Consider the following 57,671-nt stretch of genomic DNA (forward strand, 5'->3'; position numbering starts at 1 on the left):
TTACATCAATGAACAATGACATATCAACCGTAAAAGATACAATCAGTACTGACATCTGCTTTGCTCTGTACCTTTAGTAGTTAATTGCAGTGGAAAAGAATCTAAATAAATCTAACCGAAAATTTCTTGACATTAAAAATGTCATTTTGTTATGATATTTAACAATACTTACGGGAAGGTATAATAATAAGGAGGATCATTTAATCGTGTGGGAAACAAAGTTTGCAAAAGAAGGGCTTACTTTTGATGATGTGTTATTAGTTCCATCTAGATCAGAGGTATTTGGGAAAGAAATTGATATTAAAACGAAACTAGGTACAATTCAGCTTAACATACCATTTTTAAGTTCCGCTATGGACACCGTTACAGAGTCAAAGTTAGCTATTGCTATAGCTAGAGAAGGCGGAATTGGAGTTATCCATAAAAATATGTCCGTAGAGCAACAGGCACAAGAGGTAGATCGAGTAAAACGATCTGAAAGTGGGGTAATTACCAATCCATTCTCATTAACACCAGATCATCACGTGTATGATGCAGAGGAATTAATGGGCAAATATAGAATATCAGGTGTTCCTATTGTAGATGAAGCAGATAAACTTGTAGGAATTTTGACAAATCGCGATCTGAGATTTGTTCATGATTATTCTATTAAAATTAGTGAAGTCATGACTAAGGAAGATTTAGTCACTGCACCTGTTGGTACAACGTTGCAAGATGCAGAATTTTTACTGCAAAAGCACAAAATAGAAAAATTGCCTCTTGTAGATGATAATAATGTTTTAAAAGGGCTTATTACAATAAAAGATATAGAAAAAGCAATTCAGTTTCCCAACGCAGCTAAAGATAAGCAAGGTAGATTATTATGTGCTGCAGCTGTAGGTGTTTCCAGTGATGTTAAAGAGAGAACAGCTGCTTTAGTTGAAGCTGGGATTGACTTAATCGTAGTTGATTCTGCGCACGGCCAACATATTAATATTATAAATACGGTAAAGGAAATACGTGACCAATATCCTGAACTACCAATTTGCGCGGGGAATGTTGCCACAGGGCAAGGAACAAAGGATTTAATTGAAGCAGGTGCGACAATAGTTAAGGTTGGTATTGGACCAGGATCTATCTGCACTACTCGTGTAATTGCTGGTATTGGTGTACCGCAAATTACAGCTGTATATGATTGTGCGACAGTGGCTAGAGAATACAATGTACCAATTATTGCGGATGGTGGGCTGAAATACTCAGGAGATATAGTCAAAGCTCTTGCAGCAGGCGCTAGTGCAGTTATGATTGGAAGCATGTTTGCAGGTACTGAAGAAAGCCCTGGAGAATCAGAGATTTTTCAAGGTAGAAGGTTCAAAGTATATCGTGGAATGGGCTCAATGGGTGCCATGAAAGAAGGTAGTAAGGACCGATACTTCCAAGAGAATGAAAGTAAATTAGTTCCTGAAGGAATTGAAGGAAGAGTAGCTTATAAAGGACCTCTAGCTGACACAATCTACCAGTTAATCGGTGGCTTGCGTTCCGGAATGGGGTACTGCGGAACACCTAATATTGAAGACTTGAAAAATAATGCTCAGTTTATAAAAATAACAGGGGCTGGTTTAAGAGAAAGTCATCCTCATGATGTTCAAATTACAAAAGAAGCACCAAACTATTCATTATAAAATATAAAAAAAAAAGTTCAACCACAAATTACCACGCAATTGTTTGAGACAGGGCACTGTACCTGTCTTTTTTTGTGTATATGCGTATGATACAATGAGAAAGATGTAGAAAAATGCTTATGGGGGAAGTGACACAATTGAATCGGTATGTACTTAAAAAAATCGGTATTTATTTATGTTTAAGTTTAATGTTAAATCTATTTGTAATGTCTATGTTTTCAGGTTCGGCTGCTTATGCAGAAGAAGACACTCAACCACCACTTAATATTAATGCAGATGCTTCCATTTTAATTGAAGCAAGTACGGGACAAGTTTTATATCAAAACAATGCTAATATAGCATTACCTCCTGCAAGCATGGCAAAAATGATGACTGAATATTTAGTATTGGAAAGTATAGAACAGGGTAAGATTAGTTGGGATGAATCCGTGACAATTTCTTCGAAAGCTGCTGCAATCCCTGGATCTGGTCAACTATTAGCGGAAGGTGAGACATATACTGTTAGAGATATGTTTAGATATATGGCCATTTATTCTGGGAATGACGGCGCTGTAGCATTAGCTGAAAAAGTAGCGGGATCAGAAGAGAACTTTGTGAATATGATGAATCAAAAGGCAAAAGAAATGGGAATGTCAAATACAGCATTTTTTGCAAATGCAACAGGGTTACCGAACAAGGATTTAGGAGATTTAGCTCCTTCCACAGCGGAAACAATCATATCTGCACAGGATCTAGCAACATTAGCAAGAAGAATTGTATTGGATTTTCCGGAAACTTTAAAAGTATCAAGTACACCAACGGCTTATTTAAGAGAAGGAGATTCCAGCACACATGAATTTGATAACTGGAACTGGATGCTGGAAGGTTGGAAATCCTACAACAATAATTTTAGCAGTATAGCTTATGAAGGACTAGATGGTTTAAAAACGGGTTCTACAACTGAAGCTGGATACTGTTTTACAGGAACGGCTGAGCGAGATGGTATTCGTTTGATAAGTGTTGTCATGAATACAGAATCCAGAACAGCACGTTTTGAAGAAACAGGGAGATTATTAGATTATGGTTTTAACAATTTTGAAATTAAAACCGTAGTTGCAGCCAAAAGTGAATTAGATGATATAAAAACAGTTCCTGTTAAAAAAGGGATTGAATTAGAAGTTCCAATACAAACAGAAGCTGGCGTAGAATTAGTTGTTGAAAAAGGAGAATCTATGGACAATATTCAATTTGAGACAACGATTTTGCCTGAGGAGGAACTAATTGCTCCTATTCAACAAGGAGATGTAATTGGAACATTAACTGTTAAATATGATCAATTATCAGAGCCTTTTGAAGAAACATTAAACCTTGTTGCTGCAGAAGACGTAGAAAAAGCGAGCTGGTTTAGACTTTTATTAAGAGCCATTAAAGACTTTTTTGTAGATATTTTTGAAGGAATAAAAGGTTTTTTTGGGTAATTAAACTTATTTAAATAAGTTGTTTTGTTGTATAATGTAAAGGCTTAATGTAAAATGATTGTTTAGAGAATTGTGTTAATTTTATTAATTTATATATATTGGGAGGAAAGAACATGGAAACAGGTACATCTCGTGTAAAAAGAGGTATGGCGGACATGCAAAAAGGCGGCGTCATTATGGACGTTATGAATGCGGAGCAAGCGAAAATCGCGGAAGATGCTGGAGCTTCAGCAGTTATGGCATTAGAAAGAGTACCATCTGATATTCGCGCAGCTGGTGGAGTTGCTCGTATGGCGGATCCTACTGTAATGGAGGAAGTCATGAAGGTAGTTTCAATTCCAGTTATGGCAAAATCTCGTATTGGTCATTTTGTTGAAGCAAAGATGTTAGAAGCAATGGGAGTAGACTATATCGATGAAAGTGAAGTGCTCACTCCTGCAGATGAAGTATTCCATACTCAAAAAGATCAATTTACAGTACCTTTCGTTTGTGGTGCAAGAGATTTAGGTGAAGCATTAAGACGTATTGGTGAAGGTGCTTCTATGATTCGTACAAAAGGTGAACCAGGAACAGGAAACATTGTTGAGGCTGTTCGTCACATGAGAATGATGATTTCCCAAATACGTAAAGTTCAAAGTATGTCAAAGGATGAATTAATGACAGAAGCTAAAAATCTTGGTGCTCCATATGATTTGATTTTACAGGTACATGAATCTGGCAAGCTTCCTGTTGTTAACTTTGCTGCAGGTGGAGTTGCTACTCCAGCTGATGCTGCATTAATGATGCATCTTGGTTCAGATGGTGTATTTGTTGGTTCAGGTATATTTAAGTCTGATAACCCTGAAAAGTTTGCAAAAGCGATTGTAGAGGCTACAACACACTATACAGATTATGATTTACTGGTAAAAGTATCAAAAGATCTTGGTACTCCGATGAAGGGAATCGAGATTTCTAAATTAGATCAGTCTGAAAGAATGCAAGAGCGAGGCTGGTAATCACTAAGTTTTTCATGTAAGAAAGAAGGGACAGCAGTGAAAATAGGTGTGCTTGCTCTGCAAGGAGCAGTTAAAGAACATTTAGATATGATCAGCAGCGCTGGTGCTGAAGCAGTAGTTATAAAAACAGTCGACCAATGTGATGAGATTGACGGTATTATCATCCCTGGTGGTGAGAGCACAACCATTGGTCGTTTAATGAAAATATACGGTTTTATAGATAAATTAAAGGAGTTTTCTAATCAGGGAAAACCTATTTTTGGTACATGTGCCGGTATGATTTTACTTGCTAAAGAAATTGTGGGTCAGACTGAGAATCATTTGGGTTTAATGGATATGAAGGTTGCTAGGAATGCTTTTGGACGTCAACGGGAAAGCTTTGAAGCGAACTTACCAATCAAAGGTTTAGAATCACCGCTTAGAGCAGTATTTATTCGTGCCCCCTTAATTGAGAAAGTAAGTCCAGAGGTTGAGGTGTTATCTGAATATAACGGTAAAATTGTAGCTGCAAAGCAAGGCCACCTTTTAGCTGCATCCTTCCATCCTGAATTAACGGATGATTTTCGTTTGCACAGCTATTTTGTAAATATGGTGAAACAATATTCCTTAGTAAAGTAATTGCTTTTTGCGGAAGGAAGGGTTCTTTTGTTAGATATTAAACGTTTAAGAAATGATTTTGAATCAGTGGAGACAGCATTGAAACATCGCGGTCATCCGTTGAATGATATAGCTAGCTTTACAGAACTAGACATTAATAGAAGAGAATTGCTCCAGCAAGTTGAACAGTTGAAAAATAGGCGCAATGTCGTGTCGCAAGATGTTGCAAAAAAGAAAAAAGCAAAAGAAGATGCAGATGATCTCATTAAAGAAATGAGAGAGGTATCTGATAAGATTAAATCATTAGATGAGGAGTTAAGAGGGCTTGAATCACAATTAGAGCAGCTCTTATTAACGATTCCTAATATTACCCATTCATCTGTTCCAGCAGGTAAAAGCGAAGATGAAAATGTAGAAATACGTAAATGGGGAGAGATTCCAACTTTTGATTTTGAACCTCAGCCTCACTGGGACCTTGCTACAAATCTTGACATTGTTAACTTTGAAGCAGGTGCTAAAGTATCCGGCTCTAGATTTTTATTTTATAAAGGTTTAGGTGCTCGTTTGGAGCGTGCTTTAATCAATTTTATGATGGATTTACACTGTACTGAGCATGGTTACGAAGAAATGTTACCTCCAATGGTTGTGAATCGTGACAGTATGGTTGGTTCAGGGCAATTGCCTAAGTTTGAGGAAGATGCTTTTAAGTTAGAAGATAACGATTACTTTTTAACACCAACTGCTGAGGTTCCTGTGGTGAATTTTTACCGCGAGGAGATCCTTTCTGCTGAAGATCTTCCAAAAAATTATGTAGCTTATAGTGCTTGTTTTCGTTCAGAAGCTGGTTCAGCAGGTAGAGACACAAGAGGTTTAATTCGTTTACATCAATTTAATAAAGTTGAATTATTGAAGTTTGTTAAACCTGAGGATTCATATGATGAGCTTGAAAAGTTGACTGAAAATGCGGAGAAAGTGCTGCAGCTTCTTAAATTACCTTATCGTATTATATCTTTATGTACTGGAGATATTGGATTCACGGCATCTAAAACGTATGATTTGGAAGTATGGTTGCCTCAAAGCAATATGTATCGTGAAATTTCATCTTGCAGTAATTGTGAGGATTATCAAGCAAGAAGAGCAGGGATTCGTTTCCGTAGAGATCAAAAATCCAAACCAGAATTTGTTCATACCTTAAATGGTTCAGGATTAGCTATTGGAAGGACTGTAGCTGCAATTTTGGAAAATTACCAGCAAACAGACGGTTCAGTTACTATTCCAGAAGTGCTTCAACCGTATATGAATAACGTTGAAAAAATTTCTTTGAAATAAGACTTGCATTTAATATTTAACCTGTGTTACAATACTTCTTGTGACGCAAGGAGAGGTGGTCGAGCGGCTTAAGGCACTGGTCTTGAAAACCAGCGATGGGGGGACTCATCCGTGGGTTCAAATCCCACCCTCTCCGCCATAAAACACAAACATCAAGTATCTAAACGATGCTTGTTTTTTTTTGCTTTTTTATGAATAAATCAACCTTCGTTTTCGCAAATTAATGGGGCGGAGGTGTAAATATGAATAATGAAACACTAACGATAAATTCGGGGCAGCTTTTAGAAAGTTGGCAAAGTACTTTACCTGCAATATTAAACAAAGCAGATTCGGTTGATGTGCGATTAGATAATGCGAACTCAAATGCTTTAAATATTCATATCTCAACAGCAGGACATGCCATGTATACATTTGATTTTAGATGCACATATGAAGATGATAGAAAAGTGGATGTATCCTTAATTGATGTGGAACAAAATAATAAAACGATAGATGAGAAGAATGAAGTGATACAAACATTGGCAGAGGATTATGTAAGACATATTCATGAATGTGCTCAGACTCTACAGTCGATTACACACAGTTAATACCCACAAAAGTGAAGAAAACCTTCGGAGTTAAATCCTAATACTTTTGCGGGCCCAAAACAAAATAAGCGACCCCAAAAATTAAATAAGAGATAAGGGAGGATTTATATGTCTAATGAGCGTCTTACCCCAGAGAACCCACACCAGTATACAGAACGTAAATTAGATCAGGTACAGGATGCCAAAGGAGAGACATTGTCCGGTGCAAAGAAAGCCAAAAATAAAAATCACTCTAGAGCCAATCAAGGGGAAGGATTTGGTGGAGTCTAAATAAGTTTAAAAAACCTATGAGATATCATAGGTTTTTTTTGTACCTTAATCTAATAAAATTATTTATAACTAAATAACATAAAATACGAATTGACAAAAAAATTTATGATAAAATTAGTCAATAACTACTGATTTATTCACATCAGTTACTTCATAAATTGATAAAGAAGGTGAAAAAGTATGAAGGATAAAAATGTATTAATTGTTGACGATGAACAGGATATGAGGAATTTAATACAAATGTATTTAGACACTTCAAACTTTGGTACTTTTCATGCTGCAAATGGAAAAGAAGCCTTTTTTATTCTTGAAACAGAACGCATTGACATTATTATTCTTGACGTTATGATGCCTGAAATGGATGGGTTTTCATTTTGTATGAAAGTTCGTGAAAAATCTAACATACCTCTTATATTTTTAACAGCACGAGGAGAAGAGTGGGACCGTGTACATGGTTTGAAATTAGGTGCTGATGATTATATTGTAAAACCATTTAGTCCAGGTGAATTAGTTGCTCGTATTGATGCGGTGTTACGACGATATAATCACGAAATAAAAACTGAAATGGAACTCTACCTACAAATAGGACCACTAGAAATTGATGAAAAGGGTAGGAAAGTAAAAATACATAATAAGCCTGTTTCATTAACTTTAAAAGAGTTTGATTTGCTCTTATTTCTCAGCAAACATAAAGGACAAGCATTAAGCCGTCAACAGCTATTAGAAAGTGTTTGGGGTTATGATTTTTTAGGTGGGGAAAGAACGGTGGACACTCATGTAAAAACGCTTAGAATTAAAATGGGTAGCTTTGGTGAGTCAATTCAAACAGTTTGGGGAATCGGGTACAAATTAGAGGTGTAAAAATGATTATAAACTTATCACTGTCACGAAAAATTTGGATCATAATTAGTCTTGCTATTATTTCAACTATTCTGTTTTCTTACTTACTATCAAATTATTTTTATCAAAAGTATTATGTTGAAAATTTAAGAAAAACATTAGAAGAAGAAGGTTCTAGACTTGCCACAAATTACACTGGAGGCAATATAACTCCAAGATTCATGGATCAGATTCATTGGTTTAATCTCATGTTCGAACCAGAGGTACTTCTAGTTACTGAACCTCAAGAGTTAGGTGTGAGATTTCCGTTTGATTTTGATTATGAATCTTATATAAATGAATCTGAAAGAGAAAAGTTACTAGCTGGAGAAATTATATCTATAGTAGGTTATGAAGAAAAGATTGGTCATCAAATTATGGGTGTGATTGTCCCATTATTGGATGGTAATAGATTAAGTGGCATTCTTTTTTTATATAGTCCGCTAGCAAAAGTAACGGAGATGATAAGTGATATCACAAGTATCTGGATTATATTTGCAATTTCTTTTGCTGTTTTCCTGATCCTTGCTGGTAGGATCGTGATTGCCAAATTAACTAGGCCACTTCTAAAACTAGAAAAAGCAGCCTATAACATGTCTCAAGGAAACTATTTAGAACGCGTTGAGATTATTACACATGATGAGATTGGACGTCTTGGACATGCGTTTAACAATATGGCAAGTGCTATAGAAGCGGAGGATGAGCGAAAGAAAGAATTTCTCGCAAATATATCACACGAACTTCGCACACCGCTGAGTTATATTAAAGGATATAGTGAAGCCATTTTGGATGGAGTTGCTAAATCTAAAGTGGATGAACAAAAGTATTTAAAACTCATTCAAAGGGAGTCCACTCGAATGCAGCGTCTTGTGCAAGATTTACTTGAGTTATCTAAACTTGATACTAATGACTATCCTTTAGCAAAAGTTTATCTTGTATTTTCTCAGTTAATTGAAGAAGCATTGACTAAGTATGAGTCTATTTTGTTGAAAAAACAAATAACATTAACGACTCGATTAGACCCTGAAATTATTATCTATGCAGATGAAGGTAGAATAGAGCAAATAATCCATAATGTTATGGATAATGCGATTCATTATACACCTGAAGGGGGAGAAATCACTGTCCAATTAAATAAAGTGGCCATTAAACGGTGTGAATTAATAATCAAAGATTCAGGTGTTGGAATAGGTGAAAAGGACCTTGGTCATTTGGGCGAACGTTTCTATCGGGTGAACAAGGCACGAACAAGAACGGATGGAGGGTCTGGTTTAGGGTTATCCATTGTAAAACAACTTGTTTCAGCTCATGGCGGAGAAATATTATTTAAAAGTCAATTGGGACAAGGAACTCAAGTTCATATCTCATTTCCAATATATATAGATGAATAAAGTCATTACAAATTGTCTAATATGATTTAGGGTGGGGTTGGACATATATTGATAAGTCTATTTCATAGGTTTATATAACTTCTTACTTTCATCACAAATTCCTCTCATTTCTATCACAAGTGTTCATTATGATGTATTTATATTCAATGTTGTTAAACAATATAAAAAGTAAGGGAGAGGATGAAAGTGAAAGGATTTAAGAAGTTTTTAATGATACCAGCTTTAGTTGCAGCAGTCACCACGGGGGGAGTAGTTCAGCCTACAGCATTTGCTGAAGAAATTGTAAACCCTAATGATTTAGTGGATTATGGAGATGGTGTTTATGGGGACACACCGTCAGCTGAACTTTTGACCCCTTTGTATGATCTCGTTGATTCAACTCCAGGAGTTGGACTTGAATCAGAGTATGCTAGTGAAGAACAGAAGCTTATTGGACAGTTTGATTATGTACCAATTAAATTAAGCAATGTTCCTTTAAATATAGAATTGTTTTCAAATACATTAACAGATTTGGAAAAACAATTAGGTGGAGATACTAATCCGGTTATGGGTTATATTTATGGAAATGGAAACAAAGAGAGGGGTGTGGATGCTAGACCTAGTAATTATACTTTTACATTAGACGGGTTCCATGATAATTACCGTAGATATGATTCAACAACGAATGGACCTGATATTGCGATTAATTCAGATGGAGTAGCCGTACAAATGGCTTACGCTTCTAATGGTGACAGTAATTTGAATTTTAATATTGGGAGATATATAGAAGGAATCAATCAGTTCGAATGGAAAGGTGGATCTTCAAGAGATGTCGCCAGTTCAGAAAGGTATAAAGTCAAAGATGGTGTCAATGTAGTCGGTAAACGTCCTGAAGTGATTTTCTTAAACGATAATACTTTACTAGAAGTTCATATTAAAGATGGAAAGCTGAAATATAACATCGGGAAATTAATCACAGGTAACACAATAGATGATTATCGTATTGATTGGGCCTATCATGGTGATGGGACAAGCTTTATTGATAATGTAAATGCAGCCACAGTTGCTTTAGGTTTAGATATGAATGATCATGGAGATATTGTGCTTTCATATAGTGGAAACTCTTCTAAAAAACTATATATAAAAACGGCGCATTGGGATAATTCAAATGCAACTTTAACTTGGGGAGCAAAATATGCAGGCAACTATAATGCATCAACAGGAACTGATGTAGCGATTACTAATGCAGGAGAAGTGATTGCAGTATACTCAGATTTTGGTCAATTGGCAACAAACAAAGTTTATTATGATTCATTAAAATTAAATAATGATGGAACTTTATCTAGTATTCGATTGCATCAAAAAATAGGAGATGGCCAAGCCCCTTCTCTAGCGATTAACCATGGGGGTCAGGTTGTATTAACATATAAAAATACGGATCATGATTGGGCTAGTGAAACTGGTGATTTCTCCGTTTATCAAAGTGTTGGACAATTGAGAAAAGCAAACGATGGAATAGATTGGTACAGCCAAAAGACTAAAATTGGTTATGAAGGACGTCAACCAGATATCAATTTCATTGATGATCACACTGTCGTCACTGTATTTAAAGGTGCAAAAAACGATAGAGCATATGCTTCAGTCGCTCCATTAGTCCCAACAGTCTCTAGTACAGATGTTACTTTAATGATTAATCCAAATTCCAAGATAGCTGCAAATTCTGAAATCTATTATTCAGACAGTTATAAGAAAATTGGCGGACCATGGTTTGACGATGGTTCAGGACATGGACAGACTCAATCAAAAGAGTATACGTATGGTTTCACTGTAGGAGAGTCTAAAGAGTTAGCAAAAACAGTAGGTTTTTCATTCTCAGAAACGCAAAGTGTAAATTTAACCTTAAATCCAGAAGCTATTATAGATATAGATTTAGGTGAAGCTAGCTTTGAAGAAAGTGTGACAAGAGAATGGTCAGACGAATTAAGTGAAACAGCTTCAAGTTCATTTGAAACTTATTTCGAAACGACAGATAGTATCGAATATACTCCTAATGATATTGAAAATGGACATTTCCAATTTGCTTTTTATCAACCTGTAAGAACCCTGACTTTTGAGCCAGGGTCCAACTTAGATCAAGCCAAAAAGAAATTAAATGAATTACCTATTTTTAAAAATAAAGTGATTACAATAGACGGAAGTTTTAATTATCATGATAATAACGTCCAGCCTGTTATTATCTATTATCCTTCTAATTAAAGTTCTTAAAAAATAAAAAGCCTTCTCGTTTAATGAGAAGGCTTTGCTTTATTTATATAAGAAAAAATTGTACTACTGCTTAATAAGGATTCAACGACAATTCCGAAAAGTCACTCACTGACTTATATATTATTGAGAAGTTAGCTCTGTTTTTTCATCTATGGGTTGAATGGACTTAAAGTTCTTACGGGTTTCATCCAGTGCTTCATCCGTAATAACTACATACGGGTTTTGCCAATTCCCTTCAAAAGGGACGGTACTAATTGAATCACTTGTAATACCGTAAAAATCTTTAACGAGTAAGAGCATTTTTGTTTTATTCATATCTGTTTTGAAATTTTCAGTAACAATATCCAACAAATCAAATACTTTATTAACGTTTTCCCAACTTGCTATTTTATCCATCAAAGCCTGAATGACCTCTTGTTGTCTTCTACTACGATCAAAATCGCTGGAATAAAATGCTTCTCCTCGATTATCCTGTCGAAATCTTGCAAAATTAAGCGCATTTTGACCATTTAAAACCTGTTGTCCTCTATTTAAGTGAATACTTGTATTATCCACTGAATCATCATATTGCATGTCTCTATCTACATATATATTAATCCCTCCAACTGCATCTACAAGAGAAACTACCGTTTGGAAATTAACCAAAAACGAGTATTCAATTTCAATATCCAATAAATCCTCGACTTCTTCTCTTAACACAATCATGCCTGAACTTATTAATTCTTCGTGAAGCCAAGCATTATTAACCTTTAAATATTTTCCAGATAAAATGGAAGGATCCTTTTGACTTTCAATATATGTATGTTGATATCCATCACTAAAAGTAGAGTTGATCTTTGCAAACTGAGGATTTGTTTGTCTATATGAAGTCAAGTTTAATAATTGCCCATCAAAATCAATTCTTGTATCTCTCGGTATAGATAAAAGTTTTACTGATTTATTCTGTGGTATAACATGAGCCACAATGATAGTATCAGTATTCAATGTAAAGGGCTCAAGTCTAAAATCCAATCCAATCAATAAGGCATAAAAATCCTCTGGCTTCTCTTCAACTACTACTTCTTCTGTGTTTGTTTCACTTACAACTGATGGGGAATCACCAATTTCTTCATCAACTTCAATGCCAGGAATATCATGATTTAGATTGATTTCTGTTTGATCAATACTTGCATTAATTCGATACATAAAACTGATTCCGATGACTAAGAAAACACCAAAAATTATGACTAAACTCTTTTTTAACATGTAAACACCTCATAGGTTATACGACAGAAAGTATAAAAAAGTTGCATCTTATGACAAATTATTTTTATTTTTTTGAAATTGAAAAAAATGTGAAACCTGTAATAAAAATATGGGTATAAATATATATTGATTTTGTGGCTTATATTGTTTTATGATTAGGAAGGTTTTTATTAAAAAGGGGGAGAAATTGGATGAAAAGAAAGATATTTTCAACTATTGCAGCTGTATTACTTGTATTTACAGTTGTGCTTAGTGCTTGTGGAGAGAAGGCAGAGAGTCCTAAGGAATTATTAAAAGAAGCAAATGAAAAGGCTTTGGAGATGGAATCCTATTCGTTTGATGGTAATATGAATTTAAGCATGAACATTCCTGCTGAAGCTATGTCTGAAGCACCAGAGATGGCAATGTTCGCAGGTATGTTTCAAAACATTAATTTAGATGTGTCAGGAGTATATCAACAAGATCCAATGAAAATGGAGATGGTGATGGATTTAGAAATTCCTGGCGATATGAGTTTTAATTTCAGCCTACCGATGGTAATGGAACAGGATAAAATGTTAATTAAAGTGCCTAACATTCCATTTGTACCGTTGCCACAAGAAATAACAGGTAAGTTTATTGAAATTGATTATAATGAATTAGCTGAGCAGTCTGGAGAAGAAATAATGCCGTTTGTTTACGGAGATCTTCAGAAGCAAAATGAACTTGTAATGGAAATGTCTAATATTTTCTTTAGTCATTACGGTGATGAATATTTTACATTAGTAGCTGATGATCAGCTTCCAGAAGGAACAGATATAGAAAAAGCAGTAGAAATGAAATTAACGAATGAAAATGTACAAAAAGCAGCCTTAACCTTTATGGATAATGTGTTGCCAGAGTTATTAGAGTTGTTAGCTGATCCTAAATATGCTGAGGTATTACAAATAGATCCAGCTGATGTAGAAGTGACTAAGGAAGAATTAGCTGATGCAAGAAGTGAATTGGTTGCTTTCTTTGAAGATGAGCAAAATACAGTAAAAGTAAATGATCTTACATTTGTTAATGGTATTAATAGTGACGATTATATTTCTTATCAAGGTATGACAATGGATATAGATGCAATTACTGAAGGTCAATCAGTGAACGTAGTGCTTGATATGTTTATGGAAATGTCTCAAATTAATCAGAACCCTGATTTCACAGTGGAAGTATCACCTGATGATGTAATCACATTACAAGAGCTAGAGGAAATTATGAATTCAACGTTCGGAGCATTTGAAGCGACTCCTGAACCAATGGAAATTGAAGGTCTTGAGGAACTAACAGAAGAAGAAATAGAAGCACTTTTAGAAGAAACAATGTCCAACTAAGTTAAAAAAATGTAATTTGAGTCCCTATTGGAATAAGTTACAATAGGGACTATTTTCGTACATATTAAAAAACATAATCATGTTTAAGTATGCAATAAAAATAATAAATGTGAAAAACTTTTTACATTTTTATGAAAAATATGGTAAAATAGACATGTATAATAGTTGGTTTATAAGGGCGGTAGGCTATAACCCTCGAAGGGGGTGAGGCCAAATGGAGATTATAACTCTTTTGATTAATATTGGAAGGTTAATTATCTCAATTCTTGAATTCCGTAGGAAACGGAAAAAGAGACCGCCCTCATGCCAATAGGTTGCGGTCTATTCATTCAATTGTTTATCCTACCGCCTTGTGTAGACGGCTATTGTACTTCCAACCGTAGGTGCTGTAACACCTGCGGTTTTTCTTTTTCTCAACTTTCTTTATTATACTTTTACATGAAAAAAATGTAAATGGTTATTCGTTGAATATTTTATGTTTTTTTAGTGAATAGAACTTGTTTAAATCACACAATATCATCATATGATAAAAAGCTTGTATATATTATATTATTTACCAAATGAAATGAAATAAACTTGTATAGGACAATGATCTTGCAGAGCCACGAAGTAGTATTACGAAATTGATTATGATAAGATCAAAATGGTGATGAAAATGAACTTAGAGAAGAATACAATGAATACAAATATACAATCAGAACAATTATTAGACGCTGAACAAATGATTATATCCATTAAGCCTGAATTTGAAACTTTAGGTATGCAAGAGTTAAAATCTGTTGATTCCCAGCACAAGCTTATTACATGGTTTGATCAAGGCATAGGTCATATTCAATTAAGTGCAGGATTCAACAGATTAGCGAAGCATTTTCTTGATAATAAACCTATATATATTCAGCATGTTTCTCCAATACATACATCTGTTCAGCTTGCGAAAAAAGAAGCGGATTTAGAAGCTATTCTTAAATCAGTCAATACTATCTCTTCAATATTAGATAAGAATAAGAGCTTTTCCGTACAATCACGTTTTATTGATCCATCGGTGGAAAGACCATATAAAAGATTTGAAGTCAATAAAATTGTCTCAGAAGCCATCAAAGAGAAAGGTTATGCACTACATGTTCAAAAACCAGAACAGATCATTTCGATTGTATTTTTTGAATCTCAAGCTTTTATTGGGATTTCAACAGCTGAAGCCAATTTAAGTGACTGGTCAGGTGGGCAGCATCGTTTTGCACAAGAAAAGGATCAAATCTCTAGAGCAGAATTTAAATTACTTGAAGCGATGGATGTGTTCGATATTCAACTTCCTGAGAAATGTACAGCACTTGACTTAGGAGCAGCTCCAGGTGGATGGACGAGGGTATTATTGCAACATAATGCAACTGTTTATGCTGTAGATCCTGCTAATTTAGATCGTGTTTTCAAAAAAAATCCGAAAGTGAAGCACTTTAAAGAAACAGCACAACTGTTTTTTAAAAAAGATGTGGGAACTAAATTTGATATCGTAGTAAATGATATGAGAATGGATACAATCGAATCTGTTGAATTAATGGGAGAAGCAAAAAAGTTATTGAAAGCAAACAGCCTAATGATTCTGACACTAAAATTACCGAAAAAAAATGTGAAAAACAGGGTTGATCAGGCTATATCTACCCTTAAAAAATGGTATGAGGTACTAGGTGTAAAACAATTATTTCATAATCGATCTGAAGTAACTATATATATGAAAAATAGAATCTAATTCAGGAGGTTGAATGTTTGAATGAAATATCGAAAATTAGGTAAAACAGGTTTGAATGTTTCAGAAGTAGGTTACGGTGCATGGGGGATTAGTAATTTCATGTGGGTTGGGGCAAATGATGATGATTCATTAAAGGCTCTACATAAGTCCATCGATTTAGGTTTGAACTTCATAGACACTGCTCTAGGCTACGGTGCAGGTCATAGTGAAAGATTGATAGGTCAAGTTGTTAGAGAAAGATCTGAGACGGTATACGTTGCTTCTAAGATTCCACCGAAAAATTTGATGTGGCCTTCAAGTGGTACTGCAGAGGAAGCTTTCCCAAGTGAGCATATTATTGAATGTACAGAGCAAAGCTTAAAGAATCTAGGTTTAGAAGCACTAGATGTGCAGCAATTTCACGTATGGTCAGATGAATGGATAGATCAGGGAGATTGGTTGGAAGGTGTTCGCAAATTAAAGGAACAAGGAAAAATTAAAAGTTTTGGTGTATCCATAAATGATCACCAACCAGAAAATGCAATTAAATTAATCGAATCTGGATTAGTGGATTCAGTTCAAGTTATATTCAATGTTTTTGAGCAGAAGCCTTTGGAAAGATTATTCCCTGCTTGTGAAAAAAACAATGTAGGGGTCATTGTCCGTGTACCGTTGGATGAAGGTGGATTAACAGGGAGGATTAAACCTGAATCTACTTTCGCTGAAGACGATTTCCGCAACAACTATTTCCAAGGAGATCGCAAGCGTCAGGTATATGAGAAGGTTCAAGACATGGCTGCAGATTTAAATGTTACTGTTGAGGATATTCCTCAAATTGCATTGCGTTTTATATTAAGCCAGCCAGCAGTTTCAACAACGATTCCAGGTATGCGTTCAATAAGAAATGTAGAGAAAAATTGTTCCTTATCTGAATTAGGACCATTATCAAATGAGCAATTAAACATTTTGAAAAAATATAGATGGGACAAAAACTTTTATCAAGCGGATTAATTATAATGTGAAACAAAAAAACTGGGCTCTGAATAACGAAACCCAGTTTTTTTATTTAGTGTTTTACTACTGAGGGTTAGATTCGTCCCCTTTGTAACCTTTATCTCTTTTTAAATCCTCGTGTTTACGGTCTTCGTGTTTTTGATGCAGCTGCTGAGCGTGAAAGCTGTTCACTGGATTTTCTTCTAAATCTTCAACTACATTTTCCAAGTTTTTATCTAAATTTGATTTTTGTTTGGTCACATTAAAACCTCCACAATAATGAGTTATAGTTTAGAGTGGATTAGGACCATTTTTTTTATACATCAATACAATTTATTTTCTCAATTTCCTGAAGAAACTTTTTAATAAGTTACTGCATTCCTCTTGCATCACACCCTGTATGACTTCAGTTTGGTGATTAAATCGTTCTTCTTGCAGTAAGTTCATTAAAGTACCTGCACATCCCGCTTTTGGGTCAGTAGCACCATAAATGACTTGTTTGACTCTAGATTGAACAATAGCTCCTGCGCACATGGCACAAGGTTCAAGAGTAACATATAAACTGCAATCTAATAAACGCCAAGCCTGCAAATATTCACTTGCTTCACGAATGGCTATCATTTCTGCATGTGCTGTGGAATCAAAACTTGTTTCTCTTAAGTTATGACCCCTGCCAATAATTTTATTTTTCCACACCACCACAGCCCCAATAGGAACCTCCGTTTTGGATTCAGCTATCTCTGCTTCTTTTATTGCTTCCAACATGAACTTATGGTGATTTTCAATATTTATTAACATGTGGATACCCCGATTCTGAAAAGACTATACCTAAAATTATTCACAGGTTGTGGATAAACTTGTGGACAACCACTGGATAGAAGGTAAAAGTTGTGAATAATGTGTTCACTGCTGTGTATATTGTATTAGAAGGCTGTGTGTAAAATCAAATGAGTTTAAATAGTAAAAGGATAAAGTATTGTTTCAACTCTATCCTCGCTTCTTTAAAAATGCATATTTATTCAGTTGTATACACTAAATCTCTAAAATGTTCTTTCCACGGAGACACGGCTTCTAAAGATTCGAATAACTCATCAAATTTATTGATGTATAAATTTTGAATTACTTTAGAATATTCAATGCATCCTGAGTCTTGGATAATTTGATTTACTTCGTTTTTTTTTTCAAGAAATTGTTCTTTAGTTATTTCTCCATCATAATAATCTTTTATGATTGGAAACTCATTACTGTGTTTTAACAGGAACAAAACGGGTAATGTTCTTTTTTTATGTAGTAGATCATTTTTATGATTAGTAATGATAATGTCGTTTATATCATTTTCTAACTGATGTATAATACCGGCTAGTCCTGCTAATTCATCTAATCTATTTGTTTGGTTTTCATTATTATGATTTGAAAATGAATAACCCGTATAGCAAGCCAATCTAATGAGTGAGCTAGATTTTAGTTCTAGCATAGAAAAGTATTCTTCTTCGGAATCAACTCTGTTCTTAATATCCATTTCTTGCCCACCTATAGATTGTATTATAAGTTGGTTTACTTTATTAACAGAAATAGTATTTGTTTGTTTATTTATTACATTAAATTCGCTGATAGCACTTAAAACCATTATTAGAATCATATTAAACATAGTATCCTTAGAATGTTTCATCCATGGTTTACTTAAATGATCTTGATCTTGAATATCATCTAGAATGTCGGAAGCTAAAAAAATCAATTCTGTAATAGCTGCTACCTTGTGAATATGTTCAGACTTTCCCTCAAACATCCAATGACTGTATAAAGTTAACTTTGACCAATGAAGGTTTAACTTAAATTGTTCTTTTGAAAATGATAGTACCAATTCTTTAATCTCAGGCATTTGAATGTATTGACAAATCATCTTGTTCATTTCATTATGTATTTTTGATAACATCAGTCAAGATTTCCTCCTGATCAATTACTTTGTATTTTCATTTGGACGAATTTCTCTATGGCTTGTACTTTTGTTTTTACATTTAATTTACCATATATTTTTTTTAAATAATTATCTACGGAACGTTTACTTAGGTGAATCTCATCAGCGACTTGCTCGTGTGTAGCTCCTTTTACTATGAGTGTCATAATTTTTATTTCGTCATCATTTAATTTACTTTCAATATAGTTTTGATTTGAGCTTGTCATTCGCATTTGATGATACATAGAAAGGGGCAGCATTGTGTGCCCATCTAATATACAATTCACCATGTTCATGATCGTAGTCTCGCTTGATTCTTTAGATATGATTCCACTTACTTTCAGCTCTATTAATTTATTTGTGAGGTCAGTTATATCAATTCCTGAGAAAATAACAATCAAAGTGTTTGGGTATTTTCCTTTGATTTGTTCAGCAATTTCTACTCCAGTCATATCTGGAAGTCTGTAATCTAGGAAAACAATGTCAGGCTGATGCAATGACATCATTTCTAAACATTCCTTACCATTAAAGGCCATTCCTATGATTTGAAGCTTTTCATTTTTTTCAAGTACATGTTTTGTAGCTTTGGCTACTAACGGATGATCATCCACAATTAATACACTTTTTGTATCTAAATTCATGCAGTTCGTTCTCCTTTCATTGGAAGGGTTATTTTAAACTTGACCCCTTTACCTAGATGGGATTGTATATTTAATTGACCATTTAAATATAATACACGACTTTTAATTTGCTCCATCCCCATTCCTGATATAAGTAATTCTTTTTGTTTATCTTTCTGTTCATTGAATCCAATTCCATTATCTTCATAATATAATTGTATTTGTTTGTTTTTAACAATTAGCGATATGTTTACCTTAGTAGCTTGAGCATGTTTTTTTGTATTGGTAAGCATTTCTTGAATCATACGAAAGATATGACTTTTAACATCAATATCTCTATTTTCAATTTGATGTTCCTCACTTACATGAAAATCAATATGAATCGAGTTGATAGAGGATTCTTGTTCAATAAGCTTTCTAACAGCATGGATAAGTCCGGTTTCTTGTATTAAGTAAGGATGTAGTTCAAAGCAGCTTTGTCGTAAATTGACATTGATGATTTCTACATAATTAATAATGTTTGTGATCTCTTTCATATGTTTCTGATTTAATTCATTTGAATGTACAATTGTAGTTAATCTTCTCTTTAAGAAAAATAAATCTTGCATGGTTGTATCGTGAAGATCCGTTGCTATACGCATACGTTCTTTTTCTTGAAGTTCAAACATAAATTTTCTGAACCATAGAAATTCTGTTGCTGTTTTTTCATCAGGAATATGTACTGCGAGTTGTTCTAATTTCATAGTAAGTTTACGGATTAGATACAGATTTTCTAGATTAACTGCTAAATATGTAATAATTAAATTGATCCACTGGCTTTCTTCCATTCCAATGACAGTATTTGTTTTTTTCTTAGTTAATACTAAGTAGCTTGTATATTCTTCGTGATTAGAGATTTCAAAGGAAGTATAGTCATAGTTAACATCACTATTTTCTTCTAGCATTCTTTTAGCTTTATCCAGATCTATATCGCCTTCACTAATTGTTTCAATTGAATCATTATATTTAAAAATAATGGCTCCACCATGAACATTCATTGTTTTAACAATATCCACTAGTGTAATATCTTTTAGTTCATGAAAGCTAGAGATTGATCTAAGATTTTGTGAGATTTTTTTAAGAGCATTATTTAAAAAGTACCTTTTTGGAAAAATAACTCTTTGAAACTTTGTAGTTAAATATTCAAAAGAATATAGTAATAAAGATAATATGGTTGTGGTAGTGATAAAACTAATTACAAAATGAGAACCTGAATGTTTATTAGTAGAAATAATTTCAGTAAAGCTTACAATAATAACGCTGGGAATAACAGAAATAATAATGGTAAACAAAAATCGTCTAAATAAGATATCAATATCGTACAGTCTCTTAGACAAAATTAAATAAGCAAATGATAAGGGGAATAATAATCCAAACCAACAAGTATAAATGGCATTAATCCATTGCTTATTATATAGCAAGTCTGGTAAAAATGTGAAAATACTAAATGGAAAAACTGAAATAAATAAAGATAACATTACAGTTTTAATGAGAGTTGAAGTATAGGTTTCACTTTTACGGTATTTAATATATGTACCAGTTAATAATATAAAATTTCCTAAAATACCCATTAAAAAGAAGATCATAGTAATGAATCTGCTAATGTTAAGCAATTGATTTATATTTATAAAAAATACAAAATAAATGATTTGTATTGAAAATGTTGTAATTACAAAGAAGTATAAATGTTTTATAAATTTACTAGGAATTTTAATAGATGACTTTTCATTTAATAGTACAATTAAGAAATGTAAAAATAAAATTGGTATTAACATTACTGATGTATAATTAAAAATTTTACCTAATGTATCACCACGAATTGATCCACCAAGACTAGTAAAAATAAGTGAAAGAGTTATAAAAATAATGGATAAAATAGTAGCAGAAACTGATTTTGGTTTATTATTATATAATATATATGCAATGAAATAACAAAGAAATGAACTTAAGAGTAATAAAGTATCAAATCTATCAATAAAAGAGGTTTCTATTGTAGTAATTTCCAACGTTATTCCATTACGAGAAACTAACATGACTTCAAAATTATTAAGTATTTCTTCATTATTTGAACTAAAATATAAGTTTGCATCGGTATGGTTTACTTCTAAGATTTTATCACCTGTTTTTAACTGTGATTCATTGCTAATACTTTCGATCTTACCTATAGACCAAACACCTTCATCAGATTGTTCCACATATATTGAGTAACTTGGAAAATTAAGCATTAAGTATATAAACCAAAGCTGGACGCCTAGAAAGACAAACAATAATGTTTTAATAGCAATTTTTTTTAACACATTTAACCTCCTTAAACTAAAAGGCAGATATGGGATAGAAATACAAAATTTTTCTTGAAAAAACTAGTATAATATATAATGATAAGATATAACAATTATAGAAGTGGGGTGTGTTGTCATGAAAACAATAACTTGGTCAAATGAGCTATATAAAATCATAAGAAATTTAAAAGTAACTGATAAAGAGAAAAGAAATAGTATTATATCAGAATTAAAATTATCAAAAAAAGAAAAAGATGCTGTAAAAAATGCACTGAATGAAGATAAGAAAAAAGAAGTTTTTCCTTGGTAATAACATTTTTTAATATCCGTTTAAGTTATTAAAATTATCATTTCTCTAGATTTTCAAAGGAAATTTAAAAATAAACTTTACTCCATTGCTTTCAGAGGAATGTACTTTTAACTGACCATTTACATCACTAACTCGATATCTAATTTGTTCCAAACCCATTCCGAATAAATTAGATGGCTTATTTTTGTGATTCGTTTTAAAACCAATACCGTTATCCTCATAAATAAATAGTAATGAATCATTATTAACTTCAAATTGTATATTAACATTCGTAGCATCAGCATGTTTTTTTGTATTATTGATAAGTTCCTGAATAATACGAAAAATGTGCTGTTTTAATTCTAGATTTAAATTATTTATTTTATCATCATTGTTGGCTGAGAAATGTATATTAAAGAGATTTATAGCTTTTTCCTGATCTACTAATTGCTCAATTGCTTTAATTAAACCCATTTCTTTAATTAGGTATGGATTAAGTTCAAAGAAGTTTTGCCTCAAACCTAAATTAATCGTATCTACATAATTAATAATATTCCTTAATTCTTGCTTTACTTGCTTAGAACTACTTTTTTCGGTCAATATAGATATTTTTCGCCTTAGTAGCAATAAATCCTGCAAGGTTGAATCATGTAAATCAAGGGAAATATCAAATCTTTCTTTTTCCTGAAGTTCAAAAGTATATTTTCGAATAAAATAAATATTTTCTAAGCTCACTTTCATATAAGAAATAATAAGGTTCATCCATTCTGTTTCTTCTAAGCCAAGTTTAGAATTGTTTTTTTTCTTTGTAAGTATCAAATAACTTGTATATTCTTGATAATGATTGATTTGAAAGAAAGAATAATCGCTACTAATTATTTCAAATGGTGTTGAATCTAATAAATTTTCTACTTCTTGAACATTAATTTTTCCTACATGGATGGTTTCAATTTTTTCTTTGTATTTTAAAAGTATAATTCCTCCATGTACTTTAAACAGATTGATAATATCTGTTAAAATTTGATCTTCTAAATCATGAAAGTTTGTAATAGAAGTTAATTTTTTAAGAATATGATCTAATGAATTTTTATAACCACGTCTATGTGGAAATATGGTGTTTTCTAGCTTTGAGAAAAAATATTTAATAGAAAACAGAGATAAAAATATAGTAAGTAGGGTACCAGTAAATGATACAGCAATATATTGAGTTGTGATCTTTAAATTAAAAATGATGGATATGAAATATACGATGAGCATACTAGGGATGATTGAAAAAAACAAAGTATAGATCGTTCTTCTTATAACAACATCAATATCAAAAATTTGTTTAGACAGAATTAGATATGTAAATGTTGAAGGAAAGAAAAAGACTAACCATGCAGTATAAAATGAACTTACCCATTCTTCACCAAAAAGTAAAGCTGGTAAGAATGAAAATAAACTAAAAGGTACTGCAGTGACAAATAAACAAAACAAAATGGTTTTGATTAAAGATGAAACATATGAATTATTTGAACGATATTTAAAAAATACATAAACTACATATATAAAATTGAATAAGATTCCAAATAAAAAGTAAAACATAGTAAAGTTCTTAGTGAAATGATAAAAAGAATAATCAAATGGAGGTGTAAAGATATTTAATATCTGTGAAATAGACATGACTAGAACTATAGAATAAAGAAAATATAAAGTTTTTGTGGATATCATAACCCCAGATTTTTCTTTTAACAACACAATTAGAAAATGTAAAGATATGACTGGTACAAGCATAACACATGTTAAAACTACTGTTTTTCCTAGTAGGTCTGCCTGAATTGAAGCATTGACAGAAACTAGTGTTAGTCCAATAGTAATAAATAAAAATGATAAATACACCGCGGACTTTAATTGATGTGCTTTTTTAATAAGCAAATATGATTGAAGATAACAAAGAAAAGCGCCGAATAAAAACAATAATTTAAGAATATTAATAGTTGCAAATTCATTAGATTGTATTTCAAAAGTTTGACCATTCCTTGATAATAATAGATGATCAAATTGTTCAAGGGCCCCCCATTTTTGAATTGAATAAAACTCTTTAGTTTCTTTATGATTTACTTGTAAGACCTCATCTCCTACTTGTATACTATTATGTGAGTCTATTTTCAATTTATCTAAATCAGTAATAATCCATTGATTGATATCATTTCTTTCTACTTGAATACCAGTATAAGGATATTTAAAGGTTAGAAAAACGAACCAACATTGAATTGAAATAAACAGAGTAATTAATATAGAAATCAAAATCTTTTTTTTCAACTGATTAGTCCCCTTTTCTTTTTTTAACCTATAGGAAACATCATTTTAATTTGTACCCCGCTTTGTGTACTGGATATTATTTTGAATTTCCCATTCAAGTCTAAGACACGATATCGAACCTGATCTAGGCCTGAATCTGTAGGTTTATATAACCCTTCTGATATTATTTTGGTATTAAAACCAACTCCATCATCTTCATAAGTCAACTGAAGTATATTATTTTTTATATTGAATGAGATATTTACTGAACTTGCACAAGCATGTTTTATGGTATTATCAAGAAGTTCTTGAATGATACGGAAAAGCTGCCTTTTTTGCCGTACACTATAATTTTCTACTTCATTAACTGAAATGAAAGAAATTTCTAAATCATGTGTGGATTGAAGTTGTTCAATAAGTTTATGGATGGCTTGCTTTAACCCCATATCTTGAATGGTATAAGGATACAATTCAAAACACCCTTGTCTTAAATTCAAGTTGATAATATCAATATAATCTAATATATTATCCATTTCTTTGATTTCTTCTAAATTTATACTTTCATTTTCTACTACTTTCCCTAGTCTTCTTTTTAAAAAGAATAAATCCTGCATTGTAGAATCGTGCAGGTCTGTAGCAATACGAAACCTTTCTTTTTCTTGTAATTCAAATCGTAATTTACGTAAATAATAAATATTTTCTAAGCATATTTTCAAATAAGAAGAAATTAGAAGCAGCCATTGTTTTTCTTCTAATCCCAACATGGTATTGTTAATTTTTTTTGTTAATACTAAATAACTACTGTATTTATTATGCTGATTGATCAAATAACTAGTGTAAAAAGGATGTTCTTCTAGGTTTTTTGGAAACTTTAATAGATTTTTTACTTCTTTTATATCAATTGTTCCTTCGCTTATAGATTCATAATTATTTTTATATATTAATATTATTGCTGCACCATGTACTTTATAAAGTTTAATGATTTCTGGTAATATGATCGATTTAAACTCATGGAAGTTTGTGATGGCACCTAACTTTTCAATAATATGATTTAAATTTGTTTTTAAAGAATGTCTTTTAGGATAGATCCATTTTTCAAATTTGTTAATTATATATCGTGTAGAAAATAAGGTTACAAACAATATTAATGATAAAATTAGAACAGCTGCTGGCAATTGCATTAACGAAACTTCAGGTATAAATATATATATTATCAACGAAATGATGAAAATGCTTGGAAGAAGTGAAAAAATAGTGATGAATAAAACTCTTCGAGTAATGACATTAAGGTCATATATTTGCTTTGATATAATTAAATATGTAAATGAAAACGGAAAAAAGAGCATAAACCAAATGGAGTACTTTATATCGAGCAAATATGTTTCTATTAATAGTTCTGGAATGATAGTAAGTATGCAGATAGGAGCAAAGGATAACAAAAGAGAGAATAACACACTTCTAATAATAGTAGAAGTATATAACTTTAACTTCCTATACTTCAGGTGAATATATGTAACAAAAGCAATATTTAATATAATTCCAAGAAGAAACAGGATTACAACAATAGTTCTAAATATAGCAAAAAAATCATAAATTCTAGGATGATCTAAGAAATAAATGAGTTGTGGAAAGATAAGTACAGCGATTAAGAAAAAATAAATATATTTAAAAAATTTGGTAGTGAAAGTGATACCGCCCTTTTCTCGTAAAAATTCGTACAAAAAATTTAAAAAAACGATTGGGGATAAGGGAACTACAATCAATATGATTATCGTTGCAAATATATCACTGCGACTAGAAGCTCCGGCAGTTATAAAAATAATAAAAAAGACAAAATGAACCATCATTAAATACTTTATTGACTTAGAAGGAGTTGTTTTATTAAAAAGAATATAAATAAATAATAAACAAAGAAGAGAGCTTAATAGAATAAATATTTCGAATATAGATAAGACAGGTGAGTGTTGTTTATTTATCTCTATTCTTTCATTATTACGTAAGACTAGTACTTGATTAAACTGTTCTAAACTATGAAATTTCTGAACTGTGAAAAATTCATTAGGATTTAAATTATCTATTTCTAAAATAATATCATTTAGTTTTAAACCAACATCTACACCAACTGAATCAAACTCTTCAATCACCCATTCATCGTCATCATTTTTCTCTAACACAATTCCAGTAAAAGGATAACTTAGCGTTATATAAATAAACCATCCTAAAGACATGGCAACTGCACATATTAAAAACATGAACAAGAGCTTTTTACGCATAAGTGAACCTCCATTATTACCATGAAATGAATAGGAAATCACGATAAGAAATAGCATAGACTGTAGCTATATTATATTGGAATTACGACTTAATGAAAATTCTAAATGCAAAGTTTGCATTTTAATGAAACAGGTTTTCGCTGATTTTATGTCACACATTACTTATAATTACCATTAACAGGAATTAATTTGAATCCACTAATTACTCATTCACCTAGATCATTATTTTAAACGGAGGATGGCAAATGAAAAGTTTAAGTGATAAACGTTTAATTGAATGTTACTTAGATGCAGTAAATTTTAAACTAGATCAAAACTTTATTTGTCTCCTGCATGAAGAAATAAAAAATAGAAATATTGACATTCGTGAAGAGGAACAGGTTTTAAATTAATTTTTGGTAGTTATACCAGCAAGGATATATCTCCCATAGATGAAGATGGAGCGACTGAGGGAATCGCTTCATCTTCTTTTTTATGTCCAAATTTTACATATAATAGATTCTTTGAAAAGATGACAACACCCTTTGACTGCTATATAATAATGGAAGTGATTTTTTCAGGTTGAGCGATAAATTTGAATGGAGTTGACATAAATGGCTTTAAAAGCTGGAATTGTTGGGTTGCCCAATGTAGGGAAATCCACATTATTTAATGCAATAACACAAGCTGGTGCAGAATCAGCAAATTATCCTTTCTGTACGATTGATCCAAATGTGGGTGTAGTTGAAGTACCCGACGAAAGATTAGTGAAGTTAACGGAGCTTGTAAATCCTAAAAAGGTGGTTCCTACTGCATTTGAATTTGTAGATATAGCAGGATTAGTCAAAGGAGCAAGTAAAGGTGAAGGTTTAGGGAATAAATTCCTTGCCAACATTCGTGAAGTAGATGCTATTGTGCATGTTGTCCGTTGCTTCCAAGATGAGAATATTACACATGTATCTGGTACGATTGATCCGATCAGTGATATAGAAACCATTAATTTGGAACTAATTTTAGCAGATATTGAATCTGTGGAACGAAAAATTGAACGTTCACGTAAAAATATGAAAGGCGGTAATAAGCAATATGCCGCTGAAGTAGAATGTTTAGAGAAGGTTAAAGCGGTACTGTATGAGGATAAACCAGCAAGAAGTTTAGAGCTGACTGATGAGGAAAAAGTTGTACTTCGTGATCTTCATTTATTAACAATGAAACCCGTATTGTTTGCTACTAATGTAGGGGAAGATGAAGTAGGTCAGGAAGACAATGAATATGTAACCAAAGTAAAAGAGTTGGCAGCTGAGGAAGGTGCCGAAGTAGTTGTTATTAGTGCTAAGGTTGAATCTGAAATTGCGGAGCTTGAAGGCGAAGATAAAGAGATGTTTTTAGAAGAGCTTGGTATAACAGAATCAGGATTAGATCGATTAATTAAAGCAGCTTATAAATTGTTAGGACTAGAAACTTATTTTACAGCCGGTGAACAAGAGGTAAGAGCTTGGACTATTCGTCAAGGGACGAAAGCACCACAAGCGGCAGGTGTTATTCATACAGATTTTGAAAGAGGATTTATTCGTGCTGAGGTCGTTGGTTATGAAGATTTAGTAGCTTGTGGATCTATGGGAGTAGCTCGAGAAAAAGGGTTGCTTGGTTTAGAAGGTAAAGATTATGTTGTAAAAGATGGCGATATTATGCACTTTAGGTTTAATGTGTAATTGACATCATAAATTCAATTTAATAAAATTTTTTAAGATATATATTTTGCAAGGAGGGGTGGACATTATGCTAGATCGACTCCAGTCGTTGGCTGATCGTTATGAAAAATTAAGTGAATTATTATGTGATCCAGATGTAGCCAATGATGCGAAAAGATTAAGAGAATTGTCAAAAGAACAATCCGATTTACAAGAGGTGTATGAAGCATACACAGAATATAAATCTGTCATAGAACAATATGAAGACGCCAAGTCCATGTTGAATGAGAAGCTGGATGATGAGATGCGTGAATTAGTTAAAATGGAGCTTGATGAATCTTCAATCAGAAAGGAAGAACTTGAAGATAAGATTCAAATTCTTCTTCTACCTAAAGATCCTAATGATGATAAAAATGTCATTGTTGAAATTCGTGGTGCAGCAGGTGGAGACGAAGCGGCATTGTTTGCTGGTGACCTTTATCGTATGTATACAAGATATGCTGACTTGCAGGGATGGAAAACGGAAATTTTAGAAGCGAATGTGAATGACTTAGGTGGATTTAAAGAGATTATTTTTATGGTCAAAGGAAAAGGGGCTTATAGTAAGCTCAAGTTTGAGAGCGGTGCACACCGTGTCCAAAGAGTGCCGACAACAGAATCTGGTGGTCGTATTCATACCTCTACTGCAACTGTAGGTGTTTTGCCTGAAGCGGAAGAAGTTGAAATAGAGATCAATGATAATGATATTCGAGTAGACACTTTTTGTTCTAGTGGAGCAGGTGGACAATCGGTTAATACAACAAAATCTGCTGTCCGTGTAACACATGTGCCTACAGGGATTGTAGCAACATGTCAGGATGGAAAATCTCAAAATTCTAATAAAGAAATGGCATTGCAAGTGTTAAGAGCAAGAATTTATGATAAAATCCAGCAGGAAGAGCAAGCTAAGTATGCGAATGAACGTAAAAGCAAGGTGGGTACAGGTGATCGAAGTGAAAGAATCCGCACTTATAACTTTCCTCAAAGTCGTGTAACAGATCATCGTATTGGTTTAACTTTGCATAAGCTGGATCAAGTATTATCTGGAGAAATAGAAGAAGTGATCGGTGCACTAACAGTGGAAGCACAAGCAGAATTAATGGAAAATGAGGAAGTTTAATATGAACCAGCAACTTACGGTTAGAGAAGCCTATCTGGAGGCTTCTTCTTTTTTAAATAAAACGAAGAATCAGAACACTCAAGATCCATCTCAAGTATGTAGATGGATGTTAGAAGCTTTATTTGAGTGGAAGCATAATGACTTTTTTTTACGTTGGAATGAACCATTTCCGATGGATAAAAGTGAACAATGGCAGGACATGTTAAACAGAAAAACTGCAGGAGAACCTGTTCAATATATTATAGGTAGTCAAGAGTTTTATGGGTATAATTTTAAGGTTACTCCCTCAGTATTAATTCCAAGACCTGAGACAGAGATTCTAGTGGAAAAAATGATGCAGGAATGTAGACACATATGGCAGCATGGAGAGCCTATAATAGCAGACGTAGGTACGGGAAGCGGAATCATCCCCACTACCTTGGCAATAAATAACCCTTCTTGGAAATTCATTGCAATTGACATATCAGATCAAGCCCTTCATATAGCAAAGGAAAACGCTCTAGCCCACGAAGTTAAGGAGCAGATTGAATTTGTGCAAGGTGATTTACTTGAACCTTTGATTGAAAGCAAACGTGAAATAGATGTGCTTATTTCTAATCCTCCTTATATCCCTTCTAAAGATATGCAGGAGCTTCAAACAGAAGTAAAGGATTTTGAACCATCCAATGCATTGGATGGAGGTACAGATGGTCTTTATTTTTATGAAAAAATGATAAAGCAAATCAGTGAGCTTTCTAAAATCCCCAAAGTTGTTGGGTTTGAAGTTGGGCAGGGGCAAACAAAGGAAGTAGCAGCATGGTTAAAACAATTAAATCAATGGAATGAAGTGTATATTGTAGATGATTTAGCGGGAATAGGAAGGCATGTCTTGGCTATCCGTGGTGAATTATAAAAGTTGTTAATTGTCAAAGTATGATTTGATCATATTTTTCAGACATCTCTAAACGATTGGTTTTGAGTCAATGAGATTTGAGATGTTTTTTCTTTTAGTTTTATTTGCAGTGGATATATAAACACCTAGGATAACAAAAGCGATACCAACAAGTTGAGGCCATGTAAAAGTCTCTCCATAAAAAAGTACAGTGCTCCAGCTTGCATGAATAGGTACAAAACTCATATAGAGACCTGATTTAGAAGCTCCAATCACACTGATGCCTTTATTCCATATGAAAAAACCAATGACTGTAGCTAAAATGCTCATATACATCAATTCAATCCAGGATTGGATTGAAAGACCTGGAACATAAACCCAACCCCCTTCAAATAAAGACCAAATGGTCAGCATCAAAGATCCGATTAACATAGTAACGGTAGTTGTAAGTACAGGAGAGACTTCTTTCATTACTACCTTACCTACTAGACTTTGAGTAACCCAACAAATCAAGCCACAGAGGAATAGTAAGTCTCCAGTATTAAAAGAGAGGGAGAGTAAGGTTTGGATAGATCCTTTTAAAATGACAATAACTACCCCAATGAAAGCCAGCACCAATCCATATCCTAATTTTTTACTCCAAGATTCATTTAATAATAATACCGCCCCAAGAGTTATAAATGCAGGGGATGTAGACATAATTAAAGATCCGTTAATTGCAGAGGTATATTTTAATCCAATAAAGAAAAAAACATTATAAAGAAAGATTCCTGTCATTGCCATGACTAGTAAACCAATCCAATGTTTTTTTAATAGTTTTAAATTCCATTCAAAGCGAAAGGTGACGAGGATCAACAAAATCAAACTAGCTAATCCAAATCGAATGGTTGCCGCTGTTATGGGAGGGATTTCCGTGACAACATGTTTAGTTGCAGCAAAAGAACCTCCCCAAAATAAAGGAACGAGTAATAGTAATAAATATATGCCTATATTTTTTGATTTCGGTGAAGCTTGCATTTTATATCACTCCTAATTACAAACTTTATGTGACAGCTCAGAACGTGATTAAATCTATTTTTCAAGGGCAATATCTGCAGATTTTATGGCATGTATTTTAGTTGTGTCAAAAACTGGAACATGTATATCCTCTTCATTTACTAACATAGTGATTTCAGTACATCCAAGAATGATTCCTTCCGCACCGTTGTTAATCAGCTTTTCAATGATTTCTAAGTACTGTTTTTTTGAGTTTTCATGTACCTTTCCTAAGCAAAGTTCATCGTAAATAATATCATGAACAATTTTTCTGTCCGTATCATTTGGTGTTAGCACTTCCAAATCATAATTGGATTGTAGTTTACCTTTATAGAAATCATGTTCCATTGTAAAATTAGTTGCTAATAAACCTACTCTTTTTAAAGCTTTTGCCTGAATTTGTTGACCTGTTAAATCTGCAATGTGCAATAAAGGAATTGAAATAGCGTCCTGAACTTCAGTAGCCATTTTGTGCATTGTATTCGTACATATGACTATGAAGTCTGCTCCTCCTTTCTCCAATTGTTTAGCAGCATTGATAATCTCCTCTGTGGCCTCATCCCATTTACCTTCGTATTGCAGATTTTTAATCACTTCAAAATCTACAGAATACATCAAGCTTTTTGCAGAATGAAGACCACCTAACTTTTCTTTGACTCTTTCGTTTATTAGCTTGTAATAAATAGCAGATGATTCCCAACTCATCCCACCAAGTAATCCAATCGTTTTCATTTGATATCCTCCTGTTTATGAATTTGCTCTTTTTACAAAAAAAGATAGAAAATTAGAATAAATTACTCACCACGTTCTTGTTGTTCCATTAATCTATAAACATTTTTTAAAGGTCCAATCCAGTTTTGCTTCATAATGATGGCTGCTTTTTCCTTATCATGTTCAAGAAAGGCTTGAATGAGTAATCTGTGTTCATGAATAGAATCTTCTTTGGATACGATTTCTTGTGTCAAAAATAAATATTTTAATCGACGGACGTGAAGGTCCAATATAGAACAAAAATGTGAAATGTATGAGTTATCTGCTAATTCAATAATTAAATTATGAAATTGTTCATCTGTTTCCATCGCTTTATAAGGCTCATTTAATTGAATCGCCAACTCAAACTGATGATTAATTTCTTTTAGCTGTTCAATTTTCTCGGATGGGATAGTTTCCGCTACTTCTTCTGCTGCTAGTGCATGCAGAGTTGCAAGAGGGGGGTATATCTTTGTCACATCCTCTTTAGTAATGGTAGTTACTTTGGTTTCTTTTCCTGGGTGCATCTCGATTAGTCCTTGTGTTTCTAACAGCAAAAGAGCTTCTCTAACAGGTGTACGGCTAATGCCTAATGCTTCTGAAATTTCTGCATCATAAATTTTTTCACCAGGTTCAAGTGTTCCTTCTATGATCCATCTTTGTATTTGATTTAATGCCCTTTCTTTAGCTGTAATTCTTGATGGTGAAGTAAACCCTTTAGGTATTGGCATGAATATACACGTCCTTTTTATTTAGATAAAAGTAAGTAAAGTACTTGAATATTGCATTTTTTTCATTTACATGGTTAATCTTCTATATGTATGCAATATATCGCATACATATATCAAAGTCAATATCCATAAACTGAAAATTTTAGTGAGACTAAAACCAATTATCATAATTAGCAAGTCTTTACGAAATGAATTATTCGACATTTTCTCAAAACGTCACGTCACTAATTAGATTTTTAGTTAATTGATAACTTAATATATTAAGATTAGTAGGTTTAGCTATTCTATTAAATGGACAAACTGTTGATAGATTATATTAAGAGGAGTGACTTCCGATGTTAAAGCCCTCAAAATGGAAATCATATTTTTATCTTAGTTTTGTCCTTATCCTACTACTAATGAATTGGGAGTATCAGCAGGCTCATGCCACGTTAATTGAAAATACAATTCCAGAGGAATCTATACGATTGAGAATTTTGGCAAATTCAGATTCTCCTCGTGATCAATGGATCAAAGGGGAAATTAGAAATGAAATCGTAAAATATATGAATGACTGGGTTGCACAACCTGATCAAATTACGGATGCTAGAGAGATGGTATCTTCCCATATGAATCAATTAGAAGCACTGGTAGGAAAGGTGTTGAAGGATCATGGGTTTGATGAATCTTATACAGTTGAACTTGGATCATTTGAATTTCCAACCAAAATGTATGGGAACAAAGTATATCCTGCAGGTTTATACGAAGCACTTCGAGTTGTAGTTGGAGAAGGTAATGGTCAAAATTGGTGGTGTGTTCTTTTTCCTCCTTTATGTTTTGTTGATGCTACAACAGGGGAAGCTATAGCACAAGAAGAGATTCAGGAAGATATTAAAAACAAACAAGATGGGGAATTAGTCACTGACCAAGAATTAGCGGAAAAACCAGAGGCTCGTTTTTTTCTATGGGATTTAATTGTAAGTATAACAACATCAATTAAAGGTGCATTTGCTTAAATCATAGAATACAAAGTATAATTTTATATATTATATTTACATGACTAGAGGACATTATAAACATGGATACAATGTATTGGGAATTAAGCGAAGATACTAAAAAAAACAATGAATTTATTCAAAAAGCTGCATTCGAGATTCGAAAAGGGAATGTCATCGGCTTTCCGACAGAAACGGTTTACGGGTTAGGCGCAGATGCAACCTCAACAGAAGCCGTAAGTAACATTTTTAATGCTAAGGGTAGACCATCAGATAATCCCCTTATCGTACATATTTCAAATAAAGGCCAATTACAAGATTTAGTTGATTCAATTAGCGAAACGACAAACCTCATCATGGACCGTTTCTGGCCTGGACCTTTAACCATTATTTTTCCTATAAAAAAGGACTCCAATCTTTCTGAGAAAGTTACCGCAGGATTGGATACAGTCGCTGTAAGAATGCCGAATCATCCAATTGCCTTGAGTTTAATAAAAGAAGCAGGTTGTCCCATTGCAGCACCTAGCGCCAATCGTTCAGGGAAACCAAGTCCAACCGAGGCGAAGCATGTTAAGGAAGACTTGGATGGTCGTATTAGAGGGCTGATTGATGGGGGAGCAACTGGTGTTGGGATAGAATCAACAGTCATTCAAATAAAGGATGACAATATTTATATTCTACGTCCAGGAAGTATTACAGAATCGCAATTACAAGAGATCACTCCTTCAGTTGAGTTTTCATATGAGAGAGAGAACAGCAATCAGGGAAATACTTCATATGATGAACAAACACCCATTTCTCCTGGAGTGAAATACAAACATTATGCTCCGAATGGCTCGTTAACCATTATAAAAGGCAATGAAGAGAAAAAAGTGAAAAAATGTATTCAAATTGGGGTTAACGAAGCAATAGAACGTGGTGAAAAAACAGGCGTTCTAACATTTACTGAAAATAAATCAGAATATAATGCAGATGTTGTTCTAACCTATGGAAGTAGAAATCGAATAGATGAAACAGCGCATGAACTTTACGCAGCCTTAAGGTTGTTTGATGAAAAAAAAGTGACGTCAATATTTGCTGAGGCTTGTTCTGAGGAAGGAATGGGATTAGCTGTCATGAATCGTTTAAAGAAAGCTGCTGGCAATCAGGTGGTACAAGTATAGCATGTTTCACTTCGTGTTCGCATATTCTTAAAGAAGTTGTTCAAAAAGTATGCAAATGAACTTTTTGAACACGTACTTGAGAAGAAAAGTGGACATGGGGGAGATCAGATGTCAGCCATTTCATTTGAATTGGGCCAATTCATTACAATCCTAATTATGGCTATTGCTTTAGGGATGGATGCCTTTTCTTTAGGAGTAGGTATCGGAATGAGGGGAATTCGTTTATTAGATATTATGAAAATCAGCATCATTGTTGGTTTTTTTCATATTATGATGCCACTTATGGGAATGTTTACGGGTAAATATGTTAGCACTATTCTAGGAGATGTAGCATTAATTGCTGGTGGGATTCTTCTTGTATTATTGGGTTTGCATATGGTATACAGTTCTATTAGGGGAGAGCATGCACAACCTTTTGATCATAGTACGTTATTGGGATTGATCATATTTTCTTTAAGTGTCAGCATCGATTCATTTTCAGTAGGAGTTTCTTTAGGGTTATTTTCTACCGATATCATATTAACCGTATTGTTATTTGGTTTATTCGGGGGAACGTTATCTATATTAGGTTTATTATTAGGAAGATCCATCTCTCTAAGTTTAGGTGAATATGGAGAGGCAATTGGTGGTATTATTTTATTAGTATTTGGGATTAAGTTTTTAATATAATATGTATTTATATATACAGGAGGACTGATTCGGTTTATGAAGCATATATTATTTGTTTGCACAGGAAATACGTGTAGAAGCCCAATGGCAGAGGGTATTTTTGCTGGATTAGTTCAAAGAGAAGGTTTGGATATAGAAATACGTTCTGCAGGAGTTTTTGCTATGGACGATCACCCTATTTCTGAAAATGCTGCACAAATATTGAAGGAAAAAGGTTTGTCTACAAGGATTACTTCAAATAAGGTAACAGAAGAATGGGTGGATTGGGCAGATTATATTTTCACAATGACAATGAATCATAAACGTCATGTCATAGAATACTATCCTCAAGCAGTGGATAAAACTTTCTCGTTAAAAGAATTTGTAGAGGAAAACACGAACATAACAAATCAGTTGGAAGAAAGAGACCAGTTAATAGCTGAAGCTCAACTGAAAATATCTCTTGGTCAAGAAATTCCAGAGCATATAAAGCAAAAATTATTAAAATTAGAAACTGACATGCCAAATTATGATATTTCCGATCCGTTTGGAGGAACCATTGGAGATTATCAAATAGTGGCAGGTGAAATTGAAGAGTTATTAAATAAACTTTTGAAAGAATTATAGTCACATAAGAATGATTTAAGTCTTGAAATATGCGGTTGTAATTGTCAAAAAATTAAGATATGATAACATTATAAGTGAAGGGCTTGGTGTAACTGGCGGCAAAGTGGAGATGACCACAATGGAGCACCAAGTAATACGGCCGGTCGCCTGGGCAGGAGCATGGACAATATGTCTGCTGCTCTTTTTTTGCACTTAAACTGAAAAAACAGAAAATTATAAACTTTAATAATGGGCATCATACCCTATGCAATTTATAAAGGAGCGATCATAATGAAAATAGCACTTGGTGCAGATCATGGTGGATACCATTTAAAAAATGATATTAAAGATTTTATTGTTAAGTCAGGTCATGAAGTGATCGATGTAGGTTGTGATTGTTCTGATTCTGTTGATTATCCAGATTATGCAATACCTGTTTGTGAGAATGTCTTGAATGGGGATGCAGATAAAGGAATTTTAATTTGTGGTACTGGAATTGGAATGTCAATTGCAGCCAATAAATATCCGGGCATTCGCTGCGCATTAGTTCATGATACATTTTCAGCAAAAGCAACAAGAGAACATAACGATACCAATGTTCTAGCGATGGGTGAAAGGGTAATAGGGCCTGGTCTAGCTCTTGATATTGTTAAAATATGGATCGAAACAGAGTTTTCAAAAGAAGAAAGACATTTGAATCGTATTAAGAAAATTGACTTGATCGAAAGTGAATCCACTATACACCCTTAATTAAAAGGGGGAGTTATTTCAAATGGATAATAATCATCAGCTATGGTGGTGAAGAGCTTGGTAAATAAATTGGAAGAAATAAGCGAACACGTTGAAGAGAACATAAGACAACTTGTAAAACAAGGACGTATAGGATCTAAACAGATTATCGTTATAGGTACAAGCACTAGTGAGGTTTTAGGTCAACATATTGGAACTTCGGGTGCTGAAGTGGTGGCCTCAGAAATCTATAAAGGTATTAAAGCTGTTCAGAAGGAAAGCGGTTTTTATGTTGCTTTTCAGTGCTGTGAGCATTTGAATCGTGCTCTAGTTGTAGAAAGAGACATACTACAGAATTACGATCTTGATGAGGTTTCTGTTATTCCTATCAAAACAGCAGGAGGATCCATGGCCACCTATGCTTATGAGCAGTTTGAAAGTCCTATTGTAGTTGAAGAAATAAAAGCACATGCAGGGATGGATATTGGAGAAACACTTATTGGCATGCATCTAAAAAAAGTAGCCGTTCCTTTGAGACCTACCTTTCGTCAGATTGGAAAAGCGCGTGTTAATATGGCGATTACTCGCCCAAAATTAATTGGGGGACAAAGAGCTGTATATGAAATAAAAACTAATATAGATCATTGTAACTAAAATTTGGGAGGATGTTATTAAGATGGAAAATTTACGTGGACAAGATCCAGAGGTTGTAAAAGCGCTAAATTTGGAATTGACAAGACAAAGAGACAATATTGAGCTAATTGCTTCTGAAAACATTGTAACTCCAGCGGTTATGGAAGCGATGGGAACAGTATTAACCAATAAATATGCAGAAGGGTACCCGAGCAAACGTTATTATGGCGGATGTGAGCATGTAGATATTGTTGAAGATATTGCTAGAAATCGTGCTAAAGAAATTTTTGGCGCAGAACATGCAAATGTTCAGCCTCACTCAGGTGCACAAGCGAATATGGCAGTTTACTTAGCAGCTCTACAACCTGGTGACACAGTGCTTGGTATGAATTTAGCGCATGGTGGACATCTAACTCACGGTAGTCCAGTGAATGCTTCAGGTATATTATATAACTTTGTAGCTTATGGTGTACGTGAAGATAATTTTATGATTGATTATGATGAAGTTCGTAAACTAGCATTTAAACATAGACCAAGAATGATTGTAGCGGGTGCAAGTGCTTATCCAAGAACAATTGATTTTGAAACATTAGGAAAAATAGCGAATGAAGTTGGCGCTCTAATGATGGTTGATATGGCACATATTGCTGGATTAGTAGCAGCTGGTTTGCATCCTAATCCAGTACCTCACTCTCATTTTGTAACAACAACAACACATAAAACATTGCGTGGACCTAGAGGTGGTTTAATCCTTTGTAAAGAACCTTGGGCTAGAGCGATAGATAAAGCTGTTTTTCCTGGTTCACAAGGTGGTCCGTTAATGCATGTTATTGCTTCAAAAGCAGTAGCATTTGGTGAGGCACTAAAACCTGAATTTAAAACATATTCAGAAAATGTAGTTAAAAATGCTGCAATCTTAGCAGAAAGCTTGCAAGCAGAGGGATTAAACATCATTTCAGGTGGTACAGACAATCACTTAATCTTAGTAGATACTCGTAATTTAGACATTACAGGTAAGGTTGCTGAAAAGGTATTGGATGAAGTGCAAATTACCGTAAATAAAAATGCAATTCCATTTGATCCAACAAGTCCATTTGTAACAAGCGGTATTCGAATCGGAACACCAGCTGTAACAACTAGAGGTATGGATGGAGAAGCAATGAAAACAATCGCTAAAGTCATTGCAATGACACTAAAAAGTCCTGAGGATGAAGCGGTGTTAGAAAACGCAAGAACTTTGGTTAAAGATTTAACTTCTCAATATCCACTTTATGAAGGTCTGACTTATTAATTTTTTATATTAAATAATCTAGATGTAAAGGTGTTGGTTGTAATAAACCAGCACCTTTTTTATAACTTATCTTCCATCTTTTTGTATGCTATTTTATCGTTCAAGTTGAAATATGTATGATATAATGCTAATAAAAATAGATCAGTTTCTGACAACAAATATGAATAAAGTTCAAATTAAAAAAATACTTGAAATATATTCAAGCTAATATCACTATAAAATTATGAGATGAAAAATAAGCATTTTTTAATTCAACAAAGAAGTAAATAATGGAGGTAGTCCATGAGATGACAACATTGCTGATACTATACATGCTGTAAAACCATCCCAGACCATTAAATTTAGGATGGTTTTTTGCCATTGGGAAATGATAACAAATATATAAGGTGTAACTGAAACTACAACATGTTATAATGGTTAAGGTTTAAAGGCAGATTTCTTTAGCTAGTTTTTGCAGTCTCTTCTTTTATTTGCCTTTAGCAGACTGTAAATACAGGATAAGGAAATGGATTTTTATTTTCAGGAGGGATAGGAATTAATGGGAAAGGTATTTGTTTGTGACCATCCGTTGATCCAACATAAACTAACTTATATTCGAGACAAAGAAACAAAAACAAAAGATTTTCGCCAATTAGTAGATGAAGTTGCCATGTTGATGGCTTATGAAATTACTAGAGATTTATCTTTAACTGATGTAGAGGTTAAAACGCCAGTTGCAACAGCAAATTGTAAAGTGATATCTGGGAGGATGCTTGGCTTAGTTCCAATCCTTCGTGCTGGCTTAGGAATGACAGACGGTATTTTAAAACTGCATCCGACTGCTAAGGTAGGTCACGTTGGATTGTATCGTGATCCTGAATCATTACAACCAGTAGAATATTACACTAAATTACCAACTGATGTTCAAGAAAGAGAGCTAATCGTTATTGATCCGATGCTTGCTACTGGAGGATCAGCGAATGCAGCTATACAAGTATTAAAAAATAATGATTGCAGTCAAATGAAGTTAATGTGCTTAATTGCTTCTCCAGAAGGTGTTAAGGCAGTTCAAGAAGAGCACCCTGATGTAGATATCTATGTAGCTGCAATCGATAGTCATTTAAATGAAAAAGGTTATATTATTCCAGGACTTGGGGATGCAGGAGATCGTTTGTTTGGTACTAAGTAAACTGTAAGGGGAACAAATCGATGGATAAAATAAAAGTACTGACTATTTTTGGAGTAAGACCTGAAGCGACAAAGATGGCTCCTCTAGTTTTAGAGTTACAAAAGCATTCACAATTTATCGAATCAAAGGTTTGCGTTACAGCACAACATAGAGAAATGCTGGATAGAGTACTAGAAATATTTGATCTTCATCCTGATTATGATCTTGATGTGATGAAGGATCAACAAACATTAAATGAGGTTACAATTCGTGTTCTTCAGGGTTTGGAGCCCGTGTTGAAAGAAGAGAAGCCTGACTTAGTTTTAGTACATGGAGATACACTTACGACATTCTTAGCGAGTTATGCTGCATTTTTACAACAAATTCAAGTGGGTCATGTAGAAGCGGGATTAAGAACTTGGAACAAACTGAATCCTTATCCAGAAGAAATGAATCGCCAACTAGCTGGAGTTATTGCTGACCTTCATTTTGCACCTACAGATTTGTCTTCCAACAATTTGTTAAAAGAGAACAAATCAGAAGAAACGATATATGTAACGGGTAATACAACAACCGATATATTTCAATATACGGTAGAAGAAGATTTTTCACATCCAGTGTTGTCATGGGCTGAAGGCAAACGTCTGCTTATAATGACAGCACACCGAAGAGAGTCCTTGGGAGAACCACATCGACAGATTTTTAAAGCTGTCCGTAGAATTGTTGAGGAATTTGAAGATGTAGCACTAGTATATCCAGTTCATCCCAATCCAGCTGTTAAACAACCTGCTGAACAAATATTGGGTGATCACCCAAGAATACAACTTATCGAACCATTAGATGTAGTAGAACTACATAATTTTTATAATCATGCTTACATGATTCTAACCGACTCAGGCGGTATACAAGAAGAGGCACCTTCATTTGGATTGCCTGTTTTAGTGTTAAGGGAAACAACTGAACGTCCTGAAGGGGTTGACGCTGGGACTTTGGAGTTAGTCGGCACTGAAGAAGAAGAGGTTTATAAAAGAACAAAAGAATTATTAATCAACACAGAAAAGTATGAACAAATGAGTCAAACAGCAAACCCGTACGGGGATGGAAAAGCATCACAGAGGATTGTACAAGCCATCCTGCATCATTTTGGAAAAGTGAGCGACAAACCTGACTCATTTACACCGTAAAAAGGTTACAGTGTACAGTTGTACTGTATAGTTTTTAATTATAAAAAACCTTATATATCAAGGGTTTTACAAATGTGTTCACGAAATGTTTGAATTTTACCCAATTGACAAACAATACTTCCCTTCGTTAAAATAAATGGGGATTTATATAGGGGAAATGTCTAATGAGTAGGTCAAATGATAACCCATGGAAAGCTTTTGCTTTAGTTGGCATAATAGGACTAGACATCGCGATTTGTATGCTTGCTGGCTATTGGTTAGGGAATATAGCAGTAAACTATTTATACGATAACCCAATTTGTATTGTAGTAGGGATTATGCTCGGTTTTGCAGTTGGTGTATTCAATGTAATATTGATAATTAGAAGGTATATGGGAGTTCATAATGAATGATTTCACGTGCTTTGTGAAAAACGCTTTCAAAGTAACATTGTATTTTTTACTCATTTGCTTTTTTTTCTGGTTTATATTTGAGCCCTATCGTAAGTACATAGCAGGTGGGATGCTTGGTGTGACTATTGGTTTAATTAATGCCTGGTATTTGCAGGTAAAGATTAATCAGTTAACAGAAGCAGCAATAAACAAAACAAAAAATCGAGGCATTGGTTTTCTGTGGAGAACCTCCATGGCACTACTAGCTGTCATATTTGCTATAAAAATGGAGCAGCATTTTAGTTTATTTACTTTAATATTAGGTCTGATAATTGTACCCATATTAACATTAATATTAGGTATATTTACAAATAAAAAAAATCAGAAATAGGTCACCTTATGAACAACAGCTCCATGAGAATAACAAGTAAGATATGTTATTGGTATTAATTTTTTAATATCTGATTCTTTATGAAGAGGTAGTAAAAATATTTTGTGGAAAGGGGTGAGAATGAGAATATGCATGATTCACCGACTATTTATGTTTTTGGTCTATCAGTAGACTTATCCAATGTTTTAATGATAGTTGTAGCGAGTGTCATTGTTTTTGTACTTGCAGTCATAGGCACAAGAAAGCTATCGGTCGAGAATCCAGGGAAATTACAAAATTTTATGGAATGGATCGTTGAGTTTGTTAGTAATTTAATTGCAAGTACAATGGATATGAAAAAAGGTAAGGCGTTTATAATGTTGGGCATTACATTGATAATGTATATCTTTGTAGCTAATATGTTGGGATTGCCGTTTGCGATAACAACAATACATGAAGAGCCTTTTGAGTTGTTTGGAACTGAAATAATTTCTCAAGAGTATTTAAATGAATTAGAAGCTAAAAAAGGATACGCAGAAGCTCATATTTTGTGGTGGAAGTCTCCAACAGCGAGTCTTGGACCAACAATGGCTCTAGCACTGTTGGTTATTACGTTAAGTCATTACTTAGGTATCACACGTAATACAAAACATTACTTTAAGCACTACTTTCAACCTTCACCATTATTTTTCCCGATACACGTAATTGAACAGGCTTCCAAGCTCTTAACAATTGGAATGCGTTTATTTGGAAATATTTTTGCCGGAGAAATGTTAATTGCAGTAATTTTAATGGCAAGTTATTGGGGTATTGTGCCGTTGATGGCTTGGCAAGGATTTAGTGTGTTTATTGGTGCAATCCAAGCTTTTGTCTTCACAATATTAACAATGGTTTATATTGGGCAAAGTATTACACATGAGGAAAACCACGGTTAAAACAAAAGCCTATCTTTTATGGAAAATAAACGAACATAGAGTTCGATATTTGCTTTTGTTATTATAAATTAAATTAATTTCAAGGAGGATATTTAATCATGGAAATGGCAATGATTGCAGCAGCAATTGTAATTGGTTTATCAGCTTTAGGAGCAGGTATTGGTAATGGTTTAGTTATTAGTCGTACAGTAGAAGGGATCTCTCGTCAACCTGAACTACGTGGAACGCTTCAAACGACAATGTTTATCGGTGTAGGTTTAGTTGAGGTATTACCGATCATCGGTGTTGTATTTGCTTTATTATTCGTATTTGTACTTTAATAATTTCAATAAGCATAGCGGCGGAGAAGCTCAATAAGCCTCCCGCCTTAGTTTTTTAAAAATTAGAAAATAACTAACCTCTCAGAAGGGAGTGAACGTAGTGCATATAGATTTTGGGTCATTTTTTATTCAAATTGCGGCATTTATTTTATTGCTGTTACTATTGAAAAAATACGCTTTTGGACCGTTGTTTGAAGTGATGGAAAAACGTAGACAGCATGTATTAAGTGAAATTAGTACAGCCGAGGAAAATAGACAAGAAGCAGCTAGCTTATTAAAAGAGCAAGAAGAGTCTCTTCAAAAATCTCGTAATGAAGCTTATCAAATTATCGAGCAAGCTAAACAAACAAGTGTCCGTCAAGCCGAAGAAATTGTTGATAATGCAAAAGCAGAAGTAGCTAGGCTTAAGGAAGACGCTTTAAAAGATATTGAAAATGAAAGATCTAAAGCAGCTGAAACATTACGTGCTCAAGTAGGTGCAATGTCCATTATGATTGCAGCTAAAATCATTGAACAGAATTTAAATGAGAAAGAGCAGAAAAAATTAGTTGACAAATACCTGAAAGAGGTAGGAGGAAAACTATGAGCAGCAACACATTAGCAGGGAAAAGATATGCAAAAGCACTTTTTGAAGTTGCTCGAGAACAAAAAGTGATTACAGAAGTTGAACGAGAATTAAAAGGAATTGTTCAGTTCATAGAAGAGGATAAGAGTTTTAATAAATTTATTTCTCATCCAAACATTGGAGTGGACACAAAAAAAGAACTTCTAGGTAAAGCATTTGAAGGTAAAGTATCTGACATTGTGCTCCATACAGTTCAGCTTCTAATTGAAAGAGGCAGAGGTCCAATTTTAACAGCGATATATGAGTATTATGTTGGAGTTGCGAATGAGTTTTTGGGTCAAGCAGATGCAGTCGTATATACACCATCCAAATTATCTGATGATGAATTAAAGGATGTAGAAGAGCGTTTTGGAAAATTAACAGGTAAACAGATCAACGCATCTAATGAAGTTGATTCAGGCCTTTTAGGTGGATTAAAAGTTCGCATTGGCGATCGTTTATATGATGGCAGCTTAGCAGGTAAACTAGCTGCACTTGAAAAAGAATTAAAACATCAAGCAATATAGTTAGGGGTGAGGTTCATTGAGTATCAGACCTGAAGAAATCAGTACGTTGATTAAAAAGCAAATTGAAAATTATAAATCTGAACTTCAAGTGGTTGATGTAGGCACTGTTATCCAGGTGGGTGATGGTATAGCTCGTGCTCATGGTCTTGAAAACGTCATGGCTGGTGAATTGTTAGAATTCTCTAACGGCGTTATGGGTATGGCTCTTAACCTTGAAGAAGATAATGTTGGTATCGTAATCTTAGGACCTTACACGGATATCCGTGAGGGAGATCAAGTAAAACGTACAGGACGTATCATGGAAGTTCCTGTAGGTGAAGCATTACTTGGACGTGTTGTAAATCCATTGGGACAGCCAGTAGATGGCAAAGGACCTATTGAAACAAAAGAGTTTAGACCAATCGAATCACCAGCACCGGGTGTTATTGATCGTAAATCAGTACATGAGCCGATGCAAACGGGAATTAAAGCGATTGACTCCATGGTTCCAATCGGTCGTGGTCAGCGTGAGTTGATTATCGGAGACCGTCAAACAGGTAAAACAACAATTGCGATCGATACGATCATTAATCAAAAAGAAAATGATATGATTTGTATTTACGTAGCAATCGGTCAAAAGCAATCCACAGTTGCAGGTGTTGTAGAAACACTTCGTAAAAATGGTGCTTTAGATTATACCATAGTTGTTACAGCAGGTGCGTCTGAACCAGCTCCATTATTATTCTTAGCACCTTATACAGGTTGTACTATGGGTGAGCACTTTATGTATCAAGGTAAACACGTATTAGTTATTTATGATGACTTAACTAAACAAGCATCCGCTTATCGTGAGTTATCCTTGTTATTAAGAAGACCTCCAGGTCGTGAAGCTTTCCCAGGGGATGTATTCTACTTACATTCTCGTTTATTAGAAAGAGCTGCAAAATTGAACGATGATCTTGGTGGAGGTTCATTAACTGCTCTTCCATTTATCGAAACACAAGCAAGTGATGTATCAGCATATATTCCAACAAACGTAATTTCCATTACGGATGGACAGATCTTCCTAGAAGCTGATTTGTTCCATGCAGGACAACGTCCAGCGATTAACGTTGGTATTTCAGTATCTCGTGTTGGTGGTTCTGCTCAGATTAAAGCGATGAAAAAAGTTGCAGGTACTCTTCGTTTGGACCTTGCTCAATATAGAGAATTAGCGGCCTTTGCTCAATTTGGATCAGATCTTGATAAATCTACACAAGTTCGATTAAATCGAGGGGAACGTACAGTTGAAATCTTGAAACAAGGTGTCAACCAGCCGTTACCAGTAGAAAAACAGGTAGTAAGTATTTTTGCAGCAGTTAAAGGTCATCTAGATGAGATTGCAGTGAAGGATATTACAAGATTTGAAGAAGAATTCCTATCCTATATGGATGCGAATCAATCAGATATTCTAAACGCAATTAAAACTACAGGTGAATTATCAAAAGATACAGAAGAAGCACTTAATAAAGCCATCGAAAGCTTTAAAAAAGGATTTGCTGCATCTGTATAAACAGTTTGATAAAAAGTAGTGTGTTTTTTCAAATAGCCTATAAGGTGGTGAACTAAATGGCTAAAGGTATGCGCGATATAAAACGCCAAATCAGTGGGTTTCAAAATACAAAACAGATTACAAAAGCAATGGAAATGGTAGCTGCTTCTGGATTAAGGAAAGCACAGGAAAATGCTGAAGCGGCTCGACCATATTCAGATAAAATAAAAGAAGTAATTTCAAACATTGCTTCTGCTACAAAAAATTTAAAACATCCGATGTTAGAAAGCCGAGAAGTGAAAAAGACAGGTTATCTAGTAATTACCTCGGATCGTGGTTTAGCTGGAGGTTACAATGCGAACCTTTTGCGTATGGTGATAAACACCATTCAAGAAAAACATAATTCCTCTGATGACTATTCTATTTTTGTTATAGGACGGAAAGGTCGAGATTTTTTCAAAAGACGGAATATGCCAGTTTTATCTCAAGTTACGGGATTGCCAGACAATCCTCAATACCTAGACATTCAAGAAATTGCTAAAACTGCGGTACAAAACTTTAGCGAAGGTCTATATGATGAGTTGTATTTGGTATATAACGAATTTATTAATCCGATCACACAGATTCCTGTAGAAAAGCGTCTTTTACCATTAAGTGACATTTCTGAATCTAATGGTAATATGGCTTCGTATGAATATGAGCCATCAGCAGAAGAAGTATTAGATGTATTATTACCTAAATATGCTGAGACTTTAATTTATAGTGCAGTGTTAGAAGGTAAAGCAAGTGAATTTGGTGCAAGAATGACTGCTATGGGTAATGCAACGAATAATGCGACTGATTTAATCTCTGGTCTAAACCTTGTATACAACCGTGCACGTCAAGCAGCAATTACGCAAGAAATATCAGAAATTATTGCTGGAGCGAATGCTCAGGGATAGTTAAAATATATGCACTAACTTTGAAAACCTTAAGGAGGTAAAAGCATGAACAAAGGACGCGTTATACAGGTTACAGGTCCCGTAGTTGATATTGAATTTGAACGTGGAAACCTGCCTGAAATTCTAAATGCAGTTAAAATAGAAAAAAAAGCGGAGTCCTCTGGAGGAAAGGATATCAACTTAACTGTAGAAGTATCTCTTCATCTTGGCGATAACGTTGCACGTTGTGTTGCAATGTCTTCTACAGACGGTTTAGTTCGTGGAACTGAAGCTGTTGACACAGGTAGTCCTATTTCTGTTCCAGTGGGCGATGCTGTACTAGGTAGAATTTTAAATGTATTAGGTGAACCAATTGATAATGCTGGTGAGATTAAAACTAAAAATTCTAGCCCTATTCATAGACAAGCGCCAGAATTTACAGAATTATCTGTTGAAGAAGAAATTTTGGAAACAGGAATTAAAGTTATTGATTTAATTGCCCCTTACGCAAAAGGTGGAAAAATTGGATTGTTTGGTGGAGCCGGTGTTGGTAAAACTGTTACCATTCAGGAATTAATCAATAATATCGCACAGGAGCACGGTGGTATTTCAGTATTTGCCGGTGTTGGAGAGCGTACTCGTGAAGGGAATGACCTTTATCACGAAATGAAAGACGCGGGTGTTCTTCCAAAAACTTCAATGGTATTCGGACAGATGAATGAGCCTCCAGGTGCCCGTCAACGTGTTGCACTTACAGGTTTGACAATGGCAGAACATTACCGTGATCAAGAAGGTAAAGACGTACTTTTATTCGTTGATAATATCTTCCGTTTCACACAAGCAGGTTCAGAGGTTTCTGCATTACTCGGACGTATGCCTTCAGCGGTTGGTTACCAACCAACATTAGCAACCGAAATGGGTCAATTGCAAGAGCGTATTGCTTCAACGAAGAAAGGTTCTGTAACTTCCATACAAGCGGTTTATGTACCAGCGGATGATTATACAGATCCAGCTCCTGCAACAACATTTGCTCACTTGGATGCAACAACTAACTTGGAGCGTAAAATCGCTGAGTTAGGGATTTTCCCTGCTGTAGATCCGTTAGCATCAAGCTCTCGTATTCTTACTCCTGAGATTGTTGGAGAAGAGCATTACGAAGTTGCTCAAGGTGTTAAACAAATATTACAACGTTACAAAGAACTTCAAGATATCATTGCCATCTTAGGTATGGATGAATTATCTGAAGAAGATAAAGTAACAGTACAACGTGCGAGAAAAGTTCAAAGATTTTTATCACAGAATTTCCACGTTGCTGAACAGTTTACTGGACAAAAGGGACAATATGTTCCTGTTAAAGAAACAGTTCGCAGCTTTAAAGAAATTTTGGACGGTAAACATGATGATTTACCAGAAGCAGCTTTCTTGTACGTAGGTACAATTGAAGAAGCTGTAGAAAAAGCAAAAACTTTATAATAGGGTTGAAATAAAAATCCTAAGTTTCTATATATGAAACTTGTAGGAGGAAATTATGAGTACTTTTACATTAGAAATCGTTACTCCTGAGAGAAAAGTTTATTCTCAGGGCGTGAATATGATTGTTGTCACAGGAGTGGAAGGTCAATTAGGTATTTTACCTAATCACATTCCACTAGTCACAGCATTAAAAGTTGCACCAATGAAGATCAAAACCGGAAATGATGAAGAGATCATAGCAGTACATGGTGGATTCATGGAAGTAAGTAAAGAAAAAGTGGTTATTCTTGCTGATGTCGCTGAACGTGCAGGAGAAATTGATGTTGAACGTGCGCAAGCTGCTAAAGAACGTGCTGAAAGAAGATTAGCTGATAAAAAGGCTGATTACGATTTTCGTCGTGCAGAGATGGCATTGCAGAAAGCGATCAATCGAATCAGTTCCACAGACAAACATTTCTAAAATAATAATACTCTAATAACTGTCGCATATATTTGTCGGCAGTTTTTTTATTCAATTTAGCACATTCTGTTCGATAAGATCATAGTATATAGAGAGAACAGTGCTGCACGTAATATGATTGTTTGTGAAAATCATCACAATTTATAATTATCATAAGTAATAATAATGATATAACATAGACTTCGTTGGAAGCTTTTGTTCATGTTTCAGCATACTCATCGAAAGCAACATCATCGAACATCAACAAAAGCTACCTTTTAAAAATACATCTTCGAATCATAGACTTCGTTGGAAGCTTTTGTTCATGTTTCAGCATACTCATCGAAAGCAACATCATCGAACATCAACAAAAGCTACCTTTTAAAAATACATCTTTGAATCATAGACTTCGTTGGAAGCTTTTGTTATAATGTTCACGACATTTATTATTGAACAAGAAAATGTTTATAAGAAAAACTTATAAGTAGACTTCATTGAATGGAGGCATGAGTCGATGGAAACATACATCAATAACTATGTTATCGTCGCTATTTTTATTGCGCTTGGTATTTTCTTACCTGTGGCAGCGCTTACGTTTGGCCGATTGTTAAGACCTAACAATCCAATAGAGGAGAAATATACCACATATGAGAGTGGGAATGAGCCTGTTGGTACAGGTCAAATTCGTTTCAACATTCGCTATTATTTATTTGCTCTGATGTTTGTTATCTTTGATGTGGAAACTGTCTTTTTATATCCTTGGGCAGTTGCTTATAACAAATTAGGACTTTTTGCTTTAGTTGAAATGTTGATTTTCGTTTCATTATTAGTAGTAGGATTAGCATACGCTTGGAAGAAGAAGGTGTTACAATGGAACTCGATTTAACTAAAATTTCACCCGAAGAGCAACAAGAATTAGAACGCAACGTATTTATGGGTACATTGGAAGAGTTAAAGGCGTGGGCAAGAAGTAATTCATTATGGCCACTCACTTTTGGCTTAGCTTGCTGTGCCATTGAAATGATGGGGACAGGCGCATCACATTATGATTTAGACCGTTTTGGCGTGATATTCCGTACCTCTCCAAGACAATCGGATGTCATGATCGTTTCTGGAACTGTGACCAAAAAAATGGCTCCTTTGTTGCGTCGTTTATATGATCAAATGCCTGAACCGAAATGGGTTATTGCAATGGGTTCATGCGCTACTGCTGGTGGTCCTTATATTAAGTCATACTCCGTAGTCAAAGGGGTAGATCAAATTGTTCCTGTAGATGTATACATCCCAGGATGTCCTCCTAATCCAGCTGCTTTAATTTATGGTATTAATAAATTGCAAGAAAAGATAAAGTATGAAGCAAAAACGGGGAAAAGGGTGACAGGGGTATGAGTGATCAAAAACAAGTTACTGAAATGGACCCTAAAGAATCAAAGAAAAATATAGAGAATATAGAAGAAGAAGTAACTGAGGAGCCTTCACCAAATCAGGATAGATTAGATCGTATTGTTGAGTTGATAAAAACGAACATAGCTGAAGATGCAATTGAAGTCGCTTTTATTAATGAGCTTGATAGGGACTTGCCATGTATTGTGATCAGAAGTCCTTATTGGGTTAAAACTGCTATGCTGCTGAAAGAGTCAGAATTATTAAAACTAAATTATTTACGTAATGTATCTGGTATAGATTTCGAAACACATTTTGAAGTTGTTTATTATTTATTATCGATGTCAACAGGTAACCAACTAGATGTTTGTATTAAAGTTAAAGCAGATCGAGAAAATCCTTCTATCCCATCCATCACATCTGTATGGAATACGGCGAACTGGAATGAAAGAGAAATCTATGATTTGTTAGGTGTTCAATTTCCGGGTCATCCTAATTTAAAAAGGATCATGATGCCTGATGATTGGGAAGGGCATCCTTTAAGAAAAGATTATGAACCGATAGATCCGGAGGTGTAACAAATCAGATGATACGTACAGAAGAATTGTTATTGAATGTTGGACCGCAGCATCCGAGTACACATGGTGTTTTTAGAATCATCGTAAAGTTAGATGGAGAAGTGATAACAGAAGCAACACCTGTAATCGGATATTTACATAGAGGTACTGAGAAGTTGGCTGAGAATTTAACTTACACTCAGGTTATTCCTTACACAGATCGCATGGACTATGTCTCTGCTATGACGAATAATTATGTGTTATGTCATGCAGTTGAAACTTTGATGGATTTAGAAATTCCCGAAAGAGCTGAATTTTTGCGTTTAATTGTGATGGAGTTGCAGCGCATTGCCAGCCATTTAGTATGGTGGGGTACATATTTATTAGACATCGGTGCTATGAGTCCATTTCTTTATGCTTTTAGAGAGAGAGAAATGATCGTAAATATGTTTAACGAGCTATGTGGAGCTCGCCTTACTTATTTTTATATGAGAGTAGGCGGTGTGAAATGGGACGCTCCTGAGGGTTGGATTGACAAAGTAAGAGATTTTATTCCATACATGAGAGAAAAACTAGACGAATATGAGCAGTTAGTAAGCGGAAATGAAATCTTTTTAGCTAGAGTTAAGGGTGTTGGAACTTACGATGCTCAGAGTGCAATAGATTTTGGTTTAAGCGGGGCTAATCTGAGATCAACAGGTGTTAAGTTTGATCTTCGTAAAGACCAGCCATACAGTATATATGATCGTTTTGATTTCGACGTTCCTGTTCAGACTGCAGGGGATTGTTATGCTAGATATTTAGTTCGATTTGAAGAAATCAAACAAAGCTTGCGAATTTTGGAACAAGCAGTAGAACAGTTTCCTGAAGACGGACAAATTATGGCTAAAGTACCGAGAGTCATCAGACCACCAGAAGGGGAGGTTTACACAAGGATTGAATCTCCACGTGGTGAAATTGGATGCCATATTGTATCAAAGAAAAAACCACAACCATATCGCTTAAAGTTTAGAAGACCTTCATTTGTTAATCTACAAATTCTACCGAAGTTATTAGTAGGTGAAACGATGACAAACTTAGTTACAATTCTAGGTGGTATTGATATTGTATTAGGGGAGGTAGATGGCTAATGAATCTGCTTCAAGATCTTACATTTTCTAGCTTTATGTGGTTTTTAAGCGGAGCAGTCGTTCTTCTTGCAGTTGTATTAGGTTTTGTAACCTATGCTATTTATTTTGAACGTAAAGTCATAGGTTGGATACAATTGAGAAAAGGACCAAATCGTGTTGGGCCACTAGGTTTATTTCAAACGGTTGCAGATGTATTAAAGTTATTACTTAAAGAGGATACTATTCCTAGAAATGCGGATCGGTTTCTATTTATTCTAGCTCCTGTGATCGCATTTGTACCAGCGTTTGTTGTACTGGCTACGATCCCCTACACTTCTTTGTTACAGTTTGCGGACTTAAATGTAGGGTTGTTATATTACTTTGCTCTTTCCAGTATTTCAACTATCGGTATTTTGTTGGGTGGTTGGGCTTCTAATAACAAGTATTCATTATTGGGTGGGATGCGTTCAGCGGCTCAGATGATTAGCTACGAAGTCCCTTTAGTGATGTCAGTTGTAGGAGTTGTTCTTTTAAGTGGTAGTTTAAGCTTGAATACTATTGTAGAAGGTCAAGCAGGTGGATTTTGGCAATGGAACATCCTTCCTCAATTTGTTGGATTTATTATTTTTATTATTGCAGCGGTTTCAGAGTTGAATCGTACTCCATTTGACTTACCTGAGGCGGAATCAGAATTAGTCGCAGGTTACCATGTAGAGTATAGTGGTTTTAGGTTTGCGTTTTTTATGCTTGCTGAATATGTATATGTTTATGCTATTGCGGCTTTAACCACCGTTTTATTTTTAGGCGGTTGGCATTCTCCGCTGCCATTCCTTGATTTTATTCCTGCAATCGTGTGGTTTATATTAAAATTCTTATCCATCGTATTTTTCTTGTTTTGGATTCGAGCAACTTTGCCGAGAATAAGAGTGGATCATTTAATGTCATTAGGCTGGAAGGTTTTATTGCCTCTAGCATTGGTTAATATATTTGTGACAACCATTGTGATTGAACTCATAAAGTATTTTAAATAATGCAACTTATGAAACGAGGTGAAACCGTTGAAAGGTATAGTTAAAGGAATGGGTGTTACCTTAAAAAATCTTACAAAGAAAAAAGTAACTCATCAATATCCTGATGTTCCACTTGAGATGCCTGATCGTTTTCGGGGTGTACAGCATTTTGATCCTGAAAAATGTATCGTGTGTAATCAGTGTATGAATATATGTCCAACGGATTGTATTGATCTTATAGGTAAGAAAAATCCTGATCCTGAGAAAAAAGGGAAAGTGATAGATACTTATGATATCAACTTTGAAATATGTATTTTATGTGATTTGTGTACGGAGGTTTGTCCAACAGAAGCAATTGTGATGACAAATAATTTCGAGTTAGCAACCTATAGCAGAGATGATCTGTTTAAAAATATGGAATGGTTAAATGATAATAATACAAATGTAAGAAAAGAAAACAGTATCAATATACCACCAAAAAAGGCGAAAAAGGAGGAGAAGTAGTTTATGTTGGAGAATTTTAAAGATTTTTTATTAAACGGAGAAAACTTACTATTCATCTTTTTTTCCATGCTTGTGATTATAGGCGCCGTCTTTTTAATTAATCTCCAAAAAGTTGTCCATATGGTTATAGCGCTTGCCACTACCTTTATCAGCCTTGCAGGTCTGTATGTTCTGCTTGAAGCCGAATTTTTAGCTTTTGTCCAAGTTTTAATTTATGCAGGTGCGATGACAATATTAATGATTTTTGGAATTATGATGACGAAACATGATAGGCAAAATGAGGAGCCGAAAAGACCTTTGCATAACGGATTATTGCTTTTAGGAAGTATCGGCTTTTTTTTCATTATATACTTAGCGATTCAAGAAGCAGCTTTTCCGATTCAAGAATTTACATCTGTTGAAGAAAATACAGAATTGATAGGAATTGATCTTTTTACTTGGCATGTAATTCCTTTTGAGTTAGTTTCTGTTCTGTTAACAGTCGCTTTCATTGGAGCCATTATAGTGGCTAAAAGGGAGGAGGATTAGACAACATGATTTCTTCGTATCTAACTCTAGCTGCCGTGTTGTTTGTGATCGGTCTCTATGGTGCACTGTCAAAAAAGAATGCTGTTATTGTTTTATTATGTATTGAATTGATGTTAAACGCAGTAAATTTAAATTTGATTGCATTTGCAAAGTTTGGAATAAATCCTTCCTTAAAAGGGCAAATTTTTTCATTGTTTAATATCACGATTGCTGCTGCTGAGGCTGCAGTAGGTATAGCTATTTTAATTGCATTGTATCGAAATAAAGCTACGGCAAATGTTACTGAAATGAATTCATTGAAAAAATAAGGATAAACTCTAAAGGAAAGGAAGGGTACTATGGAAACGGTATTTTCTCAAATAGCTTGGCTTATACCGCTCTTTCCACTGATTGCTTTTATAATACTAATTGCAATTGGTAAACAAGGGAATAAATGGAGTTCATACATAAGTATTGGATTTACTTTATTGTCTTTTATATTGGCATTCCTAGTTTTAATTGAACGTTTAAATGGAACCATGGATGCTTATACGTGGAACGAGTTTGATTGGCTATCATTTGGTGATATTTCTATAAAATTAGGATTTGAAATTAACAACTTAAATGCAATGATGTTAATCGTTGTTACTCTTGTTAGTTTACTGGTCAATTTATATTCTAAAGCATATATGAAAGATGATGCTAGAATCACGGTATTTTTTAGTTATATCTCATTATTTACATTTTCTATGTTAGGACTTGTTATATCCGTAAATTTACTTGAGTTGTATATTTTTTGGGAGCTCGTAGGTGTATGTTCCTTTTTACTTATTGGATTTTGGTATGAAAAAGAGTCTGCAAAAGCAGCAGCGAAAAAAGCCTTTATTGTCACTAGAATTGGAGATGTTGGGTTATTTATCGCGATTTTATTGTTATTCTGGTATATGCCAAATCACTCTTTAGATTTTACAGATATACATAATGCATTCAGCACAAATAGCATTCCTATTGAAGCGTGGGTTGTTACTTTGATTGCTATTTTAATATTCGTTGGGGCGATGGGAAAATCAGGTCAGTTTCCATTACATACATGGTTGCCGGACGCTATGGAAGGTCCTACACCAATTAGTGCATTAATTCACGCGGCTACAATGGTTGCTGCTGGTGTATACTTAGTAGCTAGAACTTACGATATTTTTCTGGCCTCTTCCATTGCAATGGAGGTTGTAGCTTATGTGGGTGGTTTTACTGCCATATTTGCAGCTACAATTGCAATTGCTCAAAACGATTTTAAACGAATTTTGGCTTATTCCACTGTCAGTCAATTAGGATACATGATGTTGGCACTTGGAATTGGGGCTTACACTGCGGGGATTTTTCATTTATTCACACATGCATTTTTCAAAGCGCTTCTTTTCCTAGGAGCAGGTAGTGTAATTCATGCATTGCATAAACAAGACATCAGGGAAATGGGCGGTATTTGGAAATCAATGAAAGTGACTTCTTGGACTTTTGTGATCGGAGCATTAGCATTGTCTGGAATTCCTCCATTTTCTGGATTTTGGTCAAAGGAAGCGATTTTAACTGAAGCATATATTGATAATAAATTTTTATTTATCATTGGCATTACCGCAGCATTTTTTACAGCATTTTATATGACTAGACTTTTTAAACTTGCATTTATGGGAGACAGTCGTGCTGGAAATGCTCCTAAAGAGTCACCTTTTGTAATGACATTACCACTTATTGTTTTATGTGTTTTAGCTATAATTGCAGGATTTGTATTTACACCATGGACATCTTGGCTTGGTGAATGGTTAACAGGTGATGTAGTTGAAGAACATACAAATTGGATTGTAATGATTATATCTATCATAGTAGCTTTAGCAGGTATTGTATTGGGTTGGATTATGTTTGGTGAACAATCGAAATCATCTCAAAGTCATAACACTAGAAATTGGGCTTACAAATTACTTGAAAATCGTTACTATATTGATGAGCTCTATCATTGGATTATTGTGAAGCCATTAAGAGGATTGGGTTTGCTTCTAAATGCAATTGATCGATTTATCGTAGATGGAATTGTTAAATTAACTGCTAATATCATGTTAGGAACAGGTAGAGTTGGTACAAGTGTGCAGAACGGTCAAGTTCAAACGTACGGATTGGTAACATTAATAGGATTTATCATTATTATCGCGGCTATGCTCGGAAGGAGGTATTTCTAGATGTTAGAACATTTGCCTATACTCTCCTTGATTACATTTTCACCTTTAATCGGTATTTTGATCTTGTTGTTTATTCCAGGTCAAAAAGGGAAGGCGATTAGATGGGTAGCTATTGCTACAACAATACTCACTTTATTATTTTCAGCTTGGTTGTATATAGGGTTTGATAACAGTTCTTCTGGAATGCAGTTTAATGAAGAAGTGAAGTTTCTAGAAATTCCTTTAAATAGTGAGTTAATTGCACCTCCGGGTACAGCAAGTATTGATTATGCTTATGAATTTAAGTATATAATGGGTGTTGACGGTTTATCTCTAGCACTAGTCTTTTTAACAGCGTTTGTTAGTCTAATGGCAGCACTCGCATCTGTTTATATAAAGAAAAGATGGAAAACCTTTTACATTTTATTTTTGTTACTTGAAATCGGTATACTTGGTGTTTTCTTTGCAAGGGATTTAATTTTATTCTTTATCTTTTTTGAAATTACTCTAATTCCTATGTTTTTCTTAATTGGAATATGGGGTTTCAATGATCGAGAACGAGCAGCGAATAAGTTTATTATATACAATGGTGTTGGATCTGCCATTATGTTGATTGCAATATTGATTTTGATTAATACGGCAGGTTTTTATTATGTAGAAGGTTCTGAATTGGTTGGTGATATACTTAGATATACTTCAGATACTTCAGTTATAACTGATAACTTATTTGATCCACAATCTATAGTTAATCTTGAAGGAACTATATTTCATTTAAACGATGTAATGAAAAGTTTTATTTTCATTATGCTGCTTATAGCTTTTGGTATTAAACTACCGATATTTCCATTCCATACTTGGATGTTGAAGGTACATATAGAAGCACCTCCATCTATTGTTATGATTCATTCTGGTTTATTGCTTAAAATGGGTGCTTATGGTCTCATTCGTTTTGGCGTGATATTATTTCCAGAGCAAGCAAAAGAATGGGCATTTGTTTTAGCAATATTAGGAATTATTAATATTCTTTACGGTGCTATATTAGCGTTTGTTCAAAATGAGTTTAGGTTGATTTTAGCTTATTCAAGTATTAGCCATATGGGGATTGTGCTTCTTGGTATTGCAGCATTTAATGAAGCAGGGATGCAAGGGGCAATATATCAATTAGTTTCTCATGGTTTAATATCTGCTCTAATGTTTCTAATTGTTGGAAGTATTTACGAGAGAACTCAAACTACGCAATTGGATGAATTAGGTGGCCTAGCTAAATCAATACCATTTATAAGTGGTATTTTATTGATTGCCGGAATGGCTTCTCTAGGGTTACCAGGTTTATCTGGGTTTATTAGTGAGTTTTTAGCTTTTGTAGGTTTATTTGAAACAATGCCGGTTGTTACTGTTGTTGGTACACTAGGGATTGTGTTAACCGCTGTGTATGTACTGCGTGGGGTGTTGAAAATAACATTTGGATCATTACCAGTACAATATACTAAGATGAATGAGGCAAGACTAATTGAAGCTGTTCCAATGATTGCTTTGGTAACTTTCATTCTTCTTCTAGGAATATACCCAGCTGTTTTAATTGATCCGATGCAAGAAACGATTCTAAGTATAATCACGAAGATGGGGGGTTAACCAATGCGTCTTCAATTATCTGATTTAATATATTTATCACCAGAGCTTACATTAGTGATTGCAGCAGTAGTTATATCGGTTTTAGATTTGGTGTTGCCAAATAAGATAAATCGTACGATATTAGGATGGTTATCGATACTATCTTTAATGATTTCTGCGGGATTTGTCCTTTATTATATGCGTTTGTTGAATCTTTCCGAAGATCCATTATTGCCAGTTGAATTACTAAATTTAAGTTATCGAGT

59 protein-coding genes, 1 tRNA gene and 1 riboswitch (1 of these 61 running past the window's edge) are annotated in these 57,671 nt (G+C 34.2%); of the genes, 49 read left to right on the plus strand and 11 right to left on the minus strand.

From position 1 onward, the window contains the following. Positions 1-206: 206 nt before the first annotated feature. From guaB to Q5Y73_RS22110, 11 genes are all read left to right on the plus strand, one after another. A complete protein-coding gene (gene guaB, locus Q5Y73_RS22060; RefSeq protein WP_305994091.1) occupies positions 207-1,661 on the plus strand; it encodes an IMP dehydrogenase in 1,455 nt (484 codons plus the stop codon). A gap of 119 nt (positions 1,662-1,780) precedes the next feature. Next, positions 1,781-3,118, plus strand: a complete 1,338-nt coding sequence (locus Q5Y73_RS22065) for a D-alanyl-D-alanine carboxypeptidase family protein (protein WP_305994092.1) — start codon at positions 1,781-1,783, stop codon at positions 3,116-3,118. A 113-nt stretch (positions 3,119-3,231) separates the two neighbouring features. Further along, positions 3,232-4,113, plus strand: a complete 882-nt coding sequence (gene pdxS / locus Q5Y73_RS22070; protein ID WP_305994093.1) for a pyridoxal 5'-phosphate synthase lyase subunit PdxS — start codon at positions 3,232-3,234, stop codon at positions 4,111-4,113. A 36-nt stretch (positions 4,114-4,149) separates the two neighbouring features. Further along, positions 4,150-4,731, plus strand: a complete 582-nt coding sequence (gene pdxT / locus Q5Y73_RS22075) for a pyridoxal 5'-phosphate synthase glutaminase subunit PdxT (protein ID WP_305994094.1) — start codon at positions 4,150-4,152, stop codon at positions 4,729-4,731. Positions 4,732-4,758: 27 nt separating this feature from the next. Next, entirely contained in the window at positions 4,759-6,039 is a 1,281-nt protein-coding gene (gene serS / locus Q5Y73_RS22080; protein ID WP_305994095.1) for a serine--tRNA ligase, read from the plus strand. 49 nt (positions 6,040-6,088) lie between these two features. Beyond that, a tRNA-Ser gene (locus Q5Y73_RS22085) sits at positions 6,089-6,178 on the plus strand. Positions 6,179-6,281: 103 nt separating this feature from the next. Further along, positions 6,282-6,626 (plus strand): hypothetical protein, encoded by a 345-nt coding sequence (locus Q5Y73_RS22090; protein WP_305994096.1) that lies wholly within the window; start codon positions 6,282-6,284, stop codon positions 6,624-6,626. Between the two features lie 108 nt (positions 6,627-6,734). Then, positions 6,735-6,896: a small acid-soluble spore protein P gene (locus tag Q5Y73_RS22095; RefSeq protein WP_305994097.1), complete on the plus strand. Its 162-nt coding sequence runs from the start codon at positions 6,735-6,737 to the stop codon at positions 6,894-6,896. A gap of 180 nt (positions 6,897-7,076) precedes the next feature. Continuing rightward, positions 7,077-7,757 (plus strand): response regulator transcription factor, encoded by a 681-nt coding sequence (locus Q5Y73_RS22100; RefSeq protein ID WP_305994098.1) that lies wholly within the window; start codon positions 7,077-7,079, stop codon positions 7,755-7,757. Between the two features lie 2 nt (positions 7,758-7,759). Beyond that, positions 7,760-9,166, plus strand: a complete 1,407-nt coding sequence (locus Q5Y73_RS22105) for a sensor histidine kinase (RefSeq protein WP_305994099.1) — start codon at positions 7,760-7,762, stop codon at positions 9,164-9,166. A gap of 186 nt (positions 9,167-9,352) precedes the next feature. After that, positions 9,353-11,401 carry a hypothetical protein gene (locus Q5Y73_RS22110; protein WP_305994100.1) on the plus strand — a complete coding sequence of 683 codons (2,049 nt, stop codon included), beginning with the start codon at positions 9,353-9,355 and terminating at the stop codon, positions 11,399-11,401. Positions 11,402-11,530: 129 nt separating this feature from the next. Here Q5Y73_RS22110 and Q5Y73_RS22115 read toward each other — a convergent pair whose 3' ends face one another. Further along, positions 11,531-12,655 carry an LCP family protein gene (locus Q5Y73_RS22115; protein WP_305994101.1) on the minus strand — a complete coding sequence of 375 codons (1,125 nt, stop codon included), beginning with the start codon at positions 12,653-12,655 and terminating at the stop codon, positions 11,531-11,533. Positions 12,656-12,846: 191 nt separating this feature from the next. Between Q5Y73_RS22115 and Q5Y73_RS22120 the strand changes: the two genes are divergently transcribed. The 3 genes from Q5Y73_RS22120 (at position 12,847) to Q5Y73_RS22130 (ending at position 16,741) form a co-directional block, all read left to right on the plus strand. Further along, positions 12,847-14,007, plus strand: a complete 1,161-nt coding sequence (locus Q5Y73_RS22120) for a hypothetical protein (protein WP_305994102.1) — start codon at positions 12,847-12,849, stop codon at positions 14,005-14,007. A 655-nt stretch (positions 14,008-14,662) separates the two neighbouring features. After that, complete coding sequence (locus tag Q5Y73_RS22125) at positions 14,663-15,751, plus strand: SAM-dependent methyltransferase (RefSeq protein WP_305994103.1); 1,089 nt, start codon at positions 14,663-14,665, stop codon at positions 15,749-15,751. Positions 15,752-15,772: 21 nt separating this feature from the next. After that, entirely contained in the window at positions 15,773-16,741 is a 969-nt protein-coding gene (locus Q5Y73_RS22130) for an aldo/keto reductase (RefSeq protein ID WP_305994104.1), read from the plus strand. Between the two features lie 66 nt (positions 16,742-16,807). On the opposite strand, the gene Q5Y73_RS22135 is transcribed toward Q5Y73_RS22130, so the two are convergent. The 5 genes from Q5Y73_RS22135 to Q5Y73_RS22155 all read right to left on the minus strand — a co-directional run bounded on the left by Q5Y73_RS22135 (position 16,808) and on the right by Q5Y73_RS22155 (position 21,633). Next, complete coding sequence (locus Q5Y73_RS22135) at positions 16,808-16,984, minus strand: hypothetical protein (RefSeq protein WP_305994105.1); 177 nt, start codon at positions 16,982-16,984, stop codon at positions 16,808-16,810. Between the two features lie 72 nt (positions 16,985-17,056). Further along, on the minus strand, positions 17,057-17,521 hold the full coding sequence (tadA, locus tag Q5Y73_RS22140) for a tRNA adenosine(34) deaminase TadA (protein WP_305994106.1): 465 nt from the start codon (positions 17,519-17,521) through the stop codon (positions 17,057-17,059). A gap of 217 nt (positions 17,522-17,738) precedes the next feature. Beyond that, positions 17,739-18,656 carry a polyprenyl synthetase family protein gene (locus Q5Y73_RS22145; protein ID WP_305994107.1) on the minus strand — a complete coding sequence of 306 codons (918 nt, stop codon included), beginning with the start codon at positions 18,654-18,656 and terminating at the stop codon, positions 17,739-17,741. A gap of 20 nt (positions 18,657-18,676) precedes the next feature. After that, positions 18,677-19,318: a response regulator transcription factor gene (locus Q5Y73_RS22150; RefSeq protein WP_305994108.1), complete on the minus strand. Its 642-nt coding sequence runs from the start codon at positions 19,316-19,318 to the stop codon at positions 18,677-18,679. Further along, positions 19,315-21,633: a sensor histidine kinase gene (locus Q5Y73_RS22155; protein ID WP_305994109.1), complete on the minus strand. Its 2,319-nt coding sequence runs from the start codon at positions 21,631-21,633 to the stop codon at positions 19,315-19,317. Before Q5Y73_RS22155 ends, Q5Y73_RS22150 begins: the two co-directional genes overlap by 4 nt. A gap of 118 nt (positions 21,634-21,751) precedes the next feature. On the opposite strand from Q5Y73_RS22155, the gene Q5Y73_RS22160 reads away from it, so the two are divergent. Then, positions 21,752-21,925 carry a hypothetical protein gene (locus Q5Y73_RS22160; protein WP_305994110.1) on the plus strand — a complete coding sequence of 58 codons (174 nt, stop codon included), beginning with the start codon at positions 21,752-21,754 and terminating at the stop codon, positions 21,923-21,925. A 45-nt stretch (positions 21,926-21,970) separates the two neighbouring features. Here the strand turns inward: Q5Y73_RS22160 and Q5Y73_RS22165 are convergent, their stop codons facing one another. Both Q5Y73_RS22165 and Q5Y73_RS22170 read right to left on the minus strand, forming a co-directional pair. Further along, on the minus strand, positions 21,971-24,205 hold the full coding sequence (locus Q5Y73_RS22165) for a sensor histidine kinase (RefSeq protein ID WP_305994111.1): 2,235 nt from the start codon (positions 24,203-24,205) through the stop codon (positions 21,971-21,973). Positions 24,206-24,228: 23 nt separating this feature from the next. Beyond that, a complete protein-coding gene (locus Q5Y73_RS22170; protein WP_305994112.1) occupies positions 24,229-26,457 on the minus strand; it encodes a sensor histidine kinase in 2,229 nt (742 codons plus the stop codon). A 245-nt stretch (positions 26,458-26,702) separates the two neighbouring features. On the opposite strand from Q5Y73_RS22170, the gene sda reads away from it, so the two are divergent. The 4 genes from sda to prmC all read left to right on the plus strand — a co-directional run bounded on the left by sda (position 26,703) and on the right by prmC (position 30,178). Further along, positions 26,703-26,849 (plus strand): sporulation histidine kinase inhibitor Sda, encoded by a 147-nt coding sequence (gene sda / locus Q5Y73_RS22175; protein ID WP_305994113.1) that lies wholly within the window; start codon positions 26,703-26,705, stop codon positions 26,847-26,849. A gap of 201 nt (positions 26,850-27,050) precedes the next feature. Further along, positions 27,051-28,148, plus strand: coding sequence for a redox-regulated ATPase YchF (ychF, locus tag Q5Y73_RS22180; protein ID WP_305994114.1), 1,098 nt, complete (start codon positions 27,051-27,053; stop codon positions 28,146-28,148). Positions 28,149-28,215: 67 nt separating this feature from the next. Then, the gene (prfA, locus tag Q5Y73_RS22185; protein ID WP_305994115.1) at positions 28,216-29,286 is read left to right on the plus strand and encodes a peptide chain release factor 1; all 1,071 of its coding nucleotides are present in this window, start codon (positions 28,216-28,218) and stop codon (positions 29,284-29,286) included. Between the two features lies 1 nt (position 29,287). Then, positions 29,288-30,178 (plus strand): peptide chain release factor N(5)-glutamine methyltransferase, encoded by an 891-nt coding sequence (gene prmC, locus Q5Y73_RS22190; RefSeq protein WP_305994116.1) that lies wholly within the window; start codon positions 29,288-29,290, stop codon positions 30,176-30,178. 48 nt (positions 30,179-30,226) lie between these two features. Here prmC and Q5Y73_RS22195 read toward each other — a convergent pair whose 3' ends face one another. The 3 genes from Q5Y73_RS22195 to Q5Y73_RS22205 form a co-directional block, all read right to left on the minus strand. Next, complete coding sequence (locus tag Q5Y73_RS22195; RefSeq protein ID WP_305994117.1) at positions 30,227-31,174, minus strand: DMT family transporter; 948 nt, start codon at positions 31,172-31,174, stop codon at positions 30,227-30,229. Positions 31,175-31,228: 54 nt separating this feature from the next. Continuing rightward, positions 31,229-31,924 carry an aspartate/glutamate racemase family protein gene (locus tag Q5Y73_RS22200; protein ID WP_305994118.1) on the minus strand — a complete coding sequence of 232 codons (696 nt, stop codon included), beginning with the start codon at positions 31,922-31,924 and terminating at the stop codon, positions 31,229-31,231. Positions 31,925-31,986: 62 nt separating this feature from the next. Beyond that, positions 31,987-32,673 carry a GntR family transcriptional regulator gene (locus tag Q5Y73_RS22205; protein ID WP_305994119.1) on the minus strand — a complete coding sequence of 229 codons (687 nt, stop codon included), beginning with the start codon at positions 32,671-32,673 and terminating at the stop codon, positions 31,987-31,989. Between the two features lie 335 nt (positions 32,674-33,008). Here Q5Y73_RS22205 and spoIIR point away from each other — a divergent pair, with 335 nt between their 5' ends. The 30 genes from spoIIR to Q5Y73_RS22355 form a co-directional block, all read left to right on the plus strand. After that, positions 33,009-33,668: a stage II sporulation protein R gene (gene spoIIR / locus Q5Y73_RS22210; RefSeq protein ID WP_305994120.1), complete on the plus strand. Its 660-nt coding sequence runs from the start codon at positions 33,009-33,011 to the stop codon at positions 33,666-33,668. A gap of 62 nt (positions 33,669-33,730) precedes the next feature. Beyond that, the gene (locus Q5Y73_RS22215) at positions 33,731-34,810 is read left to right on the plus strand and encodes an L-threonylcarbamoyladenylate synthase (RefSeq protein ID WP_305994121.1); all 1,080 of its coding nucleotides are present in this window, start codon (positions 33,731-33,733) and stop codon (positions 34,808-34,810) included. 108 nt (positions 34,811-34,918) lie between these two features. Then, a complete protein-coding gene (locus Q5Y73_RS22220) occupies positions 34,919-35,479 on the plus strand; it encodes a manganese efflux pump MntP (protein WP_305994122.1) in 561 nt (186 codons plus the stop codon). A 36-nt stretch (positions 35,480-35,515) separates the two neighbouring features. Further along, the gene (locus Q5Y73_RS22225; protein WP_305994123.1) at positions 35,516-36,085 is read left to right on the plus strand and encodes a low molecular weight protein arginine phosphatase; all 570 of its coding nucleotides are present in this window, start codon (positions 35,516-35,518) and stop codon (positions 36,083-36,085) included. 78 nt (positions 36,086-36,163) lie between these two features. Next, positions 36,164-36,245, plus strand: a riboswitch (ZMP/ZTP riboswitch). A gap of 110 nt (positions 36,246-36,355) precedes the next feature. Further along, a complete protein-coding gene (gene rpiB / locus Q5Y73_RS22230; RefSeq protein WP_305994124.1) occupies positions 36,356-36,814 on the plus strand; it encodes a ribose 5-phosphate isomerase B in 459 nt (152 codons plus the stop codon). 57 nt (positions 36,815-36,871) lie between these two features. Then, positions 36,872-37,447, plus strand: a complete 576-nt coding sequence (locus Q5Y73_RS22235; RefSeq protein ID WP_371320258.1) for a TIGR01440 family protein — start codon at positions 36,872-36,874, stop codon at positions 37,445-37,447. 22 nt (positions 37,448-37,469) lie between these two features. Beyond that, the gene (gene glyA, locus Q5Y73_RS22240) at positions 37,470-38,717 is read left to right on the plus strand and encodes a serine hydroxymethyltransferase (protein ID WP_305994125.1); all 1,248 of its coding nucleotides are present in this window, start codon (positions 37,470-37,472) and stop codon (positions 38,715-38,717) included. Between the two features lie 538 nt (positions 38,718-39,255). Then, complete coding sequence (gene upp, locus Q5Y73_RS22245; RefSeq protein WP_305994126.1) at positions 39,256-39,885, plus strand: uracil phosphoribosyltransferase; 630 nt, start codon at positions 39,256-39,258, stop codon at positions 39,883-39,885. Positions 39,886-39,905: 20 nt separating this feature from the next. Next, a complete protein-coding gene (gene wecB / locus Q5Y73_RS22250) occupies positions 39,906-41,048 on the plus strand; it encodes a non-hydrolyzing UDP-N-acetylglucosamine 2-epimerase (RefSeq protein ID WP_305994127.1) in 1,143 nt (380 codons plus the stop codon). Between the two features lie 164 nt (positions 41,049-41,212). After that, positions 41,213-41,440, plus strand: coding sequence for an AtpZ/AtpI family protein (locus Q5Y73_RS22255; RefSeq protein WP_305994128.1), 228 nt, complete (start codon positions 41,213-41,215; stop codon positions 41,438-41,440). Beyond that, entirely contained in the window at positions 41,433-41,810 is a 378-nt protein-coding gene (locus Q5Y73_RS22260; RefSeq protein WP_305994129.1) for an ATP synthase subunit I, read from the plus strand. The genes Q5Y73_RS22255 and Q5Y73_RS22260 overlap by 8 nt, the downstream gene beginning before the upstream one ends. Positions 41,811-41,938: 128 nt before the next feature. Beyond that, positions 41,939-42,724, plus strand: coding sequence for a F0F1 ATP synthase subunit A (gene atpB / locus Q5Y73_RS22265; protein ID WP_305994130.1), 786 nt, complete (start codon positions 41,939-41,941; stop codon positions 42,722-42,724). Between the two features lie 104 nt (positions 42,725-42,828). After that, complete coding sequence (atpE, locus tag Q5Y73_RS22270; RefSeq protein WP_371320259.1) at positions 42,829-43,044, plus strand: F0F1 ATP synthase subunit C; 216 nt, start codon at positions 42,829-42,831, stop codon at positions 43,042-43,044. A gap of 100 nt (positions 43,045-43,144) precedes the next feature. Then, positions 43,145-43,630 (plus strand): F0F1 ATP synthase subunit B, encoded by a 486-nt coding sequence (atpF, locus tag Q5Y73_RS22275; protein WP_305994132.1) that lies wholly within the window; start codon positions 43,145-43,147, stop codon positions 43,628-43,630. Further along, a complete protein-coding gene (locus tag Q5Y73_RS22280; RefSeq protein ID WP_305994133.1) occupies positions 43,627-44,175 on the plus strand; it encodes a F0F1 ATP synthase subunit delta in 549 nt (182 codons plus the stop codon). The genes atpF and Q5Y73_RS22280 overlap by 4 nt, the downstream gene beginning before the upstream one ends. A gap of 16 nt (positions 44,176-44,191) precedes the next feature. Further along, positions 44,192-45,706 carry a F0F1 ATP synthase subunit alpha gene (gene atpA / locus Q5Y73_RS22285; RefSeq protein WP_305994134.1) on the plus strand — a complete coding sequence of 505 codons (1,515 nt, stop codon included), beginning with the start codon at positions 44,192-44,194 and terminating at the stop codon, positions 45,704-45,706. A gap of 56 nt (positions 45,707-45,762) precedes the next feature. After that, positions 45,763-46,626, plus strand: a complete 864-nt coding sequence (atpG, locus tag Q5Y73_RS22290) for an ATP synthase F1 subunit gamma (protein ID WP_305994135.1) — start codon at positions 45,763-45,765, stop codon at positions 46,624-46,626. 45 nt (positions 46,627-46,671) lie between these two features. Further along, entirely contained in the window at positions 46,672-48,078 is a 1,407-nt protein-coding gene (gene atpD / locus Q5Y73_RS22295) for a F0F1 ATP synthase subunit beta (protein ID WP_305994136.1), read from the plus strand. A 55-nt stretch (positions 48,079-48,133) separates the two neighbouring features. After that, positions 48,134-48,538: a F0F1 ATP synthase subunit epsilon gene (locus Q5Y73_RS22300; RefSeq protein WP_305994137.1), complete on the plus strand. Its 405-nt coding sequence runs from the start codon at positions 48,134-48,136 to the stop codon at positions 48,536-48,538. Between the two features lie 493 nt (positions 48,539-49,031). Next, positions 49,032-49,403 (plus strand): NADH-quinone oxidoreductase subunit A, encoded by a 372-nt coding sequence (locus Q5Y73_RS22305; RefSeq protein WP_305994138.1) that lies wholly within the window; start codon positions 49,032-49,034, stop codon positions 49,401-49,403. After that, the gene (locus Q5Y73_RS22310; protein ID WP_305994139.1) at positions 49,388-49,906 is read left to right on the plus strand and encodes a NuoB/complex I 20 kDa subunit family protein; all 519 of its coding nucleotides are present in this window, start codon (positions 49,388-49,390) and stop codon (positions 49,904-49,906) included. Before Q5Y73_RS22305 ends, Q5Y73_RS22310 begins: the two co-directional genes overlap by 16 nt. Continuing rightward, positions 49,903-50,478 carry an NADH-quinone oxidoreductase subunit C gene (locus Q5Y73_RS22315; protein WP_305994140.1) on the plus strand — a complete coding sequence of 192 codons (576 nt, stop codon included), beginning with the start codon at positions 49,903-49,905 and terminating at the stop codon, positions 50,476-50,478. The genes Q5Y73_RS22310 and Q5Y73_RS22315 overlap by 4 nt, the downstream gene beginning before the upstream one ends. An 8-nt stretch (positions 50,479-50,486) precedes the next feature. Then, positions 50,487-51,587 (plus strand): NADH-quinone oxidoreductase subunit D, encoded by a 1,101-nt coding sequence (locus tag Q5Y73_RS22320; protein WP_305994141.1) that lies wholly within the window; start codon positions 50,487-50,489, stop codon positions 51,585-51,587. Next, positions 51,587-52,597 carry an NADH-quinone oxidoreductase subunit NuoH gene (gene nuoH / locus Q5Y73_RS22325; RefSeq protein ID WP_305994142.1) on the plus strand — a complete coding sequence of 337 codons (1,011 nt, stop codon included), beginning with the start codon at positions 51,587-51,589 and terminating at the stop codon, positions 52,595-52,597. The genes Q5Y73_RS22320 and nuoH overlap by 1 nt, the downstream gene beginning before the upstream one ends. Before the next feature lie 27 nt (positions 52,598-52,624). Beyond that, positions 52,625-53,080, plus strand: a complete 456-nt coding sequence (nuoI, locus tag Q5Y73_RS22330; RefSeq protein WP_305994143.1) for an NADH-quinone oxidoreductase subunit NuoI — start codon at positions 52,625-52,627, stop codon at positions 53,078-53,080. 3 nt (positions 53,081-53,083) lie between these two features. Then, positions 53,084-53,608: an NADH-quinone oxidoreductase subunit J gene (locus Q5Y73_RS22335; protein ID WP_305994144.1), complete on the plus strand. Its 525-nt coding sequence runs from the start codon at positions 53,084-53,086 to the stop codon at positions 53,606-53,608. 5 nt (positions 53,609-53,613) lie between these two features. Further along, positions 53,614-53,916, plus strand: a complete 303-nt coding sequence (nuoK, locus tag Q5Y73_RS22340; protein WP_305994145.1) for an NADH-quinone oxidoreductase subunit NuoK — start codon at positions 53,614-53,616, stop codon at positions 53,914-53,916. A 30-nt stretch (positions 53,917-53,946) separates the two neighbouring features. Next, positions 53,947-55,815: an NADH-quinone oxidoreductase subunit L gene (gene nuoL, locus Q5Y73_RS22345; RefSeq protein ID WP_305994146.1), complete on the plus strand. Its 1,869-nt coding sequence runs from the start codon at positions 53,947-53,949 to the stop codon at positions 55,813-55,815. Further along, positions 55,816-57,426: a complex I subunit 4 family protein gene (locus Q5Y73_RS22350; RefSeq protein WP_305994147.1), complete on the plus strand. Its 1,611-nt coding sequence runs from the start codon at positions 55,816-55,818 to the stop codon at positions 57,424-57,426. It begins immediately after the preceding gene. A 3-nt stretch (positions 57,427-57,429) separates the two neighbouring features. Then, on the plus strand, positions 57,430-57,671 hold the beginning of the coding sequence (locus tag Q5Y73_RS22355; protein ID WP_305994148.1) for an NADH-quinone oxidoreductase subunit N. It continues 1,297 nt past the right edge of the window; only the first 242 of its 1,539 coding nucleotides appear in the window; its start codon is at positions 57,430-57,432; its stop codon lies off the right edge, out of view.

The sequence above is a fragment of the Chengkuizengella axinellae genome (genome assembly GCF_030730905.1).
Classification (GTDB): Bacteria; Bacillota; Bacilli; order Paenibacillales; family KCTC-33759; genus Chengkuizengella; species Chengkuizengella axinellae.

Bases quoted from the DNA above. Each gene is read 5' to 3' on its own strand.
- atpG (WP_305994135.1), top strand. From the start codon at position 45,763: ATGGCTAAAGGTATGCGCGATATAAAACGCCAAATCAGTGGGTTTCAA.
- Q5Y73_RS22310 (WP_305994139.1), top strand. From the start codon at position 49,388: ATGGAACTCGATTTAACTAAAATTTCACCCGAAGAGCAACAAGAATTA.
- atpB (WP_305994130.1), top strand. From the start codon at position 41,939: ATGCATGATTCACCGACTATTTATGTTTTTGGTCTATCAGTAGACTTA.
- Q5Y73_RS22100 (WP_305994098.1), top strand. From the start codon at position 7,077: ATGAAGGATAAAAATGTATTAATTGTTGACGATGAACAGGATATGAGG.
- Q5Y73_RS22260 (WP_305994129.1), top strand. From the start codon at position 41,433: ATGAATGATTTCACGTGCTTTGTGAAAAACGCTTTCAAAGTAACATTG.
- prfA (WP_305994115.1), top strand. From the start codon at position 28,216: ATGCTAGATCGACTCCAGTCGTTGGCTGATCGTTATGAAAAATTAAGT.
- Q5Y73_RS22305 (WP_305994138.1), top strand. From the start codon at position 49,032: ATGGAAACATACATCAATAACTATGTTATCGTCGCTATTTTTATTGCG.
- Q5Y73_RS22120 (WP_305994102.1), top strand. From the start codon at position 12,847: ATGAAAAGAAAGATATTTTCAACTATTGCAGCTGTATTACTTGTATTT.
- nuoL (WP_305994146.1), top strand. From the start codon at position 53,947: ATGGAAACGGTATTTTCTCAAATAGCTTGGCTTATACCGCTCTTTCCA.
- Q5Y73_RS22200 (WP_305994118.1), bottom strand. From the start codon at position 31,924: ATGAAAACGATTGGATTACTTGGTGGGATGAGTTGGGAATCATCTGCT.
- Q5Y73_RS22125 (WP_305994103.1), top strand. From the start codon at position 14,663: ATGAACTTAGAGAAGAATACAATGAATACAAATATACAATCAGAACAA.
- Q5Y73_RS22145 (WP_305994107.1), bottom strand. From the start codon at position 18,656: ATGTTATCAAAAATACATAATGAAATGAACAAGATGATTTGTCAATAC.
- nuoK (WP_305994145.1), top strand. From the start codon at position 53,614: ATGATTTCTTCGTATCTAACTCTAGCTGCCGTGTTGTTTGTGATCGGT.
- upp (WP_305994126.1), top strand. From the start codon at position 39,256: ATGGGAAAGGTATTTGTTTGTGACCATCCGTTGATCCAACATAAACTA.
- nuoH (WP_305994142.1), top strand. From the start codon at position 51,587: ATGAATCTGCTTCAAGATCTTACATTTTCTAGCTTTATGTGGTTTTTA.
- prmC (WP_305994116.1), top strand. From the start codon at position 29,288: ATGAACCAGCAACTTACGGTTAGAGAAGCCTATCTGGAGGCTTCTTCT.
- tadA (WP_305994106.1), bottom strand. From the start codon at position 17,521: ATGTTAATAAATATTGAAAATCACCATAAGTTCATGTTGGAAGCAATA.
- Q5Y73_RS22150 (WP_305994108.1), bottom strand. From the start codon at position 19,318: ATGAATTTAGATACAAAAAGTGTATTAATTGTGGATGATCATCCGTTA.
- Q5Y73_RS22090 (WP_305994096.1), top strand. From the start codon at position 6,282: ATGAATAATGAAACACTAACGATAAATTCGGGGCAGCTTTTAGAAAGT.
- Q5Y73_RS22105 (WP_305994099.1), top strand. From the start codon at position 7,760: ATGATTATAAACTTATCACTGTCACGAAAAATTTGGATCATAATTAGT.
- Q5Y73_RS22170 (WP_305994112.1), bottom strand. From the start codon at position 26,457: ATGCGTAAAAAGCTCTTGTTCATGTTTTTAATATGTGCAGTTGCCATG.
- Q5Y73_RS22115 (WP_305994101.1), bottom strand. From the start codon at position 12,655: ATGTTAAAAAAGAGTTTAGTCATAATTTTTGGTGTTTTCTTAGTCATC.
- Q5Y73_RS22220 (WP_305994122.1), top strand. From the start codon at position 34,919: ATGTCAGCCATTTCATTTGAATTGGGCCAATTCATTACAATCCTAATT.
- rpiB (WP_305994124.1), top strand. From the start codon at position 36,356: ATGAAAATAGCACTTGGTGCAGATCATGGTGGATACCATTTAAAAAAT.
- atpD (WP_305994136.1), top strand. From the start codon at position 46,672: ATGAACAAAGGACGCGTTATACAGGTTACAGGTCCCGTAGTTGATATT.
- atpE (WP_371320259.1), top strand. From the start codon at position 42,829: ATGGCAATGATTGCAGCAGCAATTGTAATTGGTTTATCAGCTTTAGGA.
- ychF (WP_305994114.1), top strand. From the start codon at position 27,051: ATGGCTTTAAAAGCTGGAATTGTTGGGTTGCCCAATGTAGGGAAATCC.
- Q5Y73_RS22225 (WP_305994123.1), top strand. From the start codon at position 35,516: ATGAAGCATATATTATTTGTTTGCACAGGAAATACGTGTAGAAGCCCA.
- spoIIR (WP_305994120.1), top strand. From the start codon at position 33,009: ATGTTAAAGCCCTCAAAATGGAAATCATATTTTTATCTTAGTTTTGTC.
- Q5Y73_RS22335 (WP_305994144.1), top strand. From the start codon at position 53,084: ATGTTGGAGAATTTTAAAGATTTTTTATTAAACGGAGAAAACTTACTA.
- wecB (WP_305994127.1), top strand. From the start codon at position 39,906: ATGGATAAAATAAAAGTACTGACTATTTTTGGAGTAAGACCTGAAGCG.
- pdxS (WP_305994093.1), top strand. From the start codon at position 3,232: ATGGAAACAGGTACATCTCGTGTAAAAAGAGGTATGGCGGACATGCAA.
- Q5Y73_RS22350 (WP_305994147.1), top strand. From the start codon at position 55,816: ATGTTAGAACATTTGCCTATACTCTCCTTGATTACATTTTCACCTTTA.
- Q5Y73_RS22095 (WP_305994097.1), top strand. From the start codon at position 6,735: ATGTCTAATGAGCGTCTTACCCCAGAGAACCCACACCAGTATACAGAA.
- Q5Y73_RS22320 (WP_305994141.1), top strand. From the start codon at position 50,487: ATGATACGTACAGAAGAATTGTTATTGAATGTTGGACCGCAGCATCCG.
- Q5Y73_RS22160 (WP_305994110.1), top strand. From the start codon at position 21,752: ATGAAAACAATAACTTGGTCAAATGAGCTATATAAAATCATAAGAAAT.
- Q5Y73_RS22255 (WP_305994128.1), top strand. From the start codon at position 41,213: ATGAGTAGGTCAAATGATAACCCATGGAAAGCTTTTGCTTTAGTTGGC.
- Q5Y73_RS22315 (WP_305994140.1), top strand. From the start codon at position 49,903: ATGAGTGATCAAAAACAAGTTACTGAAATGGACCCTAAAGAATCAAAG.
- glyA (WP_305994125.1), top strand. From the start codon at position 37,470: ATGGAAAATTTACGTGGACAAGATCCAGAGGTTGTAAAAGCGCTAAAT.
- Q5Y73_RS22195 (WP_305994117.1), bottom strand. From the start codon at position 31,174: ATGCAAGCTTCACCGAAATCAAAAAATATAGGCATATATTTATTACTA.
- Q5Y73_RS22130 (WP_305994104.1), top strand. From the start codon at position 15,773: ATGAAATATCGAAAATTAGGTAAAACAGGTTTGAATGTTTCAGAAGTA.
- Q5Y73_RS22205 (WP_305994119.1), bottom strand. From the start codon at position 32,673: ATGCCAATACCTAAAGGGTTTACTTCACCATCAAGAATTACAGCTAAA.
- sda (WP_305994113.1), top strand. From the start codon at position 26,703: ATGAAAAGTTTAAGTGATAAACGTTTAATTGAATGTTACTTAGATGCA.
- Q5Y73_RS22215 (WP_305994121.1), top strand. From the start codon at position 33,731: ATGGATACAATGTATTGGGAATTAAGCGAAGATACTAAAAAAAACAAT.
- Q5Y73_RS22280 (WP_305994133.1), top strand. From the start codon at position 43,627: ATGAGCAGCAACACATTAGCAGGGAAAAGATATGCAAAAGCACTTTTT.
- Q5Y73_RS22065 (WP_305994092.1), top strand. From the start codon at position 1,781: ATGGGGGAAGTGACACAATTGAATCGGTATGTACTTAAAAAAATCGGT.
- Q5Y73_RS22300 (WP_305994137.1), top strand. From the start codon at position 48,134: ATGAGTACTTTTACATTAGAAATCGTTACTCCTGAGAGAAAAGTTTAT.